The organism is Paenibacillus sp. DRB1-1, assembly GCF_052119485.1.
GTDB classification, from domain to species: domain Bacteria; phylum Bacillota; class Bacilli; order Paenibacillales; family Paenibacillaceae; genus Paenibacillus; species Paenibacillus polymyxa_B.
On sequence record NZ_JBODQH010000001.1, the window covers coordinates 1,960,833 to 2,018,503 of the forward strand.

At 46.3% G+C, this 57,671-nt stretch carries 49 protein-coding genes and 1 tRNA gene (2 of these 50 cut by a window edge); 23 read left to right on the top strand and 27 right to left on the bottom strand.

Going from position 1 to position 57,671, the window contains the following annotated elements; all coding sequences use genetic code 11:
- Positions 1-1,009, top strand: partial view of an SPRY domain-containing protein gene (locus ACQW03_RS08665; protein WP_220030665.1) — the 3' portion only. The gene continues 113 nt to the left of window position 1, outside the view; 1,009 of the gene's 1,122 nt are visible here — the last part of the coding sequence; the start codon falls outside the window, past its left edge; its stop codon occupies positions 1,007-1,009.
- Between the two features lie 241 nt (positions 1,010-1,250).
- Here the strand turns inward: ACQW03_RS08665 and ACQW03_RS08670 are convergent, their stop codons facing one another.
- From ACQW03_RS08670 to ACQW03_RS08680, 3 genes are all read right to left on the bottom strand, one after another.
- Positions 1,251-1,358 (bottom strand): hypothetical protein, encoded by a 108-nt coding sequence (locus ACQW03_RS08670; RefSeq protein ID WP_023986758.1) that lies wholly within the window; start codon positions 1,356-1,358, stop codon positions 1,251-1,253.
- 145 nt (positions 1,359-1,503) lie between these two features.
- A complete protein-coding gene (locus ACQW03_RS08675) occupies positions 1,504-2,385 on the bottom strand; it encodes a glycosyltransferase family 2 protein (RefSeq protein WP_441949301.1) in 882 nt (293 codons plus the stop codon).
- Between the two features lie 454 nt (positions 2,386-2,839).
- Positions 2,840-3,490: a glycosyltransferase gene (locus ACQW03_RS08680; protein WP_441949303.1), complete on the bottom strand. Its 651-nt coding sequence runs from the start codon at positions 3,488-3,490 to the stop codon at positions 2,840-2,842.
- A 629-nt stretch (positions 3,491-4,119) separates the two neighbouring features.
- On the opposite strand from ACQW03_RS08680, the gene ACQW03_RS08685 reads away from it, so the two are divergent.
- Together ACQW03_RS08685 and ACQW03_RS08690 are read left to right on the top strand one after the other, a co-directional pair.
- On the top strand, positions 4,120-4,938 hold the full coding sequence (locus ACQW03_RS08685) for a MerR family transcriptional regulator (protein WP_076293281.1): 819 nt from the start codon (positions 4,120-4,122) through the stop codon (positions 4,936-4,938).
- Positions 4,939-4,962: 24 nt separating this feature from the next.
- Entirely contained in the window at positions 4,963-6,138 is a 1,176-nt protein-coding gene (locus ACQW03_RS08690) for an MFS transporter (RefSeq protein ID WP_441949306.1), read from the top strand.
- A gap of 319 nt (positions 6,139-6,457) precedes the next feature.
- Here the strand turns inward: ACQW03_RS08690 and ACQW03_RS08695 are convergent, their stop codons facing one another.
- On the bottom strand, positions 6,458-7,879 hold the full coding sequence (locus tag ACQW03_RS08695) for a transcriptional regulator (protein ID WP_441949308.1): 1,422 nt from the start codon (positions 7,877-7,879) through the stop codon (positions 6,458-6,460).
- 579 nt (positions 7,880-8,458) lie between these two features.
- On the opposite strand from ACQW03_RS08695, the gene ACQW03_RS08700 reads away from it, so the two are divergent.
- The 5 genes from ACQW03_RS08700 to ACQW03_RS08720 all read left to right on the top strand — a co-directional run bounded on the left by ACQW03_RS08700 (position 8,459) and on the right by ACQW03_RS08720 (position 13,116).
- On the top strand, positions 8,459-9,241 hold the full coding sequence (locus ACQW03_RS08700; RefSeq protein ID WP_104496238.1) for a polysaccharide deacetylase family protein: 783 nt from the start codon (positions 8,459-8,461) through the stop codon (positions 9,239-9,241).
- 113 nt (positions 9,242-9,354) lie between these two features.
- Positions 9,355-9,666 carry a hypothetical protein gene (locus tag ACQW03_RS08705; protein ID WP_441949310.1) on the top strand — a complete coding sequence of 104 codons (312 nt, stop codon included), beginning with the start codon at positions 9,355-9,357 and terminating at the stop codon, positions 9,664-9,666.
- An 88-nt stretch (positions 9,667-9,754) separates the two neighbouring features.
- The gene (locus ACQW03_RS08710) at positions 9,755-10,411 is read left to right on the top strand and encodes a class F sortase (RefSeq protein ID WP_441949312.1); all 657 of its coding nucleotides are present in this window, start codon (positions 9,755-9,757) and stop codon (positions 10,409-10,411) included.
- A gap of 2 nt (positions 10,412-10,413) precedes the next feature.
- On the top strand, positions 10,414-11,538 hold the full coding sequence (locus tag ACQW03_RS08715; RefSeq protein ID WP_441949314.1) for an amidase domain-containing protein: 1,125 nt from the start codon (positions 10,414-10,416) through the stop codon (positions 11,536-11,538).
- Positions 11,539-11,613: 75 nt separating this feature from the next.
- Positions 11,614-13,116, top strand: a complete 1,503-nt coding sequence (locus tag ACQW03_RS08720; protein WP_441949316.1) for an oligosaccharide flippase family protein — start codon at positions 11,614-11,616, stop codon at positions 13,114-13,116.
- 460 nt (positions 13,117-13,576) lie between these two features.
- Here the strand turns inward: ACQW03_RS08720 and ACQW03_RS08725 are convergent, their stop codons facing one another.
- From ACQW03_RS08725 to ACQW03_RS08735, 3 genes are all read right to left on the bottom strand, one after another.
- Positions 13,577-14,992, bottom strand: coding sequence for a transcriptional regulator (locus ACQW03_RS08725; RefSeq protein ID WP_441949318.1), 1,416 nt, complete (start codon positions 14,990-14,992; stop codon positions 13,577-13,579).
- A 257-nt stretch (positions 14,993-15,249) separates the two neighbouring features.
- A tRNA-Thr gene (locus tag ACQW03_RS08730) sits at positions 15,250-15,321 on the bottom strand.
- 73 nt (positions 15,322-15,394) lie between these two features.
- Entirely contained in the window at positions 15,395-15,742 is a 348-nt protein-coding gene (locus ACQW03_RS08735) for an MTH1187 family thiamine-binding protein (protein ID WP_274483747.1), read from the bottom strand.
- A gap of 525 nt (positions 15,743-16,267) precedes the next feature.
- Here ACQW03_RS08735 and ACQW03_RS08740 point away from each other — a divergent pair.
- The 3 genes from ACQW03_RS08740 (at position 16,268) to ACQW03_RS08750 (ending at position 21,571) form a co-directional block, all read left to right on the top strand.
- On the top strand, positions 16,268-18,601 hold the full coding sequence (locus ACQW03_RS08740; RefSeq protein WP_029517884.1) for a ribonucleoside-diphosphate reductase subunit alpha: 2,334 nt from the start codon (positions 16,268-16,270) through the stop codon (positions 18,599-18,601).
- A gap of 20 nt (positions 18,602-18,621) precedes the next feature.
- A complete protein-coding gene (locus ACQW03_RS08745; RefSeq protein WP_441949321.1) occupies positions 18,622-19,653 on the top strand; it encodes a ribonucleotide-diphosphate reductase subunit beta in 1,032 nt (343 codons plus the stop codon).
- A gap of 166 nt (positions 19,654-19,819) precedes the next feature.
- On the top strand, positions 19,820-21,571 hold the full coding sequence (locus tag ACQW03_RS08750) for a methyl-accepting chemotaxis protein (protein WP_220030662.1): 1,752 nt from the start codon (positions 19,820-19,822) through the stop codon (positions 21,569-21,571).
- A 184-nt stretch (positions 21,572-21,755) separates the two neighbouring features.
- On the opposite strand, the gene ACQW03_RS08755 is transcribed toward ACQW03_RS08750, so the two are convergent.
- Positions 21,756-22,592 carry an HAD hydrolase-like protein gene (locus ACQW03_RS08755; protein ID WP_220030661.1) on the bottom strand — a complete coding sequence of 279 codons (837 nt, stop codon included), beginning with the start codon at positions 22,590-22,592 and terminating at the stop codon, positions 21,756-21,758.
- A 170-nt stretch (positions 22,593-22,762) separates the two neighbouring features.
- On the opposite strand from ACQW03_RS08755, the gene ACQW03_RS08760 reads away from it, so the two are divergent.
- A complete protein-coding gene (locus ACQW03_RS08760) occupies positions 22,763-23,257 on the top strand; it encodes a hypothetical protein (protein WP_441949324.1) in 495 nt (164 codons plus the stop codon).
- Here the strand turns inward: ACQW03_RS08760 and ACQW03_RS08765 are convergent.
- Both ACQW03_RS08765 and ACQW03_RS08770 read right to left on the bottom strand, forming a co-directional pair.
- Positions 23,241-24,956, bottom strand: coding sequence for an NAD(P)H-hydrate dehydratase (locus tag ACQW03_RS08765; RefSeq protein ID WP_441949326.1), 1,716 nt, complete (start codon positions 24,954-24,956; stop codon positions 23,241-23,243). The genes ACQW03_RS08760 and ACQW03_RS08765 overlap by 17 nt on opposite strands.
- Before the next feature lie 33 nt (positions 24,957-24,989).
- The gene (locus ACQW03_RS08770) at positions 24,990-25,622 is read right to left on the bottom strand and encodes an NAD(P)-dependent oxidoreductase (RefSeq protein ID WP_076294492.1); all 633 of its coding nucleotides are present in this window, start codon (positions 25,620-25,622) and stop codon (positions 24,990-24,992) included.
- Positions 25,623-25,895: 273 nt separating this feature from the next.
- Between ACQW03_RS08770 and ACQW03_RS08775 the strand changes: the two genes are divergently transcribed.
- The gene (locus ACQW03_RS08775) at positions 25,896-26,861 is read left to right on the top strand and encodes a hypothetical protein (protein ID WP_071639349.1); all 966 of its coding nucleotides are present in this window, start codon (positions 25,896-25,898) and stop codon (positions 26,859-26,861) included.
- Positions 26,862-27,132: 271 nt separating this feature from the next.
- Complete coding sequence (locus ACQW03_RS08780; protein ID WP_441949329.1) at positions 27,133-28,089, top strand: ArsR/SmtB family transcription factor; 957 nt, start codon at positions 27,133-27,135, stop codon at positions 28,087-28,089.
- Between the two features lie 120 nt (positions 28,090-28,209).
- Here ACQW03_RS08780 and ACQW03_RS08785 read toward each other — a convergent pair whose 3' ends face one another.
- The 3 genes from ACQW03_RS08785 to ACQW03_RS08795 all read right to left on the bottom strand — a co-directional run bounded on the left by ACQW03_RS08785 (position 28,210) and on the right by ACQW03_RS08795 (position 31,695).
- On the bottom strand, positions 28,210-29,262 hold the full coding sequence (locus tag ACQW03_RS08785; RefSeq protein ID WP_441949331.1) for a lactonase family protein: 1,053 nt from the start codon (positions 29,260-29,262) through the stop codon (positions 28,210-28,212).
- Between the two features lie 221 nt (positions 29,263-29,483).
- On the bottom strand, positions 29,484-30,686 hold the full coding sequence (locus tag ACQW03_RS08790) for an MFS transporter (protein ID WP_025722439.1): 1,203 nt from the start codon (positions 30,684-30,686) through the stop codon (positions 29,484-29,486).
- A 247-nt stretch (positions 30,687-30,933) separates the two neighbouring features.
- Positions 30,934-31,695, bottom strand: a complete 762-nt coding sequence (locus ACQW03_RS08795) for an AAA family ATPase (protein ID WP_258298049.1) — start codon at positions 31,693-31,695, stop codon at positions 30,934-30,936.
- A 212-nt stretch (positions 31,696-31,907) separates the two neighbouring features.
- On the opposite strand from ACQW03_RS08795, the gene mprF reads away from it, so the two are divergent.
- Positions 31,908-34,550: a bifunctional lysylphosphatidylglycerol flippase/synthetase MprF gene (mprF, locus tag ACQW03_RS08800; RefSeq protein ID WP_023986739.1), complete on the top strand. Its 2,643-nt coding sequence runs from the start codon at positions 31,908-31,910 to the stop codon at positions 34,548-34,550.
- A 106-nt stretch (positions 34,551-34,656) separates the two neighbouring features.
- On the opposite strand, the gene ACQW03_RS08805 is transcribed toward mprF, so the two are convergent.
- Entirely contained in the window at positions 34,657-35,283 is a 627-nt protein-coding gene (locus ACQW03_RS08805; RefSeq protein ID WP_441949334.1) for a nitroreductase family protein, read from the bottom strand.
- Between the two features lie 235 nt (positions 35,284-35,518).
- On the opposite strand from ACQW03_RS08805, the gene ACQW03_RS08810 reads away from it, so the two are divergent.
- Together ACQW03_RS08810 and ACQW03_RS08815 are read left to right on the top strand one after the other, a co-directional pair.
- A complete protein-coding gene (locus ACQW03_RS08810; RefSeq protein WP_053324504.1) occupies positions 35,519-35,995 on the top strand; it encodes a disulfide oxidoreductase in 477 nt (158 codons plus the stop codon).
- 165 nt (positions 35,996-36,160) lie between these two features.
- The gene (locus ACQW03_RS08815) at positions 36,161-36,658 is read left to right on the top strand and encodes a CcdC family protein (RefSeq protein WP_071639343.1); all 498 of its coding nucleotides are present in this window, start codon (positions 36,161-36,163) and stop codon (positions 36,656-36,658) included.
- 291 nt (positions 36,659-36,949) lie between these two features.
- Here ACQW03_RS08815 and map read toward each other — a convergent pair whose 3' ends face one another.
- A complete protein-coding gene (gene map / locus ACQW03_RS08820) occupies positions 36,950-37,696 on the bottom strand; it encodes a type I methionyl aminopeptidase (RefSeq protein WP_023986734.1) in 747 nt (248 codons plus the stop codon).
- Positions 37,697-37,889: 193 nt separating this feature from the next.
- On the opposite strand from map, the gene ACQW03_RS08825 reads away from it, so the two are divergent.
- From ACQW03_RS08825 to ACQW03_RS08840, 4 genes are all read left to right on the top strand, one after another.
- Entirely contained in the window at positions 37,890-38,585 is a 696-nt protein-coding gene (locus tag ACQW03_RS08825) for a GntR family transcriptional regulator (RefSeq protein ID WP_071639342.1), read from the top strand.
- A gap of 131 nt (positions 38,586-38,716) precedes the next feature.
- Entirely contained in the window at positions 38,717-40,078 is a 1,362-nt protein-coding gene (locus ACQW03_RS08830) for a GntP family permease (protein ID WP_441949338.1), read from the top strand.
- Positions 40,079-40,119: 41 nt separating this feature from the next.
- A complete protein-coding gene (gntK, locus tag ACQW03_RS08835; RefSeq protein ID WP_441949340.1) occupies positions 40,120-41,667 on the top strand; it encodes a gluconokinase in 1,548 nt (515 codons plus the stop codon).
- A gap of 92 nt (positions 41,668-41,759) precedes the next feature.
- Positions 41,760-41,945, top strand: coding sequence for a hypothetical protein (locus ACQW03_RS08840; RefSeq protein ID WP_071559410.1), 186 nt, complete (start codon positions 41,760-41,762; stop codon positions 41,943-41,945).
- 179 nt (positions 41,946-42,124) lie between these two features.
- Here the strand turns inward: ACQW03_RS08840 and ACQW03_RS08845 are convergent, their stop codons facing one another.
- The 3 genes from ACQW03_RS08845 to ACQW03_RS08855 all read right to left on the bottom strand — a co-directional run bounded on the left by ACQW03_RS08845 (position 42,125) and on the right by ACQW03_RS08855 (position 44,148).
- Positions 42,125-42,244 carry a hypothetical protein gene (locus tag ACQW03_RS08845; RefSeq protein ID WP_013369112.1) on the bottom strand — a complete coding sequence of 40 codons (120 nt, stop codon included), beginning with the start codon at positions 42,242-42,244 and terminating at the stop codon, positions 42,125-42,127.
- 116 nt (positions 42,245-42,360) lie between these two features.
- The gene (locus ACQW03_RS08850) at positions 42,361-43,182 is read right to left on the bottom strand and encodes a serine/threonine protein kinase (RefSeq protein WP_441949342.1); all 822 of its coding nucleotides are present in this window, start codon (positions 43,180-43,182) and stop codon (positions 42,361-42,363) included.
- A gap of 144 nt (positions 43,183-43,326) precedes the next feature.
- On the bottom strand, positions 43,327-44,148 hold the full coding sequence (locus ACQW03_RS08855; RefSeq protein WP_441949344.1) for a MerR family transcriptional regulator: 822 nt from the start codon (positions 44,146-44,148) through the stop codon (positions 43,327-43,329).
- Positions 44,149-44,683: 535 nt separating this feature from the next.
- Here ACQW03_RS08855 and ACQW03_RS08860 point away from each other — a divergent pair.
- Positions 44,684-45,640 carry an L-lactate dehydrogenase gene (locus tag ACQW03_RS08860; RefSeq protein ID WP_028541197.1) on the top strand — a complete coding sequence of 319 codons (957 nt, stop codon included), beginning with the start codon at positions 44,684-44,686 and terminating at the stop codon, positions 45,638-45,640.
- A gap of 72 nt (positions 45,641-45,712) precedes the next feature.
- Here ACQW03_RS08860 and ACQW03_RS08865 read toward each other — a convergent pair whose 3' ends face one another.
- Genes ACQW03_RS08865 through ACQW03_RS08885 form a run of 5 tightly spaced genes read right to left on the bottom strand, consistent with a single transcriptional unit; the run spans position 45,713 to position 50,235 of the window.
- Positions 45,713-46,441 carry an ABC transporter permease gene (locus tag ACQW03_RS08865; RefSeq protein ID WP_209940867.1) on the bottom strand — a complete coding sequence of 243 codons (729 nt, stop codon included), beginning with the start codon at positions 46,439-46,441 and terminating at the stop codon, positions 45,713-45,715.
- Entirely contained in the window at positions 46,441-47,157 is a 717-nt protein-coding gene (locus ACQW03_RS08870) for an ABC transporter permease (RefSeq protein ID WP_441949347.1), read from the bottom strand. The genes ACQW03_RS08865 and ACQW03_RS08870 overlap by 1 nt, the downstream gene beginning before the upstream one ends.
- The gene (locus tag ACQW03_RS08875) at positions 47,154-48,071 is read right to left on the bottom strand and encodes an ABC transporter ATP-binding protein (RefSeq protein ID WP_071639336.1); all 918 of its coding nucleotides are present in this window, start codon (positions 48,069-48,071) and stop codon (positions 47,154-47,156) included. The genes ACQW03_RS08870 and ACQW03_RS08875 overlap by 4 nt, the downstream gene beginning before the upstream one ends.
- Positions 48,072-48,130: 59 nt before the next feature.
- Positions 48,131-49,561 carry a sensor histidine kinase gene (locus ACQW03_RS08880; RefSeq protein WP_441949349.1) on the bottom strand — a complete coding sequence of 477 codons (1,431 nt, stop codon included), beginning with the start codon at positions 49,559-49,561 and terminating at the stop codon, positions 48,131-48,133.
- Positions 49,561-50,235, bottom strand: coding sequence for a response regulator transcription factor (locus ACQW03_RS08885; protein WP_071639334.1), 675 nt, complete (start codon positions 50,233-50,235; stop codon positions 49,561-49,563). The genes ACQW03_RS08880 and ACQW03_RS08885 overlap by 1 nt, the downstream gene beginning before the upstream one ends.
- Before the next feature lie 151 nt (positions 50,236-50,386).
- On the opposite strand from ACQW03_RS08885, the gene ACQW03_RS08890 reads away from it, so the two are divergent.
- Entirely contained in the window at positions 50,387-52,153 is a 1,767-nt protein-coding gene (locus tag ACQW03_RS08890) for an alpha-glycosidase (RefSeq protein ID WP_441949352.1), read from the top strand.
- A gap of 130 nt (positions 52,154-52,283) precedes the next feature.
- Here ACQW03_RS08890 and ACQW03_RS08895 read toward each other — a convergent pair whose 3' ends face one another.
- From ACQW03_RS08895 to ACQW03_RS08910, 4 genes are all read right to left on the bottom strand, one after another.
- Entirely contained in the window at positions 52,284-52,436 is a 153-nt protein-coding gene (locus ACQW03_RS08895) for a hypothetical protein (protein WP_179085964.1), read from the bottom strand.
- A 246-nt stretch (positions 52,437-52,682) separates the two neighbouring features.
- Complete coding sequence (locus tag ACQW03_RS08900; RefSeq protein ID WP_441949354.1) at positions 52,683-53,834, bottom strand: response regulator; 1,152 nt, start codon at positions 53,832-53,834, stop codon at positions 52,683-52,685.
- Positions 53,835-53,990: 156 nt separating this feature from the next.
- A complete protein-coding gene (locus ACQW03_RS08905; RefSeq protein WP_441949356.1) occupies positions 53,991-57,134 on the bottom strand; it encodes an ATP-binding protein in 3,144 nt (1,047 codons plus the stop codon).
- Between the two features lie 162 nt (positions 57,135-57,296).
- Positions 57,297-57,671, bottom strand: partial view of an S-layer homology domain-containing protein gene (locus ACQW03_RS08910; RefSeq protein ID WP_441949358.1) — the 3' end only. 3,042 nt of this gene lie beyond the right edge of the window; the window shows 375 of its 3,417 coding nt (coding positions 3,043-3,417); its start codon lies off the right edge, out of view; it ends in the stop codon at positions 57,297-57,299.

The following is a 57,671-nucleotide window of genomic DNA, read 5'->3' on the forward strand; positions in this document are numbered from 1 at the left end:
TTCGGCCACCGTAGATTCAAGTGGAACTAAAGCAAGTGTGGGAAAAACCAAAGGAAAATGGTATTGGGAAGTCACAGTAACAGCTCAAGCAAGTACCACAACTGGCATTGGTATCGTCGGTGAAGGTAAGCAATACAATGGACCAGGTGCAGGAGCTCTTCAGAATTGGATGTATTATGCTGCAAACGGAAACACTTATCCGGGGATCGTTTCTTCTGGAACGACCTACACATTAAAAGACGTTATTGGTGTGGCTTTGAATATGGATGATGACAAGATAAGCTGGTATAAGAATGGTGTATTCGTTTATACAAGTACCTTTAAACCAAGCGATCTTCCAGGAGAGATTGTGACTCCTTCGATCACAGGTGGTTCAGCTGGCAGCTTTTCGTTTGACACAAATTTTGGTGCGACTCCATTCACGCACAGTATTCCAGAAGGGTTCCTCCCCTACCAACAACCTGAAAATTCATTAACTCTTAATGCAACAGGGAATGAAGAAAATATTCAATTGCAGTGGAATGAAATAACAGGAGTCACTACTTATAAAATTGAAAGAGCACTAGCCCCTGGGGGTCCGTATGAAGAAATTGCCTCAGATATTTCTGGTACTTCTTATACTGATAATAAAGTTGAAGAAAACACTACCTATTATTACGTAGTTTCTGCGAATATCTCCATGGATCAAGTTGTATCCAATGAAGCAAATGCTATTGTAAAGAAATCCACGCCCGATCCGTCTGATCCAACCGAACCAGAACAACCTAGTGGTGACCGTGCCATCTTGGTTGTAACGATGGACAATGGATTGGATAAGGAATTCGATCTGAGTAAAAAAGAACTGAATGCCTTTGTCGCTTGGTATGATGCTAAAGATGCCGGGAGAGGTGCTTCTTTCTTTGCCATTGATAAGCATAATAATAACAAAGGTCCATTCAGCAACCGTAAGGACTACGTAATATTCAATAAAATCCTTACATTTGAAGTAAGCGAGTATTCAACGAAATAAACAACAAAAGAGGTAGACTGTCCGCTGTGCAGGACTCAAGATGCCTCGCGGCTTAAGTGGACCAGAAACCCACGCAAGGTTGCTTACAATAAGGTGTACAATCGCAGCATGTTCGATATATTTAAAGTGATTAAGAAATTGTTCAAAAGAAAAAAGCTCTGCCGACCCATAGGGTTAGCAGAGCTTTTTATCTAATCTAATTTCGGGCAGATTATGAAATCATACAATTCTTTTCACAAAATTAAACCCAACATGATTTAAGGATGATAACCAAGAGGATATAGAGCACCAAAATGGCCGCTGTAGAAGTCCACACACCGCAAACAGCTGCACCTGCACATCCGCTCATAGCTTTAGCCCTCCTTTATTTGTCGTCATTTTAATATATGTGTAAATATGTTTTATGACCGGGCATTCAGGTAAACATAAAACACCCCATTTACACACGCCAGCGGGATATTAGGATACTTTCCAATCGCTTGCTGATATCTTTGTTAATATGGGAGATGGGATATACACCGTGAAAAAGCCATGCTTAATAGTTCCTGATTGTAAATCTGATACTTACAGTTTTGATCCAACACCCAATTCGCAAATCCTACAGCTTTAGTGTAGCAATTATAATCATAGGGATTAATTTTATACTCAAGAATATCCAGCATAATCTGATTTTCTTCATCTGATAATTCCAAGCCCAACTGGCTAAACTGTCTTTGTCGAATTCTCCGAGCAGTGGCGTCTTGTATTGCTTTGTACTGATTGGACACTTGTCCTTTATGTTGACGATAATACAATAAGTTTATGGGGAGGTTCGCTATTTGTACCTGAGAAGCTAATCGGTTCCACAGTTCGTAGTCTTCGGCATGGGGATAATTACTATCATATTGAATGTTTAGCCGACGTATCATGCTATTGCGTATTATTGTGACAGGATGGCAGATACAGCAATGGAATAACAACCATGTTTTAATTTCTTCATGACTGGCCGGATTCACCTTAAGTACTCCTCCACTAGAAGTAGTAAAAGCAGCACCGCATACATCAATTAGGGGATTTTGATCCATAAATGATATTTGCACATCCAATCGATCTGGCGTACAAATATCATCGCTATCCATACGAACGATATATTCACCAGTTGCCCTATTGAATCCCTCGTTTAAAGTAGCGACCAAACCTTGATTGGTACTATGAAAGATTTTAATTACTCTAGGATCTGTTATCTGTGAAATAAGAAAAGCGGATCCATCTGTTGAGCCATCATCAATAATAATTAATTCAAAATCGGAATAGGTTTGAACTAAAATACTGTGGACTGCTTCCAAAACATAAGCCACAGTATTATAAACTGGCAGTATAACTGAAGCTCGTGGCACAAGAAGTTCCCTCCATTCTACATTTTAAAATAAGAAAATATTATTTTACATAAAAGCGAACTTCCCTATTTTTCTCGAAACCAGTTCTTCATATGTTCATGCTTCAAGTATATGTATTGAAATATTTTTTGAGGCGGCTTCTCGGTAAAAAAGGTCGTACTAAAAAAGACTAGTAGAACCGACAACATAATTTCCCCTTTTAAAAAGATTATTGAAATAAAATAGACTTATTGTAATTTTTTTATTCATGAACCACCTTACCCCTGGCCTACACATTACGAGTGCTTCGTAATAGATTCAATAGAACTGAGCTTGTGGAAGAACGTATTTCGGTTCGACATACCGACTGTATTCATAGTTGTATTAACGATTCATTAAACCGATAAAAAAGCTTTCTATACCACCCTTTGTGGTGATCATAGCTAATCTGCTTTACTGCGTCTATAGCGATCACTTAAAATTTTTCAGGGAACTGTTTAACCATGCCTTCTGTCAGAATGTCCGCTAAATGAATCATATGGATCTCGTTTTTGTCGGTTGATGCAATACCCGCTTTCCAATCTCCTTTGATATAGTCGAGGACTAATTCCGTAATCAACTGAAGGTGCGTATACAGCATATCTTGTAGCGTTTTAAACTGCCAGTTCGGATTCGCTGCACTTAAAAATTTGGCGATATCATCGGCGTTTGTACGCCAATCCGCTTCTAGCTTTTTCACATCCGCCTGATTACCCGCTTTGGCAGCCGCTACAATTTTCCCTGCGATTAGAATATGCTCCCTCAGAAGATCAGCCAGCTTATTACCAGCGGCTTCCCCATAATAAGGCTTGATAACATTGCCTATATCTTGCTGGTTCCGTAAAAGCCGGTCCAATACGTCCTTCTGATCTTGAAGATTAGATATGGCGCTGACAATATAGTTCCTCGTCCATATCGTATGGTCGATCCATACCTTCTGCATATCGCCTTTCAGTTGCACCATTTTGGAACTTAGGCAGGCAGAATCCTTCTCCTCCCCTACCTTCGCTTGCGCGACTACTAACGGAGTCATGCTAAAAACGAGCGCCAAGGTTAACGGCAATGCCAACAGCCATTTGTTTTTCAATTCATCTGCTCCTCTTACGTTTGGAATAAACAGGCTATCTTATTATGATTAAATATCCGTTTTTAATTCAAAACACATAAGAGGCCTGCCGGTGATTAGCCAGCAGAGCCCATGACTCAATGATCCAAGTAAAAGAGGTTACACCGTATCGGGATAACGTCCACCGTAGGCATTTGGACTAACTGCGTCAATACGGGCTAAATCATCGTTAGTAAATTTAATATTAACAGCATTAACATTTTATTCTAGATATTTTCGACGTTTTGTACCTGGAATCGGCAGTGCTCCTTTAGCTATTGTCCGGGCTATTGCCAGTTGTGCTACCGTGCAATTCTTCTCTTTGGCGATTTCCCCAAGCTTGTCCACTATGTTAACACTCTTTTGGAAGGATTTTTCAATAGATAGATTAACTCAATTACTAAAGGCTTGAACCAACAGAATCCTATTAATTCAAGAAAAATGAACGTTTTATTCAGAAACGTTTCTTTGACTTACCAATAACACCAACATAGAGTGGTGACAAAGATGGCAGTCGATCTTAGCTATAAAAAGGAAAAGCAGTCATCCTTGACTTTCCCCTGCACGGGAAACTGTATACTCACATTATGTTATAGATTGGAGATGATATTTTGTTCAAAATCAGTACATTTTCCAGGCTAAGCAAGGTCTCCTTAAAAACACTGCGTTATTACGACCAGATTGGCATACTTAAGCCGAGAAAAGTGGATCACGATACGGGCTACCGCTACTATTCCGCAGATCAGCTTCTTGAGCTCAACCGAATCTTAATCTATAAGGAATTGGGTTTTACATTGCCCCAAATTAAACAGCTGCTTCAGGAAGATATTTCATTGGAGAATATTCAAGGCATGTTTAAGCTGAAAAGAAGCGAAATCCAGCATATCATCGATACGGAACAAGCCAAACTCGTCAGGATTGAGGACCGTATGCAGCTTATAGAAAAAGAGGGGCAATTCGAAACGGGTCAAGAAATCAGAGTCAAAGCAGATGGTGCTCAATCGTTTTTTTATCAGAAAACATGCGGGAAAGAAGAAGACATTCCGGATTTGTTTCGTCGATTTGATCAGTTATTAACAACGGAAATTCGTCAATTGATTCAAGGTCCTCAGGTTGTTTTGTGGAAAGAAATCGACGGAAAAGAGGATGAGTTTGAGTTTGAAGTCGGTTATTTTTTAACCTGTGAGCTGCGGTCATTTCCAGAACCGTTTCTGCTACGGACTCTTCCTCCTGAACCGATGATGGCCACAATGGCTTTTCATTCAAATTCTAATTTTGATGGTGCGGCCTGTGTTCATTTAGCTAAATGGATTGAAAAAAATAACTATCGGATCAAGGAAAACGAATTAGGTAGGGAACTATATTTACCGTTAACTCCAGAACGAGATGCACAATTCATAGAAATACAAATTCCCATTATAAATAGATAACTGAAGAAGGTGGATTGGGGTAAATTGAAAAATAAACGGATCATCTATGTCCTGGCACTGGCTGTTTTTCTGATTGGAACCATTGAATATATTATTACGGGAGTCATTGAGATGATCGCTGTAGACTTGGGAGTATCTACTTCAGAAGCTGGGTTATTGGTGACTGTATTTGCTCTCGCCGCGGCTATTGTCGCTCCGATTGTGATTGCATTAACGATCAATGCAGATCGCAAGAAACTACTAATGACCACCCTTGGTGTGTTTATTGCCAGCAACGGACTTATGTTTGTAGATCTTGCTTATGAAACAGTACTATGGATACGAATTATCCAAGGGGCTAGCGGAGGAATCGCTACCGTTGTAGCCATGGCAGTAGCGACACGGCTCGTTGAAAAAGAAAAAAGGGGCAATGCCATCGGTATCATTTTGATGGGGCTTAGCAGTTCGTTAGTGCTCGGTGTTCCCATGGGCACATTTTTTAGTGAGATGTTTGGATGGAGAATGCTATTTGTTTTAATCGGATTATTAAGTGTTCTTCCATTACTTATCCTCTATAAAAAGGTTCCAGCAATCAAAGAAGAAGAAAAGGTTACCCTCAGAATGCAGCTCTCTATTTTAAAAAATCCAACTATTCTGATGGCCTTGGTTATTACGTTATTTTATGTCGGCGGCTATTCTACACTGTTTACTTATATTACGCCTTTCTTGCAAGCCACGTCCTCTCTTTCCATGACAGAAATTAGCGGTGTTCTGTTCCTGGCGGGCATTTGCAGCTTTGTCGGATCAAGAGTGGGCGGACAATTGGCAGATGCAAAGGGATCGAAATTCACCATTTGTCTCGGGCTCATGCTACAGGGGGCGACTCTTCTTTTATTCGCTCTAGCCGGAGTCAATCTCTTGGTATTAATCTTGGTTTTAATGATTTTTATGTTAGCAACGTGGAGTATTTCCCCGGCCCAGCAACTATATCTGGTTACTCTGGCGCCTCGAAATCCGGACATTGCACTTAGCGTAAATACTTCGTTCATCCAATTTGGTTTTGCACTGGGATCTGGATTAGGCGGGCTAGTCATCAGTCGTACATCTGTCCTATATTTGAATTGGCTGGGTTTTGCCGCTGTAAGCATAGCTTTACTTCTTGCCATCTTACTATTTAAAAAAATGAGCAGTAGAACTAAAACTCCTATAGTTACTAAATAAGAAATGGACTGGACACCCACATCCAGTGCAATTTCAATGATGGTATATACCGTCTTAAAAGACAGAGCCTGGCTTAATGCAGCTGCAAACAGTTCTATATCCGATTTTAACACTTTATATGTATGGTTCATGCTGATCACCTTGATAATTCATTTGGTGAACGATGTAGTAATTCCTTCAACAAAAATCCCCGCCGACCAGTAAAAGGTTAGCGGGGATTTGCTTTGCTTACGTTTAAGCACCTCCGATGGTAACGTAAGGCTGAATACTATTGTGGTGGTTAAGAGCTTGATCCGGCACATTAACAATAAACAAAAAGCTAGCCGCGATGATCAGCAGTACCATTTTTTTTAACATTGGTCATCCACACCTTTTCAATGAAATTTAAAAATACTGCTTTAGTTTCTGAAACCGCATAATCCCGAAAATGTAAAAACAAACCCATACAGTTTATAAAATTAGTCTCATTATTTAATGTATGATAACTTACCATTGCATACATCAAATGTTTAAAACCGTCCATGTAAGCGCCTCGATGTAAATAATAATAAGCTAACTCGTAACCAAACCACGCGATATAATCCGGTATCACCTGTTGAGTATACATATCATCTGATGATGGTTGCTGTTGTGCAAAAGCGTTTATTTCGGCTTCAAATTGTTGAAGTACACCTTCCACATCTATGTTATATTGGTTTGCTGAAATTATAACATTCAACAGTTTTGAGATTTTCTCATTCTCGTTAGTGGCTGATGTCGCTGCAATATATTCAACATAATCTTGAAGTACACTTATATCTCCTGACAACAGTTTATATACGTAAGTATTACCTTCTGCCCAACTTTTAAACAAGCTAACCCAGTGTTGAGTGTCGTCGTCCGTCTCCTTGACCCAATCTAGATTAGCGTAGGTGTATGTATAATCTAGAGCTTGTTGATAGTCGCCTTGGGCTTCACAGACACTTGCACACAATAAATCGGCATATGAAATATATACAAACAACGGGCGACTTAGCTTCTTGGCAGACTCATCACGCTCTCGACTCTCTTGTTGATGTTTTAGCGAATATTGAGCTTTCGCTTTCTGCTTCATTTTTTTCGCCGCTTCATCTACCTTGTTCCATTTACGCAAAGACCTGTACACATTAGCCAAGTCCTTCAATGCATCAAGCTGGTCTATTTCATCTAGGCGTTCAACAAAAGCTTCAAATATCGTAGCTGCACTGAGATTGCGACTTTGATCGTCTCCAACTTGAATCGTGAATATACGATATTGACAGATGGCTAAACGTTCAGAATGTTGGTACTTCTCCGCTTCAGCTACGCCCTCATAGAGCAGCAATGCAGCATCATGTCGTCCCTGTGCTAATAGTACTTCTGCTATATCAAATAATTTAGGCGAATAGAGTAAGTTGTCCATAATGCTTCCCACCACTCGACGGATCGCATCCAGCTTGTCCAACTCCGCACAGCGAAACAAAAACGGCTCGATTCGTCTCATATTCGGGGGAGTGTCGATGATGTAGTTTTCTATAAATAAGTCGTAAAAGTAGCCCTCCGGTAAATCCATAGCTTCAGTAATTAGGTCAAGCTGGTTAACAGACATAGACTTATTCCCCGTCACAATAGCACTTACTATTCCCCTATTCATGCCTGCTATATGCCCGAATTGCGTTAGACTCATGCTCTCTTGTTTTAAGTATCTGTCTAATTCTGCTCGTATCGTAGGTGTATGCTTCATGACATAGCCACCCTTCGCATAAACTTTCCATAATTTTTAAAAACATACTTCATTTTTCACCAAAATTAACCACCTGTCAATATACTATTCAACTAATGTAAGAATTCGATTTTTAGCATGAAACGAAACAAAAAACTAATTATATATAGCATAATAACCTGACTAAAAAGACCTCAGCGTAGAAGATTGTCCAAAAACACAAAAAAGCGCGTCCTCCAAAAGCTTGGAAACCGCGCTGTGCTTGAGTTTGTAGCTATGCTGGTGAAGGGAATTGAACCCCCGGTCTACGCATTACGAGTGTGTTCCGGTACAGTTCCCCTTAGTACCCACATACCCCCAAAGTCTGTAATTATTTAATTACGTTTGCCCTAAGGCTCCTAAAATATTTATATAAATAATCCGAAGCCGTTAGAAGTTTTGTTAGAAGGAAACAAGACGAGATAGATACCTTAATGGTCTCTATGTACATTGTAATAAATTGAAAATACTATTTGTGAAAATAACTTATTCGAGCGAGGAATGGCGTACACTTTTTCATGGCAAGCTAAACTGAAAAACTTAGAACGGAGAATAAACTCGATGAAAAATATTCGATTAATGTCTTCTGTGATCGCAACTTCTTTGCTGTGCATCAGTTTCTTCCCTGCTCCATATACAACTGCACAATCCACCTCATCTCCTGCACATACAAAAGGAAGAACCTATTACGAAGAACGAGGTGATATTGTATGGGAAGTTCCTACACATCGCAAGCTTATTGCCCTCACCTTCGACGACGGACCGGACGAAAGCAAAACAGTTGCCATTCTAGATTTGCTCAAGCAATATGATGCCAAAGCGACCTTCTTTGTTGTCGGCAGCCGTGTAGAAAAACTCCCTGACATTGTGAAGCGGGAACGAAAAGAAGGACATGATGTCGGCAACCATACCTTCCATCATCCATCTTTCCATCGTATTTCCCCCAACAAAGCCCTGTCTGAAATTGATCAGGGCCAAGCCAGCATCATTAATGCAACGGGTACAGAAACCCACTTTTTCCGTCCACCTGGTGGTTCCTACACCGACTCGCTCGTCAAACTTTCTAAAGAAAAAGGGCTAAAAATGATTTTATGGTCCTGGCATCAGGATACCTTGGATTGGCGAAAACCAGGTGTGCACCGCATCGTCAACAAAGTACTTCGTAATGCTCGTAACGGCGATATTGTCCTTATGCACGATTATGTATATAAAAGTACGCAAACCGTTGAGGCTTTAAAAATCATTTTGCCTGAGCTGAAAAAAAGAGGATTTACCTTCGTTACCGTATCCGAACTGCTTGACAATCGTGCCACACCCGAAGGACTGATTGAGGTCAATAAATGAAAGGTGAGGAATAACCAAACCAATTCCTCCCTATGAAATTAATGACTACATAAAACGTTCTATGTACGGAGAATATATCTACGAATTACCAACTATCTAAAGGAGGCAATAACATGAAAAAAGCGATATTGGCTGTAGCATCCCTGGCTGTATTTCTGTCAGCAGGATCGATGGTATCTGCATCTGCACCCGCAATGGAAAAGCATGAACACAAAATGCACCAGCATAAGGTTAAAGCTCATGCGAAACACGAACACAAGCTGCATGCGAAGAGCAAACATGAGAAAGCTCACAAGCTCCATGCACGTGAAGCTGCACCAGCTAAAATCATTGGAGAAAAAAGTATTCATGCAAAGAGTTTAAAAGCAAAAGCTACTAAATTACCAAAAACTGGGTATGGTGGCGCGAGCGAGCAAATGAATTAAAGGAGGCTAAAAGGGAGAGGGGTCGTTTATTATCCCCTCTTTCCTTCTTCATATGACAACTAAGTGGTTCAGTCGTGTCACAATACTATTGATTCTGCTGATTACTGCAAGCTGTTCATCTTCAGCTGAACATCGTGGTAACTCTACTCGTGCCTCGCATAAGCTAGAAATTCAACAAACTCAAAATTCAAAGCCCATACTGGTTACGAATAAACCTTTTTTAGGGATCATTCCACATAAAATCGATATCCCTGCGGTTCGTATTCATTCGATTATAGAACCGGTTACCTACTTAGAAAATGGGCAAATGGGCGTTCCAGGTAACACGGATCGAGTAGGTTACTTATCTACTGCTGTATTGCCAGGGGCAGTTGGTAATGCAATTATGGACGGGCATGTCGATACATATACGGGTCCGGCAGTTTTTTATCCTCTTAAAAAATTGAAAAGAGGAGACTACGTGTATGTAACTGGCGATAACGGTTGCAAGCTTCAATTTGTAGTGGAGTCCGTAAAATTTTACCTAACCCCCGAAGCACCGATTCAAACGATTTTTGGTCCTACAGAAGAGCGGCATTTAAACTTAATTACCTGTGCCGGGCGCTACAGTCGAAGCAAGAAGGAACATGAGGGGCGACTGGTTGTCTTTACCAAATTAGCACACATGAATTCAGCCTGTGAAAAACTTACGGGTCAGAACAAGGCAAATCCCAAAACAATTAACCATTTTAAGGAGAATGAGTAAATGTGCCTAGGATAAAAAAATTGAAACTGCTGTGCATGATTTTAATATTAATCCCTGTATGCAGCCTTTTTTTATTTCGTGCACAAGCCGAGCCAGCTGGACAAGATAACGTTATCCCATTTCTTCAAGAATTGTTTGATGATCGTACTCGGTTGTTGATGGATCAGGATAAAACGCACATCGAGGACCATTACTTGATAACAGATAAACGAAGCAACTATGCGTACCATCATGAAATGAACAGAGCCGAATATATTCATGAATGGGCTAAACATCGTAAAATGAAATTTGTGAATGCGGAAAGCACAATTCGGATAGCCCGTACAGAAGTATTGGGTGATACGGCCAAAATTTCCCTTGTTCAGTCCTTGAAATTGAGTTATGAATATATTCACAGCTATCCCGGTCGGCATGATTTTGGAATTGGAACACGTCATGGTATTACACTAAGAAAAAAGGATAACCGTTGGTACGTGGAACGAGAATGGTATTCAGATCCTCTGGAAGAGAATTCAAAAAAGATTCAAAAATCCGACTTATTTTTTTCTCCCCATAAAGATCCGGCAACAACAGAGAGAGCTATTCATAAATATAACAGAGCCCGCGCCGTTGACTATGCGAATAAATATGCAGGGACGACATGGGGGGCAGGGAATGGTCAACGATATAATCAAAAATACTTGGATTATAACTCCAAGGGAGGCGACTGTACCAACTTCTCCTCACAAGTCATCGGGGATGCGGAAGAAGGCGGAGGGCTGCCTATGAAATCAGGCTGGCATTACTTGTATGGCAATGGTGGAAGCCAGGCCTGGGTTCAGACAGATGCATTTAGAAATTTTCTTATACGCTCCGGCTATGGAAGAATTATTGGACAAGGCAGCTTCTCAGATATTGTTCAATCCGTTAATGAACGCCAGCTGCATCTTGATAAACCCCAGTTACTTCCAGGTGATTTAATTGCTTACATCTTAAAAGGCGATGTAGACCACTTCTCAGTTGTAGTCGGATTTGATCAGAGTGGCTATCCTTTAGTCAACTCCCATACCGCAGACCGTTTCAGAGTTCCCTTTGACTTGGGGTGGGATAAACATACCAAATATTTATTAATTCATATACAGGACTAAGTCTCGTGATCCTTAAGACTTATTCATATCCCGGAGGTTTCTGTCATAGGAATAATATGGACAGCTTCTAATGGGGTGAAAAATCTGAAACTACCTCTTATATTAAAACAAACCATGGTGAGAGCAAATGCAATGATTGTTGTGAAGGCCATTGGTTTAGTTGGAAAAATATTTATGACGCGACTTGTTGGAGCTGAAGGAATGGGTCTCTATCAGCTAGCCTACTCCTTCTACAGCTTAATATTGATGATAATTTCAGGTGGATTGCCCACAGCTTTGGGGATGTTTACAGCCAAAAATTCAGTAAAAGGCTGGCGACTGTTCAAAATTTTTTCGATATTCTTGATGCTCATAGGTTTGGCATGCAGTGTCTTAACCTTTTGGCAATCCAAGTCGATCTCTTTTTTGCTTGGCTATCCACAGCTTGATGTTGTGATTCGATACCTCTCTCCTGCCCTATTTACCGTTCCCTTACTAAGTCTGCTGCGCGGATATTTGCAAGGGCTCGAAAGATACACCACGATTGCCCTTTCGGAAATAATAGAACAAACTGTTAGAATTGGTACTTTAATATGGCTAGTGCCCTTTTTTATTAGATCCGGCATTGAGTATGCCGTAGGTGGAGCGGTACTGGGAACCTCTACAGGCGCGTTGTTAGCCTTTGCTATGCTTGCTGCTTATTTTTTCACGTCCAATCGTCACTCTACAGATTTGCCTTCCCCATCAACTCGAATAGGTCTACCTTTGGTAGTACAAGCTTCCTTTGCTATTGCGCTAACACGATTGCTCATCCCGGCTTCCGACTTTATGGATGCGATCATCATCCCTCAACGATTACAAATTGCCGGTGTTTCGCCCAAAGAAGCAGCGGAGATGTTCGGTATTGTTAACGGCATCGCTCTAGTCGTTGCATATATGCCTACTTTGATTACAGGCTCGTTAACCCATACGCTCACAATGAAAATAACCGCCGATTGGAAAAATAATGATTTTAATTCATTTTACAAAAAAAGTAATACGGCTCTTCAGGTAGCTTGGATTTGGGGATTAGTCTCAGGATTTTTCATTTTTAAATATGCACCTGAAATCTCTCTATTTGTTTTTCGTATACATGATGCCGAGGTTCCTGTTAAATCCTTGGCAATGTTACCACTGCTCGTCGGATTGCGCGAAATCACAACAAGTATTCTATGGGCGCAAAATCGGAAGAAAACTCCCTTTATTGGTCTTGTCACAGGAGTCCTTGTTAACTTCATAATTCTTTATTCCTTAGTTGCCATTCCTGGATTGGGATATGTCGGTATGTCACTGGGAATCATCATGCTGGAGCTGATCGCAACTGTTTGGAATTTAAAATCTTTACGATTTTTCCAAATCACCATATCCCGAACAGTTATTTTGTCAATTCTGGATATTCTGATTCTTGAAGCTATTCTTATTGTTTGCACATTGTGTTCCAAAGTCTTATCTCTTCTTAGCTGGTCAGAAGCAATCCTTATTGGTTTAGAAATAGTTCATTACTGTTTTTGGTGTGTCCTATATTTGAAAGTACGATTAAAAAGATTCATTAACGAATAAAGAAAAGCTGTTGAGTAGTTTATGGGGACTAACTCCAATATAGACAAATGAGGTTCGGTTCTACGTTCCCGGATTAAAATTCCATTCCAGTAACAAGTACTAATCGTGATGTCGCATACCAAGCCGAAGTGTGACCGGCCCATCACCAAGATTAAAATGGGTTAATATCGGTTCTTTACTAACTCAACTGTCAGTAAATCCTTCTGAAGTAAACTTAGTTTTAATGTAGCTGCAAACAGTTCTATATCCGATTTTGACACTTTATATGTATGATTCATGCTGATCACCTTGATAATTCATTCGGTGAACGATGTAGTAATTCCTTCAACAAAAATCCCCGCCGACCAGTAAAAGGTTAGCGGGGATTTACTTTACTTATGTTCAAGAACCCCCAACCTGTACTTGAGGTCGTATATCATGCGACTGAACAGGTACAGGTACCGTAACAATAAACAAAAAGCTAGCCGCGATAATCAGCAGTACCATTTTTCTCAACATTGTCCATCCACACCTTTTCAATGAAATTTAAAAATGCTGTTTTAGTTTCTGAAACTGCATGATCCCGAAAGTGTAAAAAAAGACCCATACAATTAATGAAATAAGTCTCATTATTTAGTGTATGATAACTTACCATTGAATACATCAAATGTTTAAAGCCAACACTATACATACCTCGATGTAAATAATAATGAGCTAACTCGTAACCAAACCACGCGATATAGTCCGGTATCACCTGTTGGTTGTACATATCGTCGGATAGAGACTGTTCAGAAAACGAATTAATCTCCGTTTCAAACCGTTGAAGTATATCGTCCACTTCCAATTCAAATCGGTTAGCCGCAATTATAACATTCAACAATTTGGAGATTTTCTCTTGTTCATTAGAGTCTGATTCTGCTATATATTCAACATAATCTTGAAGCACACTGATATCACCAGACAGAAGTTTGTTAACGTAAGTATTACATTTTGCCCAATCTTTATACTGTTTAATCCAATATAGGGTATCCTCGTCCGTCTCCTTGACCCAATCTAAAGTACCGTAGGCATATGTATGTTGTAAAGCTTGTTGATAATCGCCTTGGTCATCGCAGACACTTGCACATAGTAAATCGGCATAGGTGATGTACACAAACAGGGGACGACTTAACTTCTTTGTAGATTCATTGCACTCTCGGTTCTTATGTTGATGTTTTAACGAATATTGAGCTTTCGCTTTCTGCTTCATTTTTTTCGCCGCTTCATCTACTTTGTTCCATTTACGCAAAGACCTGTACACATTAGCCAAGTCCTTCAATGCATCAAGCTGGTCTATTTCATCTAGGCGTTCAACAAAAGCTTCAAATATCGTAGCTGCACTGAGATTGCGACTTTGATCGTCTCCAACTTGAATCGCGAATATACGATATTGACAGATGGCTAAACGTTCAGAATGTTGGTACTTCTCCGCTTCAGCTACGCCCTCATAGAGCAGCAATGCAGCATCATGTCGTCCCTGTGCTAATAGTACTTCTGCTATATCAAATAGTTTAGGCGAATAGAGTACGTTGTCCATAATGCTTCCCACCACTCGACGGATCGCATCCAGCTTGTCCAACTCCGCACAGCGAAACAAAAATGGCTCGATTCGCCTCATATTCGGGGGAGTGTCGATGATGTAGTTTTCTATAAACAAGTCATAAAAGTAGCCCTCCGGTAAATCCATAGCTTCAGTAATTAGGTCAAGCTGGTTAACAGACATAGACTTATTCCCCGTCACAATAGCACTTACTATTCCCCTATTCATGCCTGCTATATGCCCGAATTGCGTTAGACTCATGCTCTCTTGTTTTAAGTATCTGTCTAATTCTGCTCGTATCGTAGGTGTATGCTTCATGCCATAGCCACCCTTCGCATAAACTTTCCATAATTTTTAAAAACATACTTCATTTTTCACCAAAATTAACCACCTGTCAATATACTATGCAACTAATGTAAGAATTCGATTTTTAGCATGAAACGAAACAAAAAAACTAATTATATATAGCATAATAATCCTACTAAAAAGACCTCAGCGTAGAAGATTGTCCAGAATCACAAAAAAGCGCGTCCCCCAAAAGCTTGGAAGCCGCGCTGTGCTTGAGTTTATAGCTATGCTGGTGAAGGGAATTGAACCCCCGGCCTACGCATTACGAGTGCGTTGCTCTACCCCTGAGCTACACCAGCAGGTCAGTGTAACTGACAACAAAAACTATTATACTCTTAGTTACATAAAAATCAATCACTTACATCAACTTTTTCAACCAGGATTTGGATTTAGTTCGGTAACATTTCCTGTCGCGGTGCCAGATAGTTTCTCTGCGACGGAACGGAGCTTTTGGTGACTGGAGGAAGGCTTGTCACGGCGATCATCAATTTTGACCGAGGTGGAAACACGCTTAGCTCCAGACAGGAATGGCGCTTCGTGCAGCGCAGCAATGGCGGTGAACACATCGTCCAACGAACCTTCAATAATCGTACTCATGGAGGTAAGCTCATAGGTAATTCCTTTTTGCGTCTTCAACACTTTTTGCATCTGGGCAACGTAGTCGCTCAGGCTTGTACTCCCCGTTCCAATCGGGATCACTGTCACTTCTGCAATAGCCATCGCCAAGTTCCTCCTTTTAATTTAAAATCGTCACTTCTTTAAAAATCAAAACCTCAGGCCGATAGAGCGAGCAACCTTATTTCACAAAAAAAGTTCATATGTATGCTGCTTGTTTCTATAGGAAACATCTTTATCATTCATTGTACCGTTCAAACTGCCTCAATTCAAATACAGCCCGCGACTTCTCTGCATATTTTGATTTTCCATTCCTTTTCCTTTACGTATGGCTTCGAATGTTGCTATAATACTCCTTGCACTTATTTGAAATTTTAAGTTTATACACACAATATGTTGGGTTAAATATTCTTAACACGTCTAAATATAGTGATGTAGCCGATAAATCGTACGGGAACCATCTTTTCCCCCTTCATTGGCAGGGCATCGCTATTTCTATGTTATTGGATTACATACAGCCCCCAAATGCTGTCTGACCATCGCTTTTTTCGCCATTATCTTCTCATCATGATCATTTTCATGCCTATTCCCATGTATGATTCCAAATCAGGAAAGCGAGGAATTAATCCTATGCCACAACTCGTAACCAAACCAAACAATCGCCAGTTGGCTTTTGATGAAATACGCATTTCCGTATATGCCGACCGTGTACTCAGCGGGCTGGACAAGCTGGATAAAGATCGTCTCATTCGCGGTGTAACTAGCAAGCTGCGCCGGGACGAAGTCACGGGGGATGACATCAGCAACGCGTTTGCGATGGCTGCCCTTGAATTAGTTAGTAAGGAAGAACCAGACTGGAAATTTGCCGCTGCACGTGCTTTGCTTACTTCTTTATATAAAAAAGCGGCTACTCACCGCCGTTACAAATCCTATGCGGACGAGCCTTACGGTGCATTTTATCCATTGATTACCGATTTGGTCCAAAAAGGAATTTACCGCCAAGAACTGCTCGACTACTATACCAAGGAGCAGATTGATGAGCTGGGCGATTCCATATTGCCGAAAAATGACCTGCTGTTCGATTATATCGGGCTATTAACGCTGTCTGAGCGCTATTTGGCCAATGATTTTGATGGACGCGTAATGGAACTGCCGCAAGAACGCTACATGATCATCGCAATGTACCTGATGCACCAAGAGCCTGCCGACAAGCGGATGGAACTGGTCAAGGAAGCATACTGGGCGATGAGCAACATGTACATGACGGCAGCTACACCAACCATGTCCAATGCCGGAAAAAAGGTGGCCGGACAGCTCTCCAGCTGCTTTATCGACACCGTAGACGACTCCCTGGAAGGTATTTTCGACTCCAATACGGATGTAGCCCGTCTTAGCAAAATGGGCGGCGGCATCGGCGTATACCTCGGTAAAGTACGGGCTCGCGGCTCCGATATCCGTGGACATAAAAATACAAGTTCTGGCGTCATTCCGTGGATTCGCCAGTTGAACAATACAGCTGTTAGCGTAGACCAATTGGGTACTCGCAAAGGTGCAATTGCCGTATATCTGGACGTATTCCATAAGGATATCCTCGCGTTCCTTGACCTGAAGCTGAACAACGGTGACGAGCGGATGCGTGCACATGACGTGTTCCACGGCGTATGTCTGCCTGATCTGTTCATGGAGCGGGTCGAAGCACGTGGTGAATGGAATCTGTTCTGTCCGCATGAAGTGAAGAAGGTGATGGGCTGGAAAGATGACAACGGTCGTCCACTGGGTCTGGAAGATTTTTATGATGAAACCTTCGGTTCAGGTACCTTCCGCGAAAAGTATGAAGAGGCATCACAGCATCCCATTCTCTCTCGTATTACAGTGCCTGCCATCGACATCATGAAGCGCCTGATGAAATCACAACTGGAAACAGGTACACCGTACATGTTCTACCGTGATACGGTAAACCGGGCCAACCCGAACCGCGCCCATGGTATGGTATATTCCTCCAACCTGTGTACGGAAATTATGCAAAACCAATCTGCAACTGTAGTGGAAAAAGAGGAACTGGTCACCAAGGACGGACAAACACGCATTGTTATTTCCAAAATTCCTGGCGACTTTGTTGTGTGCAACCTGAACTCCATCCATCTGGCTCGTGCGGTTCCGGCAGGTGTGCTGGATCGCCTCGTACCGATTCAGGTACGTATGCTGGATAATGTTATTGATATCAACAACATTGAAGTGCTGCAAGCACAATATACGAACAGCCAATATCGCGCTGTCGGTCTGGGTACATTTGGACTGCATCATCTACTTGCACTGGAAGGTATCCGTTGGGAATCCGATGAAGCGGTAACCTATAACGATCATTTGTATGAAAAGATTAACTACCTGGCAGTCAAATCCAGCATGGAGCTAGCGAAAGAAAAAGGCCGTTATGCGAAATTCGAGGGTTCTGACTGGTCTACCGGGCATTATTTCACTTCCCGTGGCTATACGGACGGTACACGCGAAGGTAAATTTGTCACAACGTCCGAGTGGAGCGAGCTTGCAGAAGAAGTCCAACAAAACGGTGTCCGCAACGCATGGCTGTTCGCCATCGCACCTAACGGTTCCACGTCTATCATCGCAGGCTCTACCGCCAGCATTGATCCATTGTACGAGCTGCTTTCCTATGAAGAGAAAACAACTTACAAGATCGCTAACCCAGCACCGGACTTGAACGAGAAAACCATCTGGTACTACAAGACAGCTTTCTTGCTGGATCAACACGCTTCGATCAACATGGCTTCTGCACGTCAGCGTCATATTGACCAAGGCCAAAGCTTTAACCTGTATGTACGTCCCGATATTAAAGCAACTGAATTTTTAGAGCTGCACATCCATGCCTGGAAATCAGGTATGAAATCGACCTATTATGTACGCAGCCGCGCACTGACGATTGAAGAATGTGATAGCTGCGCATCCTAAACTAAAGGAGAGAAGCTCTCATGCAGTTACAGAAAATTTTTAACACGGAAGCGCCAAATCGCTCTACCCGTATTATTGAAGGCGAAAGCTCCGGTATTTTGAATTGGAACGATATTCGGATGCCGCATATGTACAAACTGTATAAAGTGCTGCTGCTGAACCACTGGATTCCAGATGAAATTCCGATGTCCAAGGATGCGTCCCAGTTCCCTGTGCTGGATGCTGAAGAACAGCGCACCTTCAAAATTAACATCGGCCTGCTGGCTGTGCTGGATTCCATGCAAACCATGTTTGTCGGGGATGTAAAACGCTATTTTACCGATTCCTCACTGGAAGCTATTTCGGCGATTATCGGACAGCAGGAAGTGGTGCATAACCAGTCCTACTCCTACGTTCTGTCTTCTTTGGTGTCAGATCAGGAACAGAAGGAAATTTTTGAATACTGGAAAAAAGATCCTGTTCTGCTGGAGCGTAACACATTCATCTCGGATATTTACCAGGAGTTCCGCGATGAGCAGAACCCGCAAACCTTTTTCCAAGCGATGGTAGCCGATTTGATTCTGGAAGGCATTTTCTTCTACAGTACATTTGCTTTCTTCTACAATTTGGCCCGTGATCAGAAAATGATGGCAACCAGCCAAATGATTTCGTATATTCAGCGTGATGAAAATCAGCATTGCTACTTCTTTGCCGAAGTGTTTAAGCAGCTATTGTCCGATTTCCCTGAGCTGAATACCAAGGAAAATACGGACTATGTTTACCGTATGATTAACCGCGCTGTGGAGCTGGAAACGAATTGGGCGCATTATACGCTCAAAGAGGTTCGCGGCATCGACTTGAACGAGCTGAGCGATTATATCAAATACATGGCAAATATGCGCCTGAGATTGCTTGGTATGGACAAAGCATACGAAGGCGTAGATGTAAACTGCATGCCTTGGATTAAACCATTCTCAGACGAAGCGCTGAATGCGACAAAAACGGACTTTTTTGAAGCAAAATCACGCAATTATGGCAAGGTCGGAGATGACAACGGATTTGACGATTTGTAAGTCATAAGATACAGCCTTAACTCGGTACTTACCGGGTTAAGGCTTTTTTCATGAGAATTTACGCAAATACGCAAAAAAATCATGAAAACATCTGAATTACTATTCATATTTTCCTATTTGTACACGATATATATGAAGGTGAAAAAAACATAGTAAGGAGCATATTATGAAAAGCAGCGTTAAAAAAAGAATGGGATTACAATCCAAACTCTACTTCATCTTGCTCATTCCTTTAATAGTGATTGGCGTTATTGTTCTGTGGACGACCAATCAATCTATCCAAAATGCTTCTCTATCAACCATGCAGCTAAACAATGAAACGCTGGCAAAGAACACGGCCCAGTTATTGGACAAATCCGCAGTCAAGAGCTTAAACACTAATTCATCTGAGCAAAGCAGCGAGTATAAGCAGCTTCGGAACGAGTTAAATACGCTCAGACTGCAAACTGGAATTCTGTACGTCTATATGTACAACCGCGTTGGAGATGAGTGGAAAATAACGGTGGATGGAGCCGCATGGGACGACAAAGACTACAGTCCATTCGGAACTCCTGTAAGTTTTACCCTTAAAGAAACGGAAGAGAAATTAAAACAAGGGGAAACGGTAACTACAGATATTACAACGGACCCTGAATGGGGAACGATGTTTTCCTCCTTTACTCCCATTAAGGATACAGATGGAACCATCATTGGTTATTTGGGAATCGACAGATCCCTGTCCTCTGTGACTGAAGTATACGAACATACCTTGCCCGAGGCCTACCGATTAGTTATCCCTGTTATCTCCATCATTCTGATCATCTCCATTGCGGCTATGATGCTGGTAACCCGGCGGATACTGCGTCAGGTGAGATTTATTAAAAATACACTGGAGCAAGTAGCCGACGGCAACCTTACGGTTACATCGTCGCAAGTAACATATGATCAGTTAGGCGAAATCAGCAAATTAACGAACAAAATGGTGGAAGCCATGTCGAATATGATCGTGGATATTCAAAGCAGTTCAAGCACACTCCAGCACGCATCGAAGAATATCGTCGTGACAACGGAAGGAACACTCCACCAGACTGAGGAACTGTCCCGTACACTCCAGCAAATTGCCGATGTCTCTATTAACCAAGCGGATCAAGCGGTGGAATCGGTTCAACAATCTGATCGATTAGGACAAACGCTGGATGAAGTCGGAAGCCATGTGCAACAATTTACGGATACGGCCCATCATCTCAATGAGGTTCGTAATCAGGTAGCCAGTGAGCATGAACTGTTATTAGAGAAAGGACGAGAAAGCGCCTTGCGTATCAAGCAGATGCAGCGCATGTCACACGCGTTAACCGAAAAATCCCGCGAGGCGGCTAACATCGGTCAGCAGGTACAGGGCATCGTGAAGCAGACGCAGATTTTGTCCTTTAATGCCTCTATTGAAGCCTCACGTGCAGGCGAAGCTGGCAAGGGTTTTTCTGTGGTCGCTCATGAAATGGGACAACTTGCCCAACAATCCGCCATATCGATTCGTGAAATCGACGAAATCTTAAAAAGCTTTGTTGAGCAAATTGAGCAAATGGGTGATCAATTTGATGAAAACATAAAGACCGTCAATGAACAAGAAAACCAAATTTCTGTATGTCTACAGTCTGTTGACAAAGTCACCCAGGTTTCACAGGAAGTTCAGGAGTTAGCTGCACATCTGGCTCAATTGACGGCAGAGATGCAAGAGGTACGTCACAGCGTAGATCAACATTTAAATCACACAGCCAGCGCGGCACAGCAGACTGCCGGAATGACAGAAGATGTATCAGCAAGCGCTCAGAAGCAGGCTCTAGCAGTAAAAGAACTATCCGAAGTAGCCCGCAATCTGACCACACTATCAAACAATCTGCAACGACATGCTGACCAGTTCCGGGTGAAAAACGCTGAATAGTAAATATTACGTTGGGTTCAGTTCAACTGAACGAAAAGAAGTAAACTAAAATGGAGCATTCGCTAACGTAGCGAGTGCTCCATTTTTATGTTTTGAAAGCCGAGCAGAGTTCACCTTTATCTGAGTAGGTGCATACATATAACCTAGAAGTGTGTATTCAAGCACTCCAGACTCATACCCGTTCTTATAATGGAGGTAGCGCGGCTGTTTTCACCTGTTTCGTATAAGAAGGATAGCCTCCCGTATGCTGGAGCATTTCGATTTCACGCAAAATACGCGGTAAGTCAGCGACCGAATTCATCACGATGTGGGCTCCTGCCCTTTTCAAGCCATATACACTCTGTCTGCGCCGTTCCTCAGCCACTCTGTCGTCCGCTTCATGGCTGGTCGTTTGAGCAGCGGTCGTCACGCTTTCGTTATGGTTCAATACACCAATCGTCCATACACCGGCGTTCCGTCCCTCTTGCATATCGGCTACTGTATCTCCTACTTTCACAATATCGCTAAGCGGGAATACCTGCAAGCGATGTGCAATTTCATAGATCATCCACGGATAAGGCCTCCCCTGCGAAACTTCACAAGGGGCTACCATACAATCCAACGTATAGGGTGACTGTGCAGGCGTAAACTTGTGACTGAGCATTTCCATCGGACAGGATGCAGTGGCACCTGACTGAATGCGACGATCCTGCAACTCCTGCAGCGCCCTGTCTATACCGATAGCAGGCTCAGCCCCTTGGATCAAGGAGCGGAGAACAGGGACAAGCTCAAGATAAATATGCTCAATATCCGCTCTGCCAGGATGCGCACCAAAGCACTCCAGCCATTTTTTCCGAACCTCTGAAAGTCCCAGCACATTCGCAATATGATCCCGGATCGGCATTCCTCGCCCATGAGATACCTGTTCTTCAGTTACCTGTATACCTTTCCATCTGAAAATGTCACGCATTCCCTGGGTTAAGCCTCGTCCTCCGGGGTCTAACAATGTACTTTCGAGATTAAAAATAACCGCCTGTATCATGCAATCCCCGCCTTTCCGTACCGCGGCTATCCGCAATCTTTATTTTGCTTAGGAACATGATACACAGCTAACGTAAACTGAAGTGTCGTAAACGGTAAGCGGATTGTAATTGAAAATAAATCCCTTGATTGGTTGTGAATACCGAGTGTGATAAGAGGAGGAGTCGCAACATGAGACAGCCTTGGAATGAATTTAATTCCAAAATGCCTTGGCGGATGGAGCTTGGTTGTTATGCGCTGAATAAACTGGCCTGTGGAGGATTGGTTTTTGGTCTCTTATGGGTCTACTGCTATCTGACAGAGGAAATAACAGGGGTTCCTCTGACTATAGCAGGCAGTAGTGGTGAACTGACCGCGCAGCTATGGGCCTATGGTTTTGCCCTTCCTGCCGCTCTTGCCGCTGATGCGCTACGCGATCTTTTACCCTGGCTTCGTAAGCCCGAGCAGCTCACCCTATACCTCGCTGCAGGATTTAGCATCTTTCTCCTGCTAGGTTCTTTGATGTCGCCTGCCGGAACGGGCATTTCATGGAGCAACGGCATAGCAGGTGCAGGGATTACACTGCTGTATTATGGAGGAAGACACTGGCTGAACCGTGAATATGGAATACAGATCATGCTGGCCTTCCTCCTGCCACTGCTGCTATGGCCTATAGGGCTTCAATAATGTCGCCAGCTATCACTGAGGCAGGGTGCTGGCGACGACGTGCGGCTGTTTCTCCAGCCGCCCCATGCAGATACACGCCAAAGGCTGCTGCCTGCGAAGCATTCAAGCCCTGGGCCAGCAAACCTGCGATGATGCCTGTCAGCACATCGCCCGCACCGCCTGTCGCCATCCCAGCATGGCCTGTGGTATTGACGTAGGCTGTTCCGTCGGGACAAGCGATGACAGTGCGCGCTCCTTTAAGCACCAGCGTGACCCCACGTGTTCGGGCGTACTCCTGGGCATGGGTGATGCGGTCACGCTGCACATCTGCTGTCGGTATGCCCAGCAGACGAGCCATTTCACCGGGGTGCGGCGTTAGTACGACCGCCGCACTTCTCGGCTTCCAAGCCTCCAGCTCAGGCCCCGCCGAGGCGAGGATGTTCAAGGCGTCCGCATCAAGCACGAGCGGACCGCCGTATTCCTCCCACAGGCGGCGCAGCCAGCCGGTGTCCCCTGCAAAGCGGCCGAGGCCGGGGCCGACGGCCAGTACATCACGTGCCTGCGCGAGCTGTAGCAGCTCGTCTGCGGAGTCGGCATTCCATTCGCCGTCTCCGCCTGCTGCTGCGGCAGCGAGCATCAGTTCCGGCGTAGCGCCAATGACGCGCGGCAACAATGCCTCGGGCACCGCCCACGTGACAAGGCCGCTACCGATGCGCAGGGCGGCACGTGCGGCCAGCAAGCCCGCGCCGCTCATGCGCAGGCTTCCGGCCGCGACGAGAACATGGCCGTAGGTGCCCTTGTGCCCGTCCGGCACGCGGCTGCGGCTTACATCCACGTCCAGTGCAACGCGCAGCGTGTCACGGGTCAAGAGCCGCAGCTGCACGCCGCACTCACGGGCAAGGCCGGGTGGAATACCGATGTAGCGTACCACCACATCGCCTGCAGTCCCGGCGCCCGGATATTGGACGAGCCCACGCTTCAAGTAGGCGAGGCATACGGTGACGCGCGCACGAATGCACGGCTCGTGCAGCGCACCTGTGTCGGCGTCGAGGCCGCTAGGCACGTCTACCGACACAAGCGGCACGCCGCTGGCATTGGCCTCGCGGATCAGCGAGGCGTAGGGTTCGCGCGGCGGGCCTTGCGTGCCCGTACCCAGTAGGGCATCGACGATGCCAGAAGCGCCGCGCAGGTCGAGGGAATCCCGCCCATAGAGGACAGACGGGATTCCCAGAGCCGCGATGATATCGCGCTGCGCAGCCGCTTCACCGCGCAGCGTGTCTGGCGGCTCGACGTACACAACGGTGACACACAGCCCTGCATCCGTTAGATGGCGGGCCGCTACCAGTCCGTCACCACCGTTGTTGCCTTTACCTACGAGGATATACCAGTGTTCTCGTTCCCGTAAGTCATGTCGTCCTTGACTCCACGACTCTGTCCGTATAACACCGCCATGTCCCGGTATATCCCCCGGCCCTGTGTGTGTAACCTCTTCTGTCCACTGCGACCCTAGCACTTCAGTACGCTCAATCCCACGTGTTAGATCAGCAATGCCTACTGAGAAGCCGCCATTGCGCTTCCCACTTCTTTCGGCACATAGCTTCAATACCTCGTCAGCTACCGCACGCCCGGCATTTTCCATCAACGTAAGGGCCGGGATACCCAGCTTGTCAATTGTGTAACGATCCAATTGCCGCATTTCTTCGGCGGTCACCATATACATGCTTTTCGCCTCCCATATGGCTATCCCTGCTTATTAATATCCGACCGTAAAACGGGAATTGACAAATTCCCCTTCTACTAATTCATCAATCAGGGCTACCGCATAATCTTCGACCGAGATACGGCTATGGCCTAATTCGTCAACCACCAAATGATCCAAACCAATACGGAACTGTCCTGTACGTTTTCCCGATTCAATTATTCCGGCAGGACTACAATAGGTCCAGTCTACATCCGCAGCGCGGTACAGCTCCAGTGCATCTGCATGGGCAGCCGCCAGTGGCTTCACTTCCTCCGGAAACTCGGCGGTATCCATGAGGCGTTCACCGTTTTCTGTTTTCAGACTTCCCGCTCCACCAACGACAAGTATGCGTTCCGCGCCGGAACGCCGAGTTCCTTCCAGTAAAGAACGAGTCGCTTCGAGCAGTTCTTCCTCTTCTCCAAACTTGGGACCGTACGCGCTAATGATAGCATCGTGACCCTTAGCCACTTCCGTAACGGAATTCGGATTAAGAATATCTGCTTGAACCACCGTCAAGTATTCACTTTGCTCCGTCACACGTTGGGGGTCGCGCACCGCTGCTGTCACCTCATACTTACGCTTGATTGCTTCCTTTACTAACGCTTGACCAATGGTTCCAGTTGCTCCGAAAATAATAACTTTCATATAAATGTGCCTTCTTCCTGTCTATAATTTACTTACTGTTATTTATCCGTTTTATCTCCAGCTTAAACCCGTGCAAGATATCGATTCGATGTCTCATGATCTTCTGATGCAATTTTTATATCTTTATCCATACCGAATCTACCCTCCTGCTTGTATCTTGTCTATTTTACCAAAAAATACTTCATATATCCTGGTCAAAGGTATACAAGCCCTTGAAATGCCTGTGTAGTCTGTGCAATAGTGTAGAAAGAACAATGGAAGGAGGGATTGCGGGTGTCCCCGACGGACTTCGCGGCGTTAGCCGCATATATCTCACCCGGTCTGATTGCCTTCCTGCTGGCGTTGTCTTTGCTGGTATGGCTGTATGTTCACAGTGCAGCCCAGCTTCGAAATTCGCGTCAGCAGCGGCTGGAAGAATTACAGGAATCGCTGCGTATCTATGGACGATTAGCTGGTTGTCTCCAAACCGCTACCCAGAATGGGTTCAATAACAGCGAAAAGCAGTACCAGAACGGACTCATCCACGCTCTTCAGGAAGCCAAAGCTGCTCCCTATTTGACCCCTCACCTTCAAGAGCAGGTTCAAGCATCCCTTCGGGAGTGTGATACGTTCCGCAGAGAATTGCTTCTCAAATCACTGGAGCGTGAAATGAACAAACTCATCGAGGAACGGCGTCTTGTTCTGTTGGAATCTCATGCTCCGGGCTGGGGAACAGCATTGTGGAAGCTATTGCGCCCAGCAGCTGGTCCGTTGGCGCTGGCAGGAATCGTCTGGTTGGTCTCAAGGCTGGTTGTGGAACTAATAGCCTCCAGCCATGTCGATGTTAGTCTGCCCGACACTGTACAATCTGCCTCATGGCTCATAGGGTGTGCATGGATGAGGTTCGTTTCCGGCTTGATCGCCCTACTGTATGTGTACCGACTGATGACCCTGCGCAGGCAAAATGATTTGGACGTGACGGCATCCCATTTTCCAACAAGCCTGTTGTGCATGGTGATCGCCGCTGTCGCTCTGTTTCAATGGATCGGACCGGAAGCGTCTCCCTACATACTGGCTGTGCAGCTTGTGCTGTTCTTGATTGGCTTCCGACTTACCCGAGGCCGCTCGCGCAGTGATCGTCCTTATGTTGGTCACCCTGGCTTGATCAAGGCAGATGCCTCCCAACATCAGGATTTACACGCAGCAGATAAAGATAAAACGGCTGACTCTTCTTTGGCAGAAGAACATATCCGGTCCTAACACCAATGGCACATGACTCTATCCCGTATCCACCCTGCAAATCACATACCATCACAGGACATCCCAACAACAAAGAAAGAGTTCATGGGGTGTCCTGTTTTTTGAACAATTTCCGGCTTTTTGTGGGGTTAGGCTTGTGCCAGTGATCAAGGAAAGGGTATATTGTTTATATAAATGTAAATCATATCGTTTTTTATGTATGATTATTGAAAAAAATCCATATATGTTAAACTACCATCAATTTATGATGTGCGTTAGAATTGGAGGAACTATGCAACTGGACATTTCTGAAAAATCACTTCCCGTTTATGAAGCGCTGGCCAGTGAGGTTCGGCTAAACATGATTGTTCTGCTTGCGGAGAAGCCTATGAATATACGTGAGCTGGCGGAAGCGTTGGGGCTCAGCAGTGCGATTATGACGATGCATGTCAAGAAACTGGAGAGAGCGTCCATTATTTCAACTAAAATGCTGCCTGGACGAGGCGGGGTACAGAAAGTGTGCTCACTGGCCACGGACAAAATTGAAATCGCCATGCCACGCTATCAGCAGGATGTACGGCAATTCCATCAGACGGAGATTTCCGTCGGACACTTTACAGATTTTGAAATACAATCGACCTGCGGACTGGCTACCGTCGAAAAGATCATTGGTGAATTCGATGAGCCTCGTTCGTTCTTGGACCCTGAGCGCTTCAATTCCAAAATTCTGTGGTTCAGCCAAGGTTATATGGATTATAAGGTGCCGAATTTCCTACTGTCCAGCCAAAAAGCTGAGGAACTGGAAATTTCGATGGAACTATCGTCCGAGGCCCCTTTTACCAATGATAATTGGCCTTCAGATATCACTTTTTTCCTAAATGATGTGAATTTGGGTACATGGACCAGCCCAGGGGATTTCGGAGATAACCGTGGTAAATACACACCTGCATGGTGGCCTGATTTTATTAATCAATATGGTCTCCTTAAAAGACTTCGCGTTACCTCTGAAGGCACCTTTATGGATGGCAAGCAAATATCCGACGTGACTTTAAGCCAAGTGCTAATTGATCAGAAGCAATGGAAATTCCGCATTGCCATATTGGACGATGCCCAGCATGTTGGAGGGGTTACCCTGTTCGGTACCGGATTCGGTAACTACAATCAGGATATCCTGTTCCGTTTGTACTACAAACATACAGAAAATCATGCCAAAACAGTAGCGATAGAAGCTGGCGATAGCAGCAAATAGCTTTTAGTCCACTTCAAGACCTGAACACGGCGTTTGGCCCATGCCTTTCATGGGAAACAAAGCGCCGTGTTTTATTTTTTCATCCACTTATATCGTACTCTTTTGCCACGTGCTATCCGATTAGCGTACAGGTTCAATACACACAGGTGAAGGAACCTCCAGCACATATCCCGTTCGGGTCAGCCGTCCATCCTCACTATGGATGGCAAAGGATACGATGTTGTTTCCATCCTGATTCGCTACTACCAGATAACCGGACAAGATGTTGAAGTTACGCGGTGTGCTGCCGAAGGTTTCCACCCATTCAACCGTCTTCAGCTTGCCGCTGTCCAGATCGACATGGTATAGCACGATGCTGTCATGGCCCCGGTTTGACACATACAAAAAGCGTCCACAGGGCGTAATCCGAATATCGGCTGCTGTATTTTCTACATCTATAATGCCTTCTGGCAGTGTGGACAGGCTTTGCAGCAATGTAAGCTCACCATTACGTTCGTTATAACTAAACACAGCGACTGTATTGTTCAACTCATTGGCGACAAAAGCATATGGACGCGAAGGATGAAAAAACAGATGACGCGGTCCAGAACCCGGTGGCAAATCTGTCTCACGATGGGTCACCAGTTTTCCATCCTCTGTCAAACGGTATACCACAATCTGGTCCAGTCCCAGATCACATACCATGGCATACTGTCCTGAAGGATCTGGAATAATCGAATGCGGATGTGCCGCATCCTGGCGGTCCTGGCGAATACCTGATCCGGTATGCTGAACCTGCCCCGACATGTCTCCTAATCCTCCAGCTTCCGTCGCAGGGAACACAACGGCATTGCCGCCTGAATAGTTAGAAGCCAGCACATATCGTCCATCGGTTGTTACGGAAACATAACAAGTATGCGCTCCCTCCGTCCCTTTTCGATCCAAAGGGTGTAATTCTCCCGTCTGGGCATTCACCTGATACGCATACAGCTCGCCTCCTTCTGTTTCACTGGCAGCATACAGCTTCGCCCCATCCGGGTGTAGCGCGAGAAAAGAGGGCCTTTCAATCCCTTCCACACCTCCAACAATGCTCAGATCACCATTGTTCACATGCAAAGCACATACATATATTCCTCTTTCCTGACGAGACGCATAAGTTCCTGTATAAAATAACTGCTCATTCCGCTCTTCCATCGGCTCTCATCTCCTTCTAGCTGTTTTTTACATATTATCTGGCTTTTAGCTCTACTATTTGTCTTGTTGCAAACTCATCATGCATTATTACCCAAGATTCTGTCGTTTCATTAACGTTTCGCGATGTATGCAAAAAAAATAGCCTCTTTCGGCGCCATCTGTGGTTCACAAGAACGTCACAGTTCACACCAAAAGAGACTAATTTTACGAAAAGAACAACATTAAACCGCTGTGGTTTGCGTATCTCTGCTCTTCCATTTAACAGCCAGCCCCAAACTAAGAATGAGAATGGCTGCCCCAAAAATGTATGGCAAATTGATATGCACCTCGAACAATGTACCCGCAAGCGCAGGTCCTAGAATATTACCAATACTCATATAAGCATTGTTCATGCCGGCTGCAACTCCCTGCTCATCCCCCGCCATTTTGGATAAAGCAGTATTAATGGCTGGACGAAGCAACGACGTAGCGGTAAAGAAGATGAGCGATACCCCGAGTACATAATAAAAGTTGCCAGAGAGCAGCATAAGCACAAGGGAAATCGCCGAAAACAGAAAGGAACCGATGATGACACCTTTTTCGCCAAAACGGTTCAACATCGGACTGATTACCACAGCTTGAATCACGGTTCCGACCAGTGCACCTACGGTAATAATGATAGCAATATCCCGCTCATTATAATGAAACTTCCCCGTCACAAAGAAAGGAAACATCGTTTCAAAATGTGTCAGTCCAAAGGTTAACGTGAATATCATAATCAGCAACATAAAGTAAGGCTTGCGGAAAGAAAGGGCAAACTGTTTAATCACATTGTCCCGTTTGGCCTTGACATTCCGAAACTTCAACTGTTTCTCCAGCGACAAGGTTTCGGGCAGCATAATCAAGGAAATCAGTGCAGCTACGCCCGATACGGCCGCCGAAACATATAAGGGCGTACGAATCGAGATATCTGCCAGCAAACCGCCCACACCAGGACCGATCACAAAGCCAAGAGACATGGCGGCACCCAACAGCCCCATTCCTCTACCGCGATTGTGGACCGTTGTAATGTCAGCAATATAGGCCATCATCGGAGGAATCATAAAAGCTGCCCCTGCACCACCCAGCAAACGGGAGATATACAGTATGGTCAACGATTCCCCAATCGCAAACAATACAGAAGAAGCCGTCATGATTACCAAACCGATAATAATCATTTTTTTACGTCCGTATTTATCGGACCATTCTCCCGCTAGCGGCGAAAACAGGAATTGGGTTAAGCCAAACACGGCAACCAAATAACCGCCCGTTTCACCACTGCCTCCCAAGGAGCTCATAAACTTAGGGAGTATCGGAATAATGAGGCCAATTCCCAGCATGGCAATAAACATATTAATCATCAAAATGACCAGCGGTCCCATTTTCAACTGTTGTGAATCTGACATGTTGCGTTTTGTCCTCCTCAGGTTCTTTATTTCGTATACGAAAATCTTATTTTGCAACCATTCCAGCAAAACTCTTCATTATATTAATAGAGAGAGAGACAAATAACAATCATAAAATACTTCCGATAACCCTGAATCTTTCCTTTGGCAGAACAGCAAAAAGGAACAACCTGAAAAGACGATGTTGTCCCTCTCATGCGAATGACCAGGGTAAATTTATGAAACGGTCTGGCGGTCCCTATGATCCCTATTGTGGATCTTCGAATAGCTCCTGTATCATCTTTTCCTTGTTATTCAGAAATTGTTTCGTGATGATAAAATGATCGGTTTCCTCCAGCGTCCGGGTGTCGATCCCTTCATGTGTCAGATGATACAATATGGAATCTGGATACGCCATCAAAATGGGGGAATGAGTAGAAATGATAAACTGTGAGCCCTGCTGTACCAGCTCGTGAATCCGTGCAAGCATGGCCATCTGGCGCAAAGGAGATAACGCAGCCTCCGGTTCATCCAAAATATACAATCCTTGTCCTCCAAAACGATGCACAAAGGCAGCAAAAAAAGACTCGCCATGCGACTGCTCATGCAGCGATTTACCCCCGTAGGAATTTCGAATCGGTCGTCCTCCTCCTTCGCGATCCAGCTCGTCGATATGAGTCGCCACATTATAGTAGCTTTCCGCCCGGAAAAAGAAGCCATCCCTCGGCTTTTCTATCCCTCTCACCAGCCGGATATGCTCATGCAGTGAGGAATGCGTGGCTTGTGTAGAAAAATTGAAGTTTTTAGTACCGCCCTCTGGATTAAATCCCCACGCGACCGCGATTGCCTCCATAAGCGTCGATTTACCTACACCGTTTTCTCCAATAATATAGGTAACGGAAGGATGGAATTTAAGTTCATTCCACTGGTGTAAGGCTTTTAAGTTAAACGGATATTGGCTCTCGTCAGCATCTGGAGGCCATATCAGCTCCAGGCGACGTATAAAAAGATTACGATCCCATATACTCATGTCCAGTTCAGCTCCATTGCCAAGCAATTCACTAGGTTTTCCATCATTATATTGGAATTATTTACAGCAATCAAACTGAAACCCCATTTCGTAACCCTTCTGTTGTTATTCAAACGATTATTACAGGTATAATATATAGTAATGTTCATCGGGCATGAAATCTAAGCACTTCATTCCGTGTACATCTCATTCTTTTCCAAGCAGGTGAATCTATGAAATCTAATCACAAACCGATTCAATCCTTTAAAATCGTACAGTTCGTGATGACCGTCTACAGGCAGCGATTGACACGTATTCTGCTACCACTGGCTGTACTGGCTTTTATTATATGGGAGGCCGGACGAGAGCTAAAAGACTTTAATCTGGCGCGTATGCTTCATGAACTGCGGCGAATGGATGCCACCTTTCTGATCGAGATTGGCTTGTTCTCACTGGCTGCCGTGGCGGCTATGAGCGCATACGATTACGTAATCAGGCATCATTTCAAGCTTCAGGTCAAGCCTGGAACGACATTTCGCTACGCCTGGATCTCCAATACCTTCAATAATGTCTTTGGTTTTGCAGGCTTTACAGGAGCGGGCCTTCGCACAGTGCTCTATAAAAAAAGCGGTGTGCCGTTGGGTGTCATCACCTCTGCGGTCGTGTTTCTTTCGCCAGTCGTCATTACCGGACTATCTTTGCTGGCTTGGGGAGCCATTGTCCATTTGTATCCGGTACAGCCTGTACTGGATGCTCATCCTTGGCTTCATTGGGCGCTATGGGGAATGGCATTGTACTTGCCGCTATTTCTGATCATGCAGCGCTCCAAACGGTACTCCACATGGTTCAACAAGGGAGAAGGACAGCTTTCCTGGTCCACCATCTCCGCTTCCATCAGTGCTTCCCTGCTGGAGTGGCTGCTGGCTGGCCTTACCTTTGCATGGATCGGCTCGCACTTGCTCCATGAACTGCCGATGCATGCTGTGTTCGGCATTTATGTAATAGCCGCAATTGCCGGGTTGATCAGTCTTGCACCCGGAGGGGTCGGGGCATTCGACATCATTGCCCTGCTCGGGCTGCAAATGGCGGGAGCCAACTCAGATCGGGCACTGGCTGTGCTGCTGGTCTTTCGCGTCTTTTATTACATCATCCCGTGGCTCATCGGCTTGGTGTTAGCCGCGCTGGAAATGATTCCGCGTAACGAGCGCCTAAATCAGCTAGCTGAGACGGGCTGGGACTACTCCCTTAATGCTTGGCAGAAGGTATGGGGCTGGCCTGGTCAATTCCGGTTTTTGGCAGATCTAGGAGTATGGGCGCTTGGTAAGCTGGTACTCATCTCCGGCGTGGTGCTTCTTTTGTCGGCAGCTACGCCAGGTCTGTTATATCGGCTCCGCTTTGCTGAGCATTTGCTCAGCCTGCCCGTCATGCGCTTGTCGCATGAAATCTCAGTCATCATCGGGATTATGCTTGTCGTTCTGTCCCACGGAATCTCTCTGCGTATTCGCAGAGCATTACGACTGACATTGATACTGCTGCTGGCCGGCGCCATTTTCACCTTCATTAAAGGTCTGGATTTTGAAGAAGCCTTATTCCTACTGTTCGTGGCGTTAATGCTATGGATCTCGCGCTCGCGGTTTTATCGGGTCAGTGCACCGCTGAATCGGCACAATATTTTAATATGGGGCGGATTATCTCTACTCGTAACTGGGGCTTATTTTATCATTGGGGCAGGCTCCAATACTCCGTTTATGCGCCATTTGCACGCCAAGGTCCATCTGGACTTTTTTATGAACCGCAGCGATTACGGAGTTACTGCCGTGTTTAGTCTGATTTTGGCATGGGTATTCCTGACGGTGTACTTCTTTCTTCGACCTCAGCGTGGTATCAGCAATCTACCCGACGCGCAGGAGCTGGATAAGCTAAAAGAATTTTTGGAACGACAGGGTGGTAATCTCGTTTCTCATATGCTTTTTCTGGGCGATAAATATCTGTACTGGACCAAAAATGAACAGGTCGTCATTCCCTATGCTCGCAGCCGGGACAAACTGATTGTATTAGGTGACCCACTCGGTCCAAAAGAACGTGTGAGTGAAGCGATTCAGGAATTTCAGCGTTTCGCAGATCGGTATGCGTTAACGGCTGTATTTTATCAGGCATCACCGGAGTATTTGTCCATCTATCACGAGAACGGCTATCGCTTTTTCAAACTCGGCGAGGAAGCACTGGTGCCGCTGGAATCCTTTACACTGACGGGCAAAAGCAATCAGGCGCTACGCAGCGCCAAAAACCGCTTTGACCGCGATGGCTACTCGTTCGAAATCATCCAACCGCCTCTAGAGGCGTCACTGATTGAGGAGATGCGACATGTTTCGAATATTTGGCTGGACGGGCGCAAGGAGAAGGGATATTCACTCGGCTGGTTCAAAGAACCCTATCTTCAGTTGGCTCCGATTGCATTGCTAAAGGACTCTGAAGGGAAGGTCATCGCTTTCGCTACGATGGCCCCTGCCTATGATCATGGACGGACGGTCTCCATTGACCTGATGCGCCACTTGCCTGACACGCCAAATGGCACGATGGATTATTTATTCACACGGGTCATTGAGTGGGCCAAGGAGAGTGGATATACGACATTTAATCTGGGAATGGCACCTCTGTCCCAGGTAGGGCAAAGCGAAAAGGCATTGCGCGAGGAAAAGCTGGCTCGACTTGTTTTTCAATACGGGGGACATTTTTACGGTTTTCAGGGGCTTCGGCGCTTTAAGGATAAATTCAAGCCGCAATGGGAGCCACGCTATCTGGCCTATCCGGCTTCTGTCTTTCTACCGATCCTGACGCTGGAGCTGGTATATCTCGTGTCCAAACGCTCGGACTAAACAAAGGGCTAACCAAAAGGCTTTTGACAGCCTAACACGACGAAAAAAAGGGTGTTCCCCAACCACGAACGGTTGCAGGAACACCCTTTTACATTCACAAATCTTCTTAGAAGCTACCTTTTACAACAACTTCAGAAAGTGGGAAACGTCCTGATGGACGTGCTGGCACTTGTGCCTTACCTACGCTAATAAGCAGGGTTGGCAGGTAACGTGCCGGAATATTGAATTGCTCGATCAATTGTGCTGGAATGAAACCGCCCATTGCGCAAGTGTCGTAGCCCAGAGATTTAGCAGCCAGCATAATATTTTGTGCTGCAAGAGCAGAGTTGAGGATGGCTGCATCGCGAGCTACTTGCGGGTTTTGGTATGCGCCGTTGATTTGACCTACCAATGCGTCACGGATTTCTGCTGGCAGTGCGCCTGTTTCTACCGCTTGATCATAAATAACGGTGTTGCGGTTCGCTTCCAAATCACCCAATACGGCAATCGTAACGGAACTTTCCGCTACTTGACCCTGATTGTAGGCGATAGGCAGCAATTTTTGCTTGTCCGCTTCGCTTTCGATAACAAGGAATTTCCAATGTTGAAGGTTCCAAGCGGAAGGAGCTTCTATCGCCGCAGTCAAAATAGCCTCCAAATCTTCCTCTGGCAATTTAAAATCCTTAACATAGCTCTTTACCGCGTGTCTTTCACTAATAATAGATAGGGTTTCATTTTTTGGACTGCTCGACATTCTAGGCACACTCCTAATTTCTTAATATATATCTAACTTGAATCCTCATTAACTTCCCAAACTACTGCAATTATAAAAATGATAGTGAATGATGTCAATATGTTTAAGTATGACCCTGCACTCAAAATACAGTACAATACGGATTAAGACATACATATCGGCAGATGCCTGCCGATGGGACAAGACACGGGTGAGTTCATTTTGTTCTCATTTGAATTAAAAAAGGAGCGTTACTATGATTGGATCGTTTAAAAAAACGGATATTGCTTTGTTTGCCGCCTGGGTTGTAGCTTGTGTGGCCACATTGGGCAGTCTGTATCTCAGCGAGATTTTGGGGTATGAGCCTTGTAAGCTGTGCTGGTTTCAGCGCATTCTGATGTATCCCCTGACCCTTCTGCTCGGAATTGCATATTTTCGAGGAGATTCGGGGATACGTCGTTACGTCATGCCGTTGGCTATCATTGGAGGCGCGATTTCAGCTTATCATTTTATCATTCAGCGCATCCATGCAGCCGCCAAAGCAGCTGCGCAAACTTCAACTTCCTGCGGCAGAGTATCCTGTGAACAGGATTACCTGAACTGGTTCGATTTTATCACCATTCCTTTTCTCGCACTGATCGCCTTTATCCTTATTATTGCAGCCATGGGTTATATCATGCGTCAGGAGAAAAAATCAGCTCAAGGAGAGGTACAAGCAAAGGAACTCGCATAAGTATGAAAGAGACCTAATTATAGGACCCGTTACCACCAAGAGGCGTATAATCCGCTTGCCCGAGGAAAGACTGTAACTAAATATATCCATTGCATATGTGGTATAATGTAAAAGGTTTGCAGTCTGTCCAATAACGCTTATATTCCTTATAGAGGGGGCCAGTCCATGTTTCATATTAGCACCCCATTGCTGCAATATGGCGCAACCTTCGGTATGATCTTAATCGCTATTTCGGCTATTTTCATCCGCATGAAGACAGGTCATCGCCCGATTAATGCCAAAAAAATCATCATCCCTCCGCTCGGCATGAGCACCGGCTTTATGATGTTTGTGGTGCCGGAGGTACGGGTTCCCTATCTTTGGGCGCTGGGTGCTTTTCTGGTCGGCTGGTTTATTTTTTCTTACCCGTTGATCCGCAGCACCAAATTTGAGTTGCAAGAAGGGCTGGTTTTCGTGCAACGCTCACGTACCTTCTTTTTTATCCTGATCAGCCTGCTGATCATCCGATTGCTGCTGCATGAATTTATTCAGCATTATATTACCATTCCGCAGACAGCAGGGCTATTTTTCATCCTAGCCTTCGGGACCTTGTTACACTGGCGGCTTCGTATGTATTTTCAATATCGTCAGTTCGTTCCGAACGAGGCGGAAGTTCGCACCTGACAAACGGTTTTTTAACATGCATGCTCGCATGTTGCTGTATAGACCAAAAAGACACGTTCTCCCAACAGGAGCCGTGTCTTTTTGGTCTTTTTGGTCTATCAGGTCTACATTATGCATTCCGGAAAAAGGAGCTATTCGATTGCGTCCCTCTGTCTTCGCAGTGTACAGCATCCGATCTGCTGCTCGATCAGCTCTTCACGCTGACTCTGGCGTTCGGGGAGGCAGATGAACACGCCCAGACTGACTGTCATTCACCACGGTAGTCTGTATGCCACCGATGAATGCCTACTTTTATTGCTGGGTCAAAATGATCGGACCATCTGCTGTAATGGCCAGCGTATGCTCGTATTGCGCAGACAAACCGCCGTCCAACGTGCGTGCGGTCCAGCCGTCCGCATCAATTTTACTGCGGTATGTGCCTGTGTTGAGCATCGGCTCAATTGTAATGACCATGCCCTCTTTTAAGCGTGGTCCACGGTGCGGCGGTCCGTAATGTGGAACCTGCGGTTGCTCATGCATCTCTTCCCCGATGCCGTGCCCAATAAATTCGCGTACGACCGAGAAGCCTTCTGCTTCCGCGTAGGTTTGTATCGCATGGGAAATATCTCCGATTCGGTTACCGATAACGGCTTGCTCAATCCCTTTATACAGCGATTCCTTGGTAACATCCAGCAGCTTTTGCGCCTGCTCAGACACATTACCCACCGCATACGACCAAGCGGAATCTGCCAGCCAGCCATTCAGGTTCACAACCATGTCGATCGTCACGATGTCCCCGTCCTTCAACGGTGTCTTATTCGGAAAGCCGTGGCAAATCACATCGTTAGGTGAGCCACATGTTGCAAACTGGTAGCCGTTATAGCCCTTTTGCTCCGGCGTTGCGCCATGCTTCTTCATAAAGGATTCTGCGAAAGCGTCGATTTCCAGTGTCGTAATGCCTGGCTTGATCATTTTGGCAATTTCCCGGTGGCAAGCAGCCAAAATGTCTCCAGCTTTTTTCATATTTTCAATTTGTTCTTTGGTTTTAATGATAATCATTAAACGGTCTCCTTCTTTTCCGTGTTCGTTCCACTTTTCACTGCTTCTTTTTTCTGCTTCTATTGTAACGCTAAAAGCAGCGAAATGGAACCGATGTCAATTGATACCGTTTACAAGGATCTTAAACGGGGTATATAATACTCCGTAACTTGTATACCAGTATGCAAAATCATTTCCATGATAGGAGTATCCTATGAAATATCCAACAACCTGGTTACAGGGCGCATCGCTTGGGGAAAGGATTGCTTGTGAACTTCGGCTTCAGATTATACGCGGCATTCAGACACCAGGCACTGTGCTATCTGAGAATCAGATTGCCGCCGATTTTGGTACCAGTCGTTCTCCGGTGCGTGAAGCCTTGAAGGCACTCTCGGGCGAAGGACTGATCCGCTTGGAGCGCATGGGGGCGGTTGTCGTCGGCATGACACCCAGTGATATGGAGGAGCTATTCGATGTGCGAATGCTGATTGAGCATTTTGTTGTACAAAGGTATGTACATAGTGATAATGCAGCATTAGTGACTTCTTTGAATCAGATGATTGACAAAATGGAAGTCGCTCTCAAGTACAGGGATGTCGTTGAATTTTCTCTTCAGGATTTTAATTTTCATGAGGCTCTGGTTCTGGAAGCAGGCCATACCCGTATTCTTCATACCTGGAACGGTATGAGACAGTTAATCCTGACCGTCATGTTAGCTGCAACAGAACAACGATTTGCGTCCAACATCGAAGAATCACAAGTCACGATTCACAAACATCGAACCTTTGCAAACGCTTTAAATCAAGGGAATGCTCAGGAGATGTCCGGATTTATTGAGGATCATTATCGAGATACCCGCAACGCGGTTAACGATAGCGTTCTGTCTCCCTACAGAAAGACATCGTCCTAGCCGCAACATGCGTGACAAAGAGCCGATGTACCGCGCTTTTATGCGTTTCTTGCTGGCGCGGTTCTCTTTTAATTGAAGTTGTCGACAAGTATACATTTGGCTAAACATATATAAATAAGGAGCATTACTTCATGAACACATTATTCGGCTTGAGCCATAACGCGTCCCTGCTCATATGGGCGCTAGTTACCGTCATTCTTTTGATTTTGCTGATTGCCAAATTCAAATGGAATCCCTTCGTTTCACTACTGCTTTCGTCGGTATTTCTCGGACTGGTTAACGGGATGCCGGGACATGAAGTTACTGCCTCCATCACCAAGGGGCTCGGCAGTACACTCGGCTCCATCGCCATCGTGATCGGTTTAGGCACCATGCTCGGTAAAATGATGGCAGAATCCGGCGGTGCCGAACGCATCGCGACCACACTGATGGATCGTTTTGGTGAAAAACGCGTTCATTGGGCGATGATGATCGTAGGCTTTATCGTGGGAATTCCGGTATTTTTTGAGGTTGGTATTATTTTATTAATTCCCATCCTGTTCACGGTTGCCCGTAAAATGAATATGTCTCTGCTGAAAATCGGTATTCCAATGCTGGCAGGACTATCGACGGTACACGGTCTTTTGCCACCCCACCCGGCTCCGATGATCGCAATTGAAGCCTTTAACGCCAATATTGGACGCACGATAGGATATGCACTCATCGTGGGCATTCCATCCGCCATTATTGCAGGCCCGGTCTTCGGCGCTTTGATTGGCAAAAGAATCATGGTCAGACCTTCCGAGAGGCTGGACGAGCAGTTCAGAAATACGACGGGACGGTCGCTGCCTCCTTTTTGGATTACTTTGTTCACCATTTTGTTGCCTGTTATTCTAATGCTTAGCGGATCAGTCGCTGAAATCGTAGACCCGGCCAATACACATCCACTCACTGTATTTTTCAAATTCATTGGTGATGAGGTTATGGCATTGCTAATTGCGGCCGTGTTTTCTTTTTTCTCGCTAGGCTATGCACGTGGTCTAAAGAAAGAGGACTTGTCCCGTTTTACCAGTGAATGTCTGGCACCAACAGCCTCTATTATCTTAATTATCGGGAGCGGTGGTGCATTTAAAACGGTATTGATCGACAGCGGTGTAGGTCAGGCCATTGCAGCGGTCGCTACGGGAGCCCATATGAATGTGATTGTATTTGCTTTTCTGGTCGCTGCGCTCATTCGTGTAGCCACTGGGTCAGCGACAGTCGCGATGACGACAGGCTCCGGTATTGTCGCACCTGTGCTGGCACTTACACCCGGCACGAATGTCGAACTGGTCGTCCTTGCTACAGGAGCAGGGTCGCTGATCTTGTCTCATGTGAATGACGCCGGTTTTTGGATGATTAAAGAGTTTTTCAATATGACGGTTCCGCAGACTCTAAAATCATGGACCGTTATGGAAACCATCCTCTCCCTGGTCGCTTTCGGTTTGATTATGCTGCTGAGTGTGTTAATTTAACGATAATGAGCTAATAACGGTAAGTGAAGGGGAGATTGAATATGACAGACACCCGATATATGATCGGCGTCGATATCGGTACAACCAGTACCAAAGCGGTGCTGTTCGAAGAAAACGGCATTATTGCCGCCCAGCACCATGTGGGCTATCCGCTCCATACGCCTGAGCCGGATGCGGCAGAACAGGACCCGGAAGATATTTTCAAAGCTGTCGTGACGACGGTGCAAGAGGTCATGAAACAAAGCGGAGTGTCAGCCGAGCATGTGCTGTTCGTCTCCTTCAGTTCGGCCATGCACAGCGTACTGGCGGTGGATAAGAACGGCAAACCACTGACCGCCTCCATTACTTGGGCAGATAACCGTAGCGCCAAATGGGCCGAAGCGCTCAAACATGAATACAACGGACACGATATTTACTTACGTACCGGAACGCCCATTCATCCCATGTCACCGCTAACGAAACTGATGTGGATTACGCGGGATTTACCGGATGTTGCGTCCCAGACGTACAAATTCATTTCCATTAAGGAGTACGTCTTTGCCCGGTTATTCCACCAATATGTCGTGGATCATTCGATCGCCTCTGCAACCGGACTTATGAATTTGCAGCAGCTGGGCTGGGACGAGGAAGCACTGCACATTGCAGGTGTGACGAAGGAGCAGCTATCCGAGTTGGTGCCGACAACTCATGTGCTCAAAGGGCTGGATGAGACCTATGCGCATGACATGGGTCTACTGAAGACGACTCCTTTTGTAATCGGGGCCAGCGACGGTGTCTTGTCCAACCTCGGTGTGAATGCGATCAAACCTGGAGTTGTCGCGGTTACCATCGGCACCAGCGGAGCCATCCGTACCGTAGTTGATAAGCCGCTCACGGATGCCAAAGGGCGCTTTTTCTGTTACGCCTTGACCGAAAAGCTGTGGGTCATCGGCGGCCCTGTGAACAATGGAGGTATAGTCTTCCGCTGGATCCGGGATGAATTTGCAGCCTCTGAGGTGGAAACGGCCAAACGACTGGGACTTGATCCATATCATGTGCTGACCCAAATTGCGGAACAGGTACGTCCTGGCTCCGACGGTCTGCTCTTTCTTCCGTACTTATCCGGTGAACGTGCGCCCCTGTGGGACCCGAATGCTCGCGGCTCCTTCTTCGGTCTGTCCCTGCGTCACAAAAAAGAGCATATGATTCGCGCCGCTCTGGAGGGTGTGCTGTTCAATTTGTATACCGTCATGCTCGCCATGGAAGAAGTCATCGACAGACCGTCAGTCATTCACGCCACTGGTGGATTTGCACGCTCGGAGCTATGGAGACAGCTCATGGCGGATATTTTCGATCAGGAAGTCATTATCCCTGAAAGTCTGGAAAGCTCATGTCTGGGCGCAGCTATACTGGGCTTGTACGCGCTGGGACGGATTGATTCGCTGGATGCTGTGTCCGGTATGATCGGTACCACTCACCAGCACAAACCTGTAGCAGAACACGTGGATATTTATCGCGATTTACTACCGATTTATATCCGCATTTCACGTAAATTCGAAGAAGAGTTCAAGGATATTGCGGAATTTCAGGCCAAGTCCCTACAATCTTAAATTAGTGGAACCTGTTCTAACGCTGCTGCGTATTACCGTTTTATAAAAACCTGTCTATGTCAGTTGGGCAGGGTAAGAAGGAGGATTAGACGATGCTTAAACAATTACTGCACCGCCTGCTACATTCCACCTCTCATTCTCATAAGCGGCGATACAGCAGCTCAGACCGTTATTACGAACGTGAACGTAAACACCATTCTTCTTCAGACGGTTACAAGAATAGCCACAATGGGCACCGATATTACAAAGATAAACGCCGTCATTACTCCAGTTCTTAGCCAAACAACAAGAAGTAGCGACGGAATAGAGCGTACCACAAGAAGCATGCCACAGGCTTCTTCAAACCCTATAAAGCGAAGACCCTTCTCATCTCAAGGGCCTTCGCTTTATTGTTGTGCGCCCTTCGTTATGCAGGGCAACATCTGTGCATTTTACAGGAAATCGGTTATGACCGAAATTACAGAAACAGGGTTTTAGAGATGATCACCAGCAAAATAAACAGAACCAGAATCGCTCCTACAGAGGTCCATGCTCCTACGCCGCAACCCATACCGCCTACTCCACACATATGACTCATTTACAACACTCCCTTCGCTCATTTACAGGATCATTGTATGTAGACCTGGTCAAATGCGTAAGGGGGGCATTCCCCCATTTTTGCGGCGAATGCCTGTTTATTTTTAGGGACTAACATTATGGGTTAACCTCTAGCAGCAACAATGCTTCCTCCAGCTCTTGCATAAACTGTCGGCTATTCTCATAACGTGGCCGAATCTGAAAAAGACGCTCCAGCACATGACGCACAGGTGAACTCAGTTTCAATTCTTCCTGCCAGCTTGCTGGCGGTTGATCCGGCTGAAGCTCGTAACTGCTATACAGCATAAAAAGCATTAAATGTCCGACATCGTACAAATCGCTGTAGACGGCGACATCTTGTCGCTCGAGTGCGCGTTTTTCCAGCATGGATTCGGTAAATACATCCTCCTGTCGCTCTCCCACAGCCAGAGCAAGACCAAAGTCGATCAGGTAAGGCTTCCCCTCGCGGTGAATCACATTGGGAATGCGGATATCCCGATGGATATAGCCCCACTCATGCACATGCAGAACTCGCTCCATTAACTCCAAAATGTAGACAACGCATTCCTGTTCTGTAAAGGAACGCTCCTGTTCAAATATAAGCTCCTCCAGCGTCATGCCAGAGATGTATTCCATGACTACATATATTCCGTTCGAATGTTCTACACTTTCGAGTAGCTTCGGAATATAGGGGTGTTCCATCTGCCGCATAATATGAGCCTCTCGCTGCAATAGCTGAACTGCCTTCGCCCGTTTGCTCGGTCTGGGCAATTTCACCGCCACCTCTTGTCCGCTGTGCCGATCCAGACAGAGATAGGTCAGACCATAGCTCCCCATGCCTAAAAGCGAACAAACATCATAACGTCCGCTCAGCAAGTCACCAGGCTGTTTCGGATAATCCATCCATGATTCATATGCGTTCCGCAACCAAGCAAACATACTTATATCCTTTCCTTTACATGCCGCAGCAACGTTTCTTATGCGGCTTGTTCTTGTATTCTTGTATTCCGTTATTATACCATCCACGATAAAAGACCATCAGAACCGGGAAGGTCTGATGGTCTTTATCAGAAAAGATGCTGGTTATGCCTCTCTGCGTCTGCGCGGTGTCAGACCAAGCCAGGACAGCAACGAACTGCGCGATTTTCGTTGCCTGCCCTGGTAGGTACGCAAATTCGTAATTAACTGCCGGTCCCGTTCCTCGTCGATCCTTTCTTTCATCCAGCGTTTTTGGTCCTCCAGTTGGTTAGACAGATTGATATTCTTTTCCACCAAACGGCTGTGCTCTGCTTCCAGCTCCTCCAAACGGCTCCGCATTTCCAACAAAGCGTTTTGCACCATGTCCTGCATCTGTGCCAGTTCTTGCGGCTCTACGGACTCCTGCGTTTGTACGGATACAGGCGCTTGTTCCAATCTATACTCAATGGTAGATGCCAAAGTCTGGAACTTCTCCTGCGACTGTAGCTGCATGGGTTCCTCTGACAGTTCCTGAGCATTCATTTCATCCTGTAACTCTGTCAGTTCAACCATAGCAGCAGCTTGCGCCTGCATGACCGTCTCTCCCCTACCCTCAGCTGCCGCCATTATTTCTTCCCAAGTTGCGGTCAGTGACTCCGCATCCGAGATGGGTGGCAAGCGGAATTCCTCACCCTCCATTTGAAAGGGGGCGGTCACTCTCTCAAGCACCACCTGAACCGCCTGCTCCATCGTCATATGCTGCTCACGCAATGCCCTCCGCATCACTTTCAAGCACTCAACATCCTCAGCACTGAACATTCTCGATTGATTCGCGGAACGCTGAAACACATACCCTTGCTCCTCCAGCGCCGCTGCATATTTACGAAGGGTACTCGCCCCGATTCCCAACTGCTTTGCTGCTTCCGTCGTCGATTTGCTTTCTTCCATTTAATCATTACCTCCCCGGATGGTATGGAAAGAAATTAGCTTGTATATGTAGAATTCGCGAAAACCATTGGAAACCCTTTGGCAAAAATGTTCTAATATTGCAGACTGCTAAGAACCTTTGTCATAACGGAATTTTGTAGAAATACAAGAAACGACATTGCAGAGAATACTTCTGTTTCATGTACCCTTCAGACTCTTTAAAGAGCGTCACATAAATGTCACACTTTTATGATTTCTATGGCACCATTCCTTCCATCAACATAGTCCATGTTATAATTTATACAGCGGTCACCTTAAATATAAATTGAAATGTCCTCTCCTACCTTCCAGTAAAAGTATTGATAATTTACGTTCATTCTACAATTAATCCTAGAAAGACACCTCTATTCACAGTTCATTTTTAATTTTCCAGAATGGAGACAAAAAAATGGATATTTTCAAAAGATCAGCAATATGTTATGTTATGTAACGTAAAATGGATTTCAGGCATAATTTGTAGCATATTAACGTTCGCTGGAACGAGGAGGCAACATAGATGAAGGGGAAGGCAAGGAAAGTAGCTATTGTCGGCGCGGGAATGGTCGGTTCGAGCTGTGCCTACTCAATGGTTAATCAGTCCATTTGTGATGAGATCATGATGATTGACCGCACGTATGATCGGGCTTTGGCCCATGCACTGGATCTGTCCCATTGTATGGATTTTACGTCCACACGTACCAAGGTACGTGCAGGCACGTATGCAGACTGTACGGATATGGACGTTGTGATTATAACGGCTGGAGCCAACCCTAAACCGGGTCAAGACCGCCTATCTGTGCTGGATGACGCAGTGCTTATTACCAGAGAGATTGTAACAGCGATTATGGAGGGTGGTTTCGACGGTATATTCGTCATTGCCGCTAATCCTGTCGACATTGTAACGTATATGGTACAAAGTATATCCGGTCTGCCGCGCAACAAGGTGATCGGCACGGGCACCTCCATTGACTCATCCCGACTCAAGACGTTGCTTTCTGAAGTATTTTCCATAGATCCACGTAGCGTACAAGGGTATGCGCTTGGCGAACATGGCGAATCCCAATTCGTTGCCTGGTCACACGTAACGATTGGCGGCAAGCCGCTTTTACACATTTTGCGTCAGCATAAGGAACGATTCAGCCACGTCGATCTGGACGACATTGCCCGTAAGACCAGGGATGCAGGCTGGGAGATCTTCACCCGCAAAGGCGCCACTTATTTTGGTATTGCCAATGCGCTGGCGTACATTACACGTTCCATTTTAAATGATGATGGTAAAATTATAGCGGTCTCTGCTGTATTGGACGGCGAGTACGGGCACACCGATGTCTGCACGGGCGTTCCGGCGATTATCGGCAGCAGAGGAATTCAAGAGGTCATCGAGCTGGAGCTAAGTCCGGAAGAACAAGCGAAGTTCGACGCCTCTTGCCACTTTATCAGCAATAATATCCGTGCCATTTCAGGCTTAGTGTAAACCAATAGCACAGTAAAAAAACTCCTTACCCTCATTGAGGATAAGGAGTTTTTGCAATCCCCGTATTTCGCCCTATATCTCTTTATAACGAAATACTGTCAGTCCCGCCAACGTAAATACGACAAAGCTACCCATTATAACCGTCAACAGTGTGTCCGTTGGCACCATGAATGCCCCGAAGTTGTCTCTTCCACTCGGCATCATCGCCAATAAAGGCTGTGTCCATGGATAGTACGGACCGTAGGTTTGAGAATTGGCGACCAGAATATTCGGCACGGTGAAGACGAAATTCAACGCAAGCGGTGCGGCAAAGCTGGACCACAGGAAGGACACCATCAACTGCAACGCAGCCAGCGGCAGGCAGGCTACCCAACCGGCGAGCAAACTTTGAGCGATCACGGCCCATGGAATCGGTCCGTTCATGTCCTGCACAACTCCAACACCCAGCAACGCTCCTCCGAACAGTAGCTGGGTCAATCCGACCAAGGCCATAATGATTGTCAGCTTGGCCGCATACAGACTCGTGCGGGACAATGGCAATGACATCAGCTGCTTCCAACCGCCGCCCCCATGCTCGAATCGGCAGACCAGAGATGCAAATACGGCGGTCAGCATCGGCATGAACAGCAGCGCATGAACTGTAAGCATGGCAGACAACAACACCTGCCAATTCCCTCCCGGGTTTGCCAGCAAACCAATCAAGACGGCAATCGCTGGGCTGACGAGCGCAAGGAGCCAGACGGGCGATTTCGCCATTTTCATACGTTCAACAGAAAGCAGCCGTACATATCCTCCGAACATTACGCCACATCCTTTCGGCTAAAATGGGCCGCTGTCAGCAGGCTGAGAAGCACACCCGTTCCGCACCCGACGGACGCAAACATCCACGCTTGAGGTGCAACCCATGCGAATTGAGGCCAGGCCAACGGAAACCATTCGGACAGCTGTGAAGCAAACAAGCTGCCGATGCCTAACGTAATGCCCAGTGTTACAGGCAGAGCCTGATTATGGAACGTGACCGTTAACCACAACAATAATACGAGCATAGGCAGCGTGCCGCCTAAAGGCCAAAATCCAAGCCGCAGTAATTCTCCAATCGGCGCCGGCTCTCCCCCGAAGCCGAGTAGCATGCCCAGTCCCCACGTCCCTACCGTCAGGAGTACACAGGACACACACAGCATCCCGATCGCCAGCGTCAGCTTGGCCATATAGACGCTAAATTTGGAAATCGGCAAGGCCAATAGCTGCTTCCAGGAATTGGACATATGCTCCACATTCGCCAACATGGAAGCGACCATGGTGGCTCCTAACACCAGCGCAAGGGGGACAAACATAGCGATGTTATCCATCAAGGATTCCCACAAATGGCCCTTGTATCGCGGAATCAGATAGTCATAGCGGAGTCCAAAGTTCAGCGCTTGCATCGCCACCAGCCCAAGGGGACCGAGAAACACCAGGAACCAGATTCCCTTTCTGCGTGCTTTGAGCAGATCCGCCGTGAGCGCCCGCAGCATCATAAGGAAGTTCCTCCTTTGCCCACCACTTGCATGAACATATCCTCCAGCGATTTGCGGCGTTCCTCTACACGGTATACGGCATGCGTATTTTCGACCAATCTTCTGACCAGCAGTGCAACAGCCGCATCATTCATGTTCTCGAAATCCAGCGCCGAGCCGTCCTTCACCGAATGATACCCCTGCTCACGCGCAATCAATTGGGCTGCTTCCGGTTCCGACACTACGACCCGAATTCCGCCGGCGGATTCCTGACGGAGATTATGAATTGTGTTTTGAAAGACCAGCTCTCCTTCACGGATAATACCCACAGTATTCGCCATATGCTCTACCTCGCTCAACAGATGGCTGGATACCAGCACGGTGATCCCCCGTTGCTTGGGCATCGCCTGAATCAATGTGCGCATTTCCTGAATACCCTCCGGGTCCAAACCATTCGTAGGCTCATCCAAAATGAGCACTTCGGGATTCCCAAGCAGGGCTGCTGCAATACCCAGTCTCTGCTTCATGCCCAGGGAGTAGCCTTTGACTGGACGTTTGGCATGCTTGGTCAGTCGGACGACCTCCAACACTTCCGCAATGTTTTGCTTGGGTACATTCAAAATACGGCGAATGGCCTCCAGATTTTCAATTGCGTTCAAATGACCATAATACGAAGGATACTCCACCAACGAGCCGACTTTACGCAAGATATCGAGCTTATGTCTGCGAATATCTTTGCCGAATATACGGATCGTTCCTCGAGTTGGGCGAATAAGTCCAAGCAGCATGCGGATCGTTGTCGTTTTCCCCGCTCCATTGGGACCCAGAAATCCGTAAATATCTCCCCGAGCTATTTTCAGGTCCAGCTGATTAACCGCCGCGCGGCCTTTGTATATTTTGCTGAGACTGTTCGTTTCAATAATGTATTCGTTCAAGTTCCTCACCTCGACACCTATCGTAACGTGCCAAGTTTAAAGCCAAGGGAACTCTGAGTTTAAGTTTTGTTTAAAAAACGGATTCGGGTCCCGGCTGATGAACTGAAAATCTCCCTCTCCAAATTCATTTCGCGAGCCAGCAGTTCTGTAATCGCCAAACCGATCCCGGCCCCTTTTTCACTGGAATGTTGCTCCATACCGGGCCCTTTATCTGTGATAACCAATGCCTCTGTCCCATTATCTTTCTGTACTTGAACACCGATAAATCGGCCTGAGGCAGCATGGCGAACTACATTTTGAAAGAGATTGTCCAGCAGACGACGGAAGCCTTGCTCATCGACATTCCACACCATACTATGTTCAGGCAGGTCGATATCCACTTCAAAGCCCTCCTTTTCCCACACCGGATACCAGCTGGCTACACACTCCCGCACTAGCCGCAGGATATCACGCGGTGTGTTATTCATAGTGTATTTTCCACTAGCTAGCAGATTATAGGTGAGCAGATTATCGATCAGACTCCCAAGGTCTTTTAGCTTGTTTTCCATCAGTGTAATCGACTGTTTCCCTCTGCTGCTCAGATTTTCACCATCTAGTGTATACAGATGGCTACGCACGACCGTAAGCGGTGTCCGAATATCGTGTGACAGATCCGCGACCAGCCTCTTCCGCAGCTCTTCCTCCTGACGCTCACGTCCCCGACTCTCTGCCAACTGCTCGACCATCTGATTAAATGCTTCTTCCAGCTTGCCAATTTCATCCGGGCGTCCAGTGGCAACAAGAATAGGCAAGCCATCCTCTCCTCGCTGCGACATGGCGGCCTGAAGCTGCAACAGTCTACGCCGAATGCCTCCAAAAAACAGAAGAGATACGAATATAAAAGCGCCCAGAATCAATACGATAAAAAAGAGATAGTACATGAACATGCTACTATCTGTAGGTGGCTGTTCAAAGAACGAGCGAGGTACTTTTAATACCATATAGCCCTGATTCCCATCATTCTTGCCCCCGCCAATAAAGGCTACTACCGTAAACGGCCCCTCATAGCTTGCTTGCTTCATAAAAGCTATAGCCTGCGCAGCGTTCCATTGTTTTGGCATGTTAGGTTGTGTCGGTAGCTCCAACCTTGTTTTACCTGCGGCATCCACCCAAAACATTTGTGAGTTAGGGAACATATCTTGTTGTATTTTGCGCAGATGGGCTGAGATTTGCTCTGGTGTGGCTCCCTTCAAAGCTACAGCTTCGCGATGCCAGCTATTTTCGGTATGGGTAGTAGAGGGATAGTAAGTGTTTTTAGGCTTGAGCTCCGTCCCCCAATTCAATAACACGCTATATATCAAGGCTGTAGCAGGCAACACAATGGGCAACAGCATCATAGCAACCACAATAATGACCAGATAACGGAACAACAGTGAACTGCGAAACCGACCTCCCTGACCCGGCCTAGAGCTGGGGTGTAGCCTCCTCCAATCCTTGCGCGTCCTGCTCATTATGCTTTCACCCGATATCCTACACCACGGATCGTCTCAATGATGCGGGGTGTCGCGGGATCGATCTCCAGCTTTTCGCGAAGGTGTCGGATGTGGACCATTAAAGTTTTGTCTCCGTCGATATATGGATCTCCCCACACCGCTTCATACATTTGCTCTTTTGTCATAATTTGGCCCAAATGCCGCAGCAAATAAGCAAAGATGTGATATTGCTTACCTGTCAGTGTAATTTCCTCCCCGGTATCACGGTTCACAATACGGTTATCAGGAGAGAACACAGAGAGATGCCCCAGTTGTAAGGATTCTTCGGGCACGGTTCCCGATCGGCGCAGCAAAATCTCCATACGTGCTATGAGCTCATCCGGGTGAAAGGGCTTGGTTACATAATCGTCGGCGAAATCCAATCCTTGCAGCTTATCGTCAATGGATGTACGGGCAGACAACATGAGAATGGGAAGCTCCGGGTACTCCTTCTTGAGCCGCTTCCCCATGGTGAATCCATCCAGACCGGGTAACATCACATCCAAAATCACGAGTTGGCACGTACGGGCTGCCTCCACAGCCCCATCCCCGCTGCGAAGCCATACTACAGCGTAATTCCGCTCTTCCAAATACTGATGCGTCCAAGCACCAATATCCTGGTCATCTTCGATGTATAACACATTTGTTTTCATCATGGGCACCTACTTATCGTTTTTCTTTTATGTAATGGGCATTATAGCATTTATGGTACATGACCCACTTAAAAAGGTTAATAACTACCTTATACGACATACGCTTCACATTTTCAAATTTGAATGCTCGTGAAAAAAGGAGGCCTACCCGATGCTGCTGGAAGCGATATACCATCACCCGAAACGCAATTGGGCTTTTGGTTATAATGATGAAACGATATTTCTACGGCTACGTGCGAAGAAAAATGACCTGAATACCGTTCATGCTCTCACCGGAGATAAATACGATTGGGACCGCACCCGACAACTTGTCCCGATGTCCAAATTCGCTACCGATGGCAGGTTTGATTACTATGAATGCAGCGTAAAACCTACTCACCGTCGGCTGAAATATGGATTTTTGCTAGAAGACGGTGAGGAACGTATTTGGATGAACGAGGACGACTTCACCACCCAGGAACCCCAGAACGCAGACAGTCTGTTCCAATATCCGTTTTTGAACCCGATTGATATTCTGAAGCCACCTGCATGGGTGAAGGATGCTGTATTTTATCAGATTTTCCCGGAACGTTTTGCGAACGGTGACCCCTCCATCAGCCCAGAAAGTGCAGAGACATGGGGCGGAACGCCACAAAGAGACAATTTTTTCGGTGGCGATCTACAGGGGATTCTGGATCACCTGGATCACTTGAACGAGCTAGGGATTAACGCCATATATATGACCCCTGTGTTCAAGGCAACGACCAATCATAAATATGATACCGAGGATTATATGGAGGTGGACCCGCATTTCGGGGACAAAAAGACATTGAAAAAACTGGTCGATGCCTGCCACGAACGAGGAATTCGGGTGCTGCTTGATGCGGTGTTCAACCATTCAGGCCGTACTTTTAAACCGTTCGTTGACGTGCAGGAAAAAGGCGAAGCCTCGCCTTACAGGGACTGGTTCCATGTACATAGCTTTCCCTTGGAAGTGGCGGATGACATACCGACCTACGATACATTCGGGCTGGAACCGATGATGCCCAAGCTGAACACCGAACATCCTGAGGTGAAAAAGTACCTGCTGGAGGTGGCAAAGCATTGGATCGAAGAAATCGGCATCGACGGTTGGCGGTTGGATGTGGCAGACGAGGTGGATCACGCCTTTTGGCGGGAATTCCGCACTACGGTCAAGCAGGCCAATCCGGATGCGTACATTTTGGGTGAAATGTGGAATGAATCGTCTGAATGGCTTCAGGGGGACCAATTCGATGCAACGATGAATTATCCGTTCACCTACGCGGTGAATGATTTTTTCGTCAAGAAAGTGACCGATGCCCAAAGCTTTGCCTTCGCCATCGGACGACAGCTGGCCCGCTATCCGCAGCAAGCATCCGAGGTTGCCTTCAATCTGCTGGATAGCCACGACACACCACGCCTGCTGACACTGTGCGGGGATGACAAGCGGCTGATGCGACTGGCCGCCCTGTTCCAGTTCACGTACATGGGCGCACCCTGCATCTATTACGGCGATGAGATCGGTCTGGATGGAGATGCCGATCCAGGCTGCCGCAAGTGTATGGAGTGGGACACCGACAAGCAGGACCGCGAGCTGTTCGACTTTTACCGCGAGCTGATTGCGCTTCGTAAGGGGCACCCTGTCCTCCGTGATCAGGGAAGCATCACCTTTCTGGAGGCACAGCCAGAGGACACCTCACTTGCCTACGAGCGCCGTAGCGAGGAAGAAGTAATGCTCGTGCTGCTCAATCGTTCCGATGAGGATCACGTTTTTGAACTGGACATTCCTGAGCAGGAATGGGAATTAGCCTTTGGCGAAAGCCAGTGGTCCATAGGAGCAAAGGGGTTGCATGCCAAGCTTCCACCCTACGGATACGCTGTGCTGAAGGCAGCCCTGCTCAGTAGAAGAAAGGCATAAGCCTCTATAGGCGGATGCTGATGAAAGTACCTGTTGAATACAGGTAAAAAAGCGAGACCACCAGGAACAAGATAGTTAACTTGTTCCCGGTGGTCTTTTTACGTCGAATATGAGCTTCTACTCAAATCGATTATTTGTTTTTAATATCTGTTCTTACTACCCCAACATCCGAAGCATTGATCGAAATGGGGTTACCGCCTTGTCCTGTCTGAGCTGAAGAAGATTGTCTGACGACCACCGAAATTCTTTTATTCTTAAAGCCAGTTCGTCTCGTTCTTCCCAATGCAATACCTCCTTAAATATATACGTGAGTTCCTTAAACCTCTCAATTACGTCTCAAATGCGAAGAGATATGCTATATGAATATGCCGCTGTAGAAAATAAGTATCGGCGAATATCAGATCTTAGAGTAAAGAGGCTCGGTGATTCACACAAAAAAAAAAAACGAAATTTCCATCTATAAAAAAACACTCCAAGAGGATATTCCCTTGAAGCAGTTTCTGAGCGCTACCTGAGCCAGTACAGCAGTTTACGCAGGTAGCGTCTGTGTTTTCAATTGCACGTACAACTGGTGCGTCACCTGCTGCGGCTCAATACCCAACTCATCTTCCAGTATACGGACGAAGCTTTCATAATGCTTTTGAGCAGCGGTATAATCGCCCAGTTGGGCATAGGCGGTCAGCAGCAGACCGCAGATATCGTCTGAGTACGGCTCCCGTTGCTGTAGGCTGAGTAAGCGCTGAACAGACTGCCGGGTACAACCTGAGCGAAGCTCTTCTCTCGCCAACTCAGAAGCACATGCCAGATACATACTGCGCAGCTTCTCCCTTTTTGCATACGCCCACGGGTAATCGTGCTCTTCCAGATAGTTGCCACGGTATAGAGCCAACAGGCTCTCAATACGCGGCGTACCGCCGCTACCGGATGCAGCCCATTCGGATATTCCCCGCTCGAATAGCTCCGCATCTGTAATCCAGCCATTGCGGTTCAAGCGGTAGCGATCCAGATTATATTCCAGCTTCGTATCTTGCATCCGTTCTTTCAACGCCTTGCGGATTTGATAAACGGACGTGTGCAGGTGAACAACAGCCTTGTCCAAATGATATTCAGGCCACAGCGCATCTAGCAATTGTTCTTTGCTCACCCATTCCCCTTCATGGTGTAGTAAAAAAGAAAATAGCTCCTGTGACTTTAATGTGCGCCATTTGAATGGTTTCGCTCCTACGGCTTCCTGTCCATCCTCCAAAATTTCAAGCTTTTGAAAACAACGTACCTTGGGGGATTGCTCTGCTGTAACTCCCAAGCTGGAAGAACGGGGATCAGCCAGCGTGGCTGCAATCCGATCTAACGTTTTGGATAGCCGCCGGGCATGAACGGGCTTTAACAAGTAATCCAGTGCTTGCAGCTCGAACGCTTCAATAGCATATTCCGAGTACGCGGTCACAAAGACGATATGAATCTGAGAATCCAGCTGTTGAATCCACTCGGCGGCCTCCAGACCATTCATCTCTGGCATTCCGATATCTATAAAAACAATATCCGCACGTTCTGCCGCCAGATGATCCAGCCCCGCTTGTGCAGACGTATATTTGCCCATTACCGTTAACCGTCCGTCCGCCTCCAGCAACCGTTCCAAGTAGGTTAATGCCGACCTCTCATCATCAATTAAAATCGCCTTCATTTGTGTCTGTACTCCCTTCCTGCTGCAACCATCCATCATGATGCTCTATTTACATGCTATCTGCTCTATCCTTACGATTTTTAATTCCTTATATTTTATATATCGTATCATCGCGGACGCGACATTAGCTTTTCCGACAAATGTACTGTACTTTTTTTATTCATCGGTATTCCGGGGTGAGATCGTTTCCGGCACACGGAAGCTTACCGTCGTCCCTTGCATAGGATTACTTTCAATCCGCAACCCTTCTCCATACATATGGATAAGACGGCGGTGGATATTACGCAGTCCCACGCTGGAAGATACATGATCCTCCGACAGCAGCTGTTCCAGTCGCTCGGACGGAATCCCTACGCCGTCATCGGTCACGCTGACCACAAAATCGGTTCCATCCTCCTGCACAATCACTCGCACGGTTCCACCTGTTGCCCGTTGCATCACACCATGTCGTATCGCATTTTCCACGATGGGCTGAATGCTTAATGGCGGGATAAGCGACCGGATGTTCCTTCCTACCTCTACGATCACCTGCAAACGTTCTTCAAATCGTGCTTTTTCCAGTGCCACATACGATTCTACCAATTCCAGCTCCTTGGATAACGGCACCGTATTCTCCCTGTTCTGAAAATCAAAACTGCCCCGCAAATACTGACTCAGCTCCATGAGCAGCTCCGCTGCTTTATCCGGGTCTACGGCTACGGTCGATACAATAACATTCAATGCATTGTACAGAAAATGCGGCTTGATTTGTGCCTGTAAAAAGGCCATTTCCGAACGCACCGCTTCCTCCGCCGAATGACGCATGTTCAACAGCGTGCGCACACGCGCCTTTAATTCCTCAGCATCAACAGGCTTACGTAGAAAATCATTCGCTCCCGCCATAAAACCTGCGCGGATATCGCCGGGCAGGTCGCGTGCCGTCAGCAGCAACACTGGTAGCTCGGACAGGGAATATCGTTCCCGTATCCGTCGGCACAGCTCAATACCGGACATTTCCGGCATCATCCAATCCGTAATGACCAAGTCAAATCGAGTACGGCCATTCAGTATGTGAAGTGCCTCCTCGGCATGATCCACAGCCACTACGCTACAACCTGTGGTATATAATAGCTCCTCCAGCACCCGAAGATTGACCTCATCATCATCCACAGCCAGCACTTTGTAAGGAACAGTCTGAACTTGCTCTTGGGCATCCTCTTCATCCGGAATCACATTCTGACCCGACGTCACGCCAGGCTGCAATATAACCGCAGACGAAACATCTTTTTGAGCTTCATGTGCCAACGTTCCGGTCTGCGCTAATGGCAGTGTAAAATAAAAGGTCGAACCCTTACCCAATCTAGATTCTATCCGAATATGACCACCATGCAGCTCCACCAGACGACGGACTATGCCTAATCCAAGCCCTGTTCCACTGTATCCTTCATCCTCAGCATTCGCCCCTCGGTTAAAAGGTTCAAATATATGCGAAAGATGCTCTTGGGCAATACCGGACCCGGTGTCCTTCACACTGATTTCCATTTCGCGGTTCCCCGCTTTGGCAGAGATTACGATTTCGCCTTCCTCCGTAAATTTCACCGCATTACCCAACAAATTGTACAAAATTTGAATCAACCGATCCTCATCCGCATCCACCTTGGGCAACGAACTGGGCCATTCTTTGACAAATTGAAGCTTTTTCTTACCCACCGTATGACCCAATACCTCCAGCACAGAATTTACAGCTGCCTGTACATTAACAGGCCGACGATTTAAGGCTAATCTGCCATTTTTCAAATTAGAAAAATCCAGAATATCGTTAATTAAATAAGAAAGTCTGCGTCCTACATTCGCAATCAAGGCCAAGTTGTGCTTTTGCGGCTCATTGAATTGTGTCCCATAGCGGTCTAGCATGGATTGAGCGATATTAATAATTCCATGCAGAGGAGTGCGCAGCTCATGTGACGTGTTCGCCAGAAATTCGTCTTTTAACCCATCCAGTGTTAGCAACCGTCGTGACAGGTTCTCAACCTCCATAAACGAATGTACAAAACGTTTGGCCAGCAGAAGCGTTTGAGCCAATACGAATATGAGCATTTCATAGGCTGTCACCCCACGCACATCTCCCCAGCCCAAAATATACACAAAACTAGTCACTACAATCATAAGAATGCTCATAATACTAATGACTAGCAGTGCAGCGTCATCCGTCCGTTGAAGAAGTCCTCGAATCAAGATCAGTAATACATATCCCACACTGACTACACCAAAAAGAAGAATAAACGCTTCAAAGGATGAGAGTATCAGTGTAGGCAACAACAGCCCCATACCCAACATCAGTGCGGTTGTAATATTATAGAGGCGCAGCACGATCCGATTCATAACAATCTGCGTCGAAAGATGAACATAGCGGATCAAAAAATAGTAGAACAGCGTTGAAGAGAACGACTGTATTTTCAGTATCCATTCATAAGGTAAATCCGGTATTCCCCAAACCAGCAGCTTTTCTCCATGAGTCAGAATATAAAATAAAGCCGCGATGCAAAAACATCCTAAGTAAAGCAATGCCTTCTCCTTTTTACGTAAAAGGTATAGCATGATAAAAAATACGGTAGGAATAAAAAATCCAGCTACCAGTACGGTGTCCTCTGCCATCGCAACTTCCCGGCTATGCGCAATACTCTCGTAATCCCCAAATAACAGTGGATAAATGATTCCACCGGAGGAATAGCTATAATTAGCCACATGCACGGTAATATCAGCTGAATGTCCATCTACCGCTGCAAATCCAACATAGGGGGCATTGCCCTGCTTGCCCTTGTAGGCAGAAACAGAGGGAATGCCACTTGCTCCCACGTTTTCTCCATCAATCCATACTTGACTGGCGTTGCGAATGTTTTGCATATAGATGCCATACAGATTTTCCGCTTTTTCAGGCAACAGCACACGAATATGATAGGTTCCATATCCGGTCGCCTGTCCCTCAGGCATCCACTGATTCCATCTACCAGGCACATCTACAATCTTGGTAGAAGATCCCTTTTCCATCCCCAACTCTGAAGAACTCTGATGATTTACCCAATCCTTATCTTGCATTTCACGAAAGGATGAAGGTTGCACAAGCTGATTGGGGTAAAATTCCCACTCCCCTCCCAGCTGTACAGGGCCTTCCTTTTCGGGGTTCCAATTACGCAAATCAATAACACCGTTGTGAGCTTTCCAATGACTGTTCCCGGATAAAACACCCGACACTAACGGATACACCGGCAACGCAACCGCAAGCAGAAGTATAATAAAAAATAAAACCCCCTGTTTTTTCATAAATCCTCCGCTCTTTTCAATATCGTCTATCTTTTAGTATCGGTTATTCTAACCAGCTGTATTAGAAGCGCTGCCCATGCAAAAAGGGACGCCCGCCGCAGACAAAAATCTGTGCGGAATCGTCCCCTTCTAGACACCCTTTTACTCCCTATATTCCCCTTATTAAGGAATCATACCTTCATCATTACCACCGCCAGGAATCGAGCCTGAATCGTCTCCGCTGTTATCGCTCGGTGGCGTTGCTCCACCACTGCTGTCGCCACCTCCTGTTCCGCTGCTGTCGCTTGGCGGCGTTGCTCCACCGTTGCTGTCGCCGCTTCCTGTTCCGCTGCTATCGCTTGGTGGCGTTGCTCCACCGTTACTGTCGCCGCTTCCTGTTCCGCTGCTATCGCTTGGCGGCGTTGCTCCACCACTGCTGTCGCTGCTTCCTGTTCCGCCGCTATCGCTTGGTGGTGTTTCTCGACCGTTGCTGTCACTGCTTCCTGTTCCGCTGTTTTGTTGCTGGCTGGCTACAAAATCTTTATACTCCTGAATCGC

Excerpts from the sequence above, each read along its gene's own strand:
- ACQW03_RS08845 (WP_013369112.1), bottom strand. The coding sequence starts at position 42,244 with ATGAGTCATATGTGTGGAGTAGGCGGTATGGGTTGCGGCGTAGGAGCA.
- ACQW03_RS08785 (WP_441949331.1), bottom strand. The coding sequence starts at position 29,262 with ATGGAAGAGCGGAATGAGCAGTTATTTTATACAGGAACTTATGCGTCT.
- ACQW03_RS08890 (WP_441949352.1), top strand. The coding sequence starts at position 50,387 with ATGCTGCTGGAAGCGATATACCATCACCCGAAACGCAATTGGGCTTTT.
- ACQW03_RS08870 (WP_441949347.1), bottom strand. The coding sequence starts at position 47,157 with ATGATGCTGCGGGCGCTCACGGCGGATCTGCTCAAAGCACGCAGAAAG.
- ACQW03_RS08850 (WP_441949342.1), bottom strand. The coding sequence starts at position 43,182 with ATGTTTGCTTGGTTGCGGAACGCATATGAATCATGGATGGATTATCCG.
- ACQW03_RS08840 (WP_071559410.1), top strand. The coding sequence starts at position 41,760 with ATGCTTAAACAATTACTGCACCGCCTGCTACATTCCACCTCTCATTCT.
- ACQW03_RS08740 (WP_029517884.1), top strand. The coding sequence starts at position 16,268 with ATGCCACAACTCGTAACCAAACCAAACAATCGCCAGTTGGCTTTTGAT.
- ACQW03_RS08805 (WP_441949334.1), bottom strand. The coding sequence starts at position 35,283 with ATGTCGAGCAGTCCAAAAAATGAAACCCTATCTATTATTAGTGAAAGA.
- ACQW03_RS08765 (WP_441949326.1), bottom strand. The coding sequence starts at position 24,956 with ATGTATATGGTGACCGCCGAAGAAATGCGGCAATTGGATCGTTACACA.
- gntK (WP_441949340.1), top strand. The coding sequence starts at position 40,120 with ATGACAGACACCCGATATATGATCGGCGTCGATATCGGTACAACCAGT.
- ACQW03_RS08705 (WP_441949310.1), top strand. The coding sequence starts at position 9,355 with ATGAAAAAAGCGATATTGGCTGTAGCATCCCTGGCTGTATTTCTGTCA.
- ACQW03_RS08795 (WP_258298049.1), bottom strand. The coding sequence starts at position 31,695 with ATGAGTATATGGGATCGTAATCTTTTTATACGTCGCCTGGAGCTGATA.
- ACQW03_RS08760 (WP_441949324.1), top strand. The coding sequence starts at position 22,763 with ATGAGACAGCCTTGGAATGAATTTAATTCCAAAATGCCTTGGCGGATG.
- ACQW03_RS08885 (WP_071639334.1), bottom strand. The coding sequence starts at position 50,235 with ATGAAAACAAATGTGTTATACATCGAAGATGACCAGGATATTGGTGCT.
- ACQW03_RS08750 (WP_220030662.1), top strand. The coding sequence starts at position 19,820 with ATGAAAAGCAGCGTTAAAAAAAGAATGGGATTACAATCCAAACTCTAC.
- ACQW03_RS08810 (WP_053324504.1), top strand. The coding sequence starts at position 35,519 with ATGATTGGATCGTTTAAAAAAACGGATATTGCTTTGTTTGCCGCCTGG.
- ACQW03_RS08670 (WP_023986758.1), bottom strand. The coding sequence starts at position 1,358 with ATGAGCGGATGTGCAGGTGCAGCTGTTTGCGGTGTGTGGACTTCTACA.
- ACQW03_RS08905 (WP_441949356.1), bottom strand. The coding sequence starts at position 57,134 with ATGAAAAAACAGGGGGTTTTATTTTTTATTATACTTCTGCTTGCGGTT.
- ACQW03_RS08755 (WP_220030661.1), bottom strand. The coding sequence starts at position 22,592 with ATGATACAGGCGGTTATTTTTAATCTCGAAAGTACATTGTTAGACCCC.
- ACQW03_RS08825 (WP_071639342.1), top strand. The coding sequence starts at position 37,890 with ATGAAATATCCAACAACCTGGTTACAGGGCGCATCGCTTGGGGAAAGG.
- map (WP_023986734.1), bottom strand. The coding sequence starts at position 37,696 with ATGATTATCATTAAAACCAAAGAACAAATTGAAAATATGAAAAAAGCT.
- ACQW03_RS08700 (WP_104496238.1), top strand. The coding sequence starts at position 8,459 with ATGAAAAATATTCGATTAATGTCTTCTGTGATCGCAACTTCTTTGCTG.
- ACQW03_RS08695 (WP_441949308.1), bottom strand. The coding sequence starts at position 7,879 with ATGAAGCATACACCTACGATACGAGCAGAATTAGACAGATACTTAAAA.
- ACQW03_RS08780 (WP_441949329.1), top strand. The coding sequence starts at position 27,133 with ATGCAACTGGACATTTCTGAAAAATCACTTCCCGTTTATGAAGCGCTG.
- ACQW03_RS08855 (WP_441949344.1), bottom strand. The coding sequence starts at position 44,148 with ATGGAAGAAAGCAAATCGACGACGGAAGCAGCAAAGCAGTTGGGAATC.
- ACQW03_RS08735 (WP_274483747.1), bottom strand. The coding sequence starts at position 15,742 with ATGGCTATTGCAGAAGTGACAGTGATCCCGATTGGAACGGGGAGTACA.
- ACQW03_RS08790 (WP_025722439.1), bottom strand. The coding sequence starts at position 30,686 with ATGTCAGATTCACAACAGTTGAAAATGGGACCGCTGGTCATTTTGATG.
- ACQW03_RS08860 (WP_028541197.1), top strand. The coding sequence starts at position 44,684 with ATGAAGGGGAAGGCAAGGAAAGTAGCTATTGTCGGCGCGGGAATGGTC.
- ACQW03_RS08900 (WP_441949354.1), bottom strand. The coding sequence starts at position 53,834 with ATGAAGGCGATTTTAATTGATGATGAGAGGTCGGCATTAACCTACTTG.
- ACQW03_RS08770 (WP_076294492.1), bottom strand. The coding sequence starts at position 25,622 with ATGAAAGTTATTATTTTCGGAGCAACTGGAACCATTGGTCAAGCGTTA.
- ACQW03_RS08745 (WP_441949321.1), top strand. The coding sequence starts at position 18,622 with ATGCAGTTACAGAAAATTTTTAACACGGAAGCGCCAAATCGCTCTACC.
- ACQW03_RS08725 (WP_441949318.1), bottom strand. The coding sequence starts at position 14,992 with ATGAAGCATACACCTACGATACGAGCAGAATTAGACAGATACTTAAAA.
- mprF (WP_023986739.1), top strand. The coding sequence starts at position 31,908 with ATGAAATCTAATCACAAACCGATTCAATCCTTTAAAATCGTACAGTTC.
- ACQW03_RS08880 (WP_441949349.1), bottom strand. The coding sequence starts at position 49,561 with ATGAGCAGGACGCGCAAGGATTGGAGGAGGCTACACCCCAGCTCTAGG.
- ACQW03_RS08830 (WP_441949338.1), top strand. The coding sequence starts at position 38,717 with ATGAACACATTATTCGGCTTGAGCCATAACGCGTCCCTGCTCATATGG.
- ACQW03_RS08865 (WP_209940867.1), bottom strand. The coding sequence starts at position 46,441 with ATGTTCGGAGGATATGTACGGCTGCTTTCTGTTGAACGTATGAAAATG.
- ACQW03_RS08815 (WP_071639343.1), top strand. The coding sequence starts at position 36,161 with ATGTTTCATATTAGCACCCCATTGCTGCAATATGGCGCAACCTTCGGT.